Origin of the sequence: Pseudomonas sp. FSL R10-0056 (assembly GCF_009600105.1) — a bacterium.
In the GTDB taxonomy this organism is placed as follows: domain Bacteria; phylum Pseudomonadota; class Gammaproteobacteria; order Pseudomonadales; family Pseudomonadaceae; genus Aquipseudomonas; species Aquipseudomonas bubulae.
The window spans coordinates 1-57671 of sequence record NZ_WIWL01000173.1 but is presented as its reverse complement, the minus strand read 5'-3'; the positions used below and the strand labels follow the sequence as shown (position 1 = coordinate 57671).

The following is a 57671-nucleotide window of genomic DNA, read 5'->3' as shown; positions in this document are numbered from 1 at the left end:
CCACCATTCCGCTGGTGGCGGCCGTGTCCAGCGTCCAGCCGGTGGCTTACGCCGAAATCGTCGCTACTGCCGCGTCAAAATCGGTGGGCCCGGGCACGCGCAAGAATATCGACGAATTCACCCGCACCACGGCCAGTGCCATCGAGCAGGTGGGCGGGGCGAAAAAGGGCAAGGCGATCATTATCGTCAATCCCGCCGAGCCGCCGCTGATCATGCGCGATACCGTGCATTGCCTGACTGAAACCGAACCGGATCAAGCCGCGATCAGCCTGGCCATCGCCAGCATGATCGAGCAGGTACAGCAGTATGTACCGGGCTACAAGCTGGTCAACGGCCCGGTGTTTGACGGCAACCGGGTCTCGATTTTCATGGAGGTCGAAGGCCTGGGCGACTACTTGCCCAAGTACGCCGGCAACCTGGACATCATGACCGCCGCGGCCGCCCGCACCGCCGAGATGTTCGCCGAGGAAATCCTCAAGGGCGAGCTGCAACTCAAGGCATCAGCCCCCCAACCTGCCCTCGCTTAAGGAGCCGATCATGGATCTTCGCGGCAAAAAAATTACCGTGCATGACATGTGCCTGCGCGACGGCATGCACCCCAAGCGTCACCAGATCAGCCTGCAGCAGATGAAAGACATCGCCTGCGGCCTGGACGCAGCCGGCGTGCCGCTGATTGAGGTCACCCATGGCGACGGCCTGGGTGGCAGCTCGGTGAACTACGGCTTCCCGGCGCACACCGATGAGCAGTACCTGTCGGCCGTGATCCCGATGATGAAAAAGGCCAGGGTGTCAGCCCTGCTGCTGCCGGGTATCGGCACCGTGGACCATCTGCAAATGGCCCATGAACTGGGGGTCAATACCATCCGCGTGGCGACCCATTGCACCGAGGCGGACGTGTCCGAGCAACACATCTCCTATGCCCGCAAGCTGGGCATGGACACCGTGGGTTTCTTGATGATGGCCCATATGAACAGTCCCGAGGGGCTGGTCAAACAGGGCAAGTTGATGGAGAGCTTCGGCGCCAACTGCGTCTACCTCACCGATTCGGCCGGCTACATGCTGCCACACGATATCAAGGCGCGGGTTGCAGCCCTGCGTGCGGCCCTGCACCCGGACACCGAGATCGGCTTTCACGGCCATCACAACCTGTCGATGGGCGTGTCCAACTCCATCGCGGCCATCGAGGCCGGAGCCACCCGCATCGACGCTGCGGCGGCCGGGCTCGGCGCGGGCGCGGGGAATACGCCGATGGAAATCCTGGTGGCCGTTTGCGACCGCATGGGCATAGAAACCGGGGTCAGTGTGTTTGGCATTCAGGACGTGGCCGAGGATCTGGTGGTGCCGATCATGGACTTCCCGATCCGCAGCGACCGCGATGCCCTGACCATGGGCTACGCCGGGGTGTATGGCTCGTTCCTGCTGTTTGCCAAGCGCGCCGAGAAAAAGTACGGCGTGCCAGCACGGGAGATTCTGGTGGAGATGGGTCGCCGCGGCATGGTTGGCGGCCAGGAAGACATGATCGAAGACACCGCCATGACCCTGGCGCGCCAGCGGGCCTGAGGCGTCGCACCTTGACGGAGGCGCTGACCGGGTCAGCGCCTTCGGCGTTTTTACCTCACAGGAAACCCACCATGTCCAACACTCATGTCGGCTGGCGCAGCCATGCTTTGCTGTTATTGCTGGCAGCGGTGTTTGCCGACAACTTTGTCGGGCGCCAGATTCTGGCAGTGATGATTGAGCCGATCAAAGCCGAGTTCGGCGTCAGTGACACAGCGATGGGGCTGATTTCCGGCCTGGCCTTTGCCGCGGTATTCGCCCTGCTTGCCCTGCCTGCCGGTCGCCTGGCCGACCGTATGGTACGCACCCGCTTATTGGCCATCGCCTGTTTGCTGTGGGCCGTGGCAACCATGTTGTGCGGGCTGGCAGTGAGCTTCTGGATGCTCGCCCTGGCACGCATGGCTGTGGCGGTGAGCGAGTCGCCGACCACCTCGACATCGATGTCGATCATTGCCGACCTCTACCCGCCCCATCGCCGATCGTTTGCCATCAGTTGCTTCACGGCGGCACCGACCTTCTCCGCAGTGATCGGCCTCAGCCTTGGCGCCTGGGTGGTTGAGCACTATGGCTGGCGCACCGCGTTTATCGTGATCGGCATGCCGGCGCTGATGTTCTCCACGCTGCTGGCCTTTGTGGTGAAGGACCCGGCGCGTGGCCGCTGGGACCTGGCCAGCGCCCACGCGGCCCACCCCCTGCAGAGCATGGGCAGCGAGGCACGCAAACTCTGGGCCCTGCCCGCTTACCGTTGCCTGGTGATGGCGGGTGGTTTGACCACCCTGGGCTCTTATGCCATCGGCATGTGGAACACCAGCTTTCTGGTGCGCTCCCACGGTTTGTCACTGCAACATGCCGGGTTGCTGGCGGGTTTTATCTGCGGCGGCTTTGCCGGGATCGGCGCCTTGTTCAGCGGCTGGCTGAGTGACCACCTGACCCGGCGCAACCCGCACTGGCAAGTGGGCATTCCGGTCATAGGGCATGTGACAGCGCTCAGTGCGCTGTTCGCCTACCTGCTGTGGCCAAACACAGTGTGGCTGCAGGTGGGCAGCGTACCGGTGCCCAGTGCGATGCTGCTGTGCGCGCTCTACAGCTTTTTTTCGGTGTGGTGGGTCGCGCCGTCGTTCAATCTGATCACCCAACTGGTCCCGGCCAACCGCCGGGGTACGGCGATGGCCTTGCAGACCATTATTTCGACCCTGCTGGGGATTGGCCTGGGGCCGTTGCTGGCCGGTTTGCTCAGCGATGCCCTGCAGCCGGCTTTCGGTATTGAATCGCTGCGCTATGCATTACTGCTGGTAAGCCTGCCGGTGGCAGGTGCAATCATGTTGCTGATTCGCACCGCCAGCCATGCCGGGCAAAATTGCTATAGGCATGTAGAGCGGGCGGCATAATCGTCGATAAATTTGCGTGTCAGCTCATACGACGTCAGCTCGGCCATGCGCCCGGGGCTCAGGGGGAAAGCCTGGCCCGCCCACAGGTTGATAAAGTCGCCGCTGTCAGCCCCGGACTTGGCCTTGAGCGGCAGCAGCACACCACCGGCCAACGGAAAGGCTGGCGCCTGGGAGTTGATCGGGCCCAGTTCGCGCATGACCCGATTGACGATGCCCCGTGCTGGCCGCCCGGTAAACAGATTGGTCAGCGCGGTATCACTGGCCTGAGCCTCGCGCAACGCACGGTGATGAGCCCTGGCCAGCTTTGCTTCAGGGCAAAACAGGTAAGCAGTGCCGATTTGCACGGCACTGGCGCCAAGTGCAAACGCCGCCGCGATCCCTCGCGCATCGGCGATGCCGCCTGCAGCAATCACCGGCACTGACACGGCATCGACGATTTGCGGCACCAGAGCGAAGGTGCCGATTTGCGTGGTCAGCTCACGATGCAGGAACATCGCCCGATGACCGCCCGCTTCATAGCCCATGGCGATAATTGCGTCACAGCCGTGGTGTTCCAGCCATTGCGCCTCGTCAACCGTCGTGGCCGAACTGAGCACCCTGGCCCCACAGGCCTTGACCCTGGCCACAAACTCCGGTGCCGGCAGGGCAAAGTGAAAACTCACCACTTCGGGGCGCAATTCCTCAACCAGGGCGCAGGTGGCTTCATCGAAAGGGGCGCGGCTGGATATCGGAGTGGGCGCGTCATAATCGGCGCCGAGCTCGCTGTAATAGGCCTTGAACAGCGACTTCCACTGCTCGATGGCAGCCTCGTCGTACTCCGGAGGCTGATGGCAGAAAAAGTTCAGGTTGAGCGGCTGGTCGCAGGCAGCCCGAAAGGTTGCCACCTCGCTGCGGATGGCCTCCAGGCTCAACGTGGCACAGGCCAGTGAGGCCAGCCCCCCGGCCTGTGCCACGCCGATCATGATATCGGCGCCAGCGCCCAGCATCGGTGCCTGAATCAGGGGGTGGGCGATACCCAGCAGATCGGTGAAACGCGAATCGGGCCAGCAGCTCATGGGGGCTCTCAGGGTCGACAATCGGGAGCTGGATACTAGTGGCTCGCCTGCAGATGAGGCAAGTTGCCCAAGACTATGTAGCAGCTGACGAGCGGAGCGAGGCTGCGTTCGTCAGCTGCTACGAAAGTCCGCAATGGCCGAATTATTTTTTGCTGGCCAGAGCCGCAATCAATGCCGGGTCATGATTGTAGATATCCGGTGCGTAGGTCACCTTGCCGTCCTTGTTTGCCTGGGCGGTCCAGTAGGTCATCAGGATCGGTGTCGGGTTCGACAGCCTGAACTCATGGGTCAGCCCGGTACCCAACAGCTCCTCGCTACGGACTTTTTCGGCAGGTGTCACCAGCAAGTCACGCAGCTGGAACACCGCTTCAACCCGCACGCAACCCGAACTGAAAGCCCGTGGCCCCTTGCTGAACAAGGCCTGGCTAGGGGTGTCGTGGAGGTACACCGAGAACGGATTGGGGAAGCGGATGGCAATACGGCCCAACGGGTTCCTCGGCCCCGCGCCCTGGCGCAGCAGGATGTTGCCCGGTCGATCCCAGTCGATATCCTGAGCCGCCAGCGGCTGGCCGTTGCTGTCCACAATCTGCAGGTCCTGACGGCTGAGGAAAGACGGGTCGCGACGGATCTGCGGCAGTTTGTCTTCACGAAAGATGGTCGGCGGAATGGTCCAGGTCGGGTTGAGCGTAAGGCGATTGACCCGGGACTTGAGCAGCGGGGTCTGGCGCTCGGCACGACCGACCTGGGTGCGTGTCTGCCACACCGGCACACCGTTGCGGTACACGGTCAGTTGCGCTGCGGGCACATTGACCAGCAGGATATCGGGCTCCAGATCCTGGGCTATCCAGCGAAAGCGCTCCAGATTGATGCGCAGCTGCTCACGCCGCGCCTGGGGGCTGATGTTGAGTTCTTTAAGGGTGCCCGCGCCGATTACACCGTCGGCCTGCAACGAATGGTCGAGCTGGAAGCTCTTCACCGCCGCCACCAGTTCATTGCTGTAATGGTGATCGACAGTCGCCGGCAGGTGGCTGAGGTAGCCTTCACTGACCAGTCGCCGGGCCAGCTCGGGCACCCGCGCATCCTCAGCCCCCGGACGCAGCAACGGCCCGCTGGCCAGTGGTTGCCATTGTGGCAAGGGTTGCTGACGCTGGCGGGCATAGACCCGACGCAGGTTTTGATACAGCTCGTTTTGCGGGCGCGCCTGTTCAAAAGCCCGGGGCAAGTCCGCCAGGCCCGGGCCGGCAAAGGCCAGGATGCGGGCCTGGCGGTCTTGTGCAACCTCACTGGCATGCCATACCGGCTCGAACCGCGACTGCTGCAGGCGACCATAGTGCAGGTCCTGCAAGGCTTGCAGATACTGCTGGCTGATCCCGATATCGGCACACAGATCACCAGCGACAGGCAGTTTGTAGGTGTCGGGGTCCAGACCGTCATCCGCCAACTGCGCAAGCTCCCCTTGCAGGGCGCTCAAACGGCCATTGACCGACCATACCGGCTGGTCATTCTGCCCCTGATAAAACCCCTGCAGCATTCGCAGCATCGGTGCATTGACCCGTGGCGCCAGGACCGGACAGGCTTGCGGCAGTTGGCTGAGCGCTTGTTGTACCGGGCTTGTGGTGTCTGCCTGTAGGGGATCGGCTACAGCGACCAGTGGCACAGTCAGCAAGGCAATGCTCAAGTAAAATGCGCGTTTTTTGAACAACTGCTTTACTCCAATTATGGGCCGTCATCTTTAACTTCAGCTCAATCAGCGGTCACGGCAAACCCACAGGCTAGCAGTTAAAACCCAAGCGCCAAGTTATCGGCGCAGCATTACTGGTCTGACTCCATCGAGAATACGCAAATCATGCTCAACTTTTTACGCCGTTTTTGCTTTGCAGCCATCGCCTTAAGCGCAACCTGCACTACTGCCTACGCTGCTAATCCGCTCTTGCTCAACAAGCTCAGCCATGCCGCCCCGGAACTCAACCCCCAGGCCCTGAAAAGTGCCCTCAGCGCCATGCAGTGCGCGGTCAATAACGGAGCCAAACAGGCTCGGCATCTGGCGGTAATCGACTTCTCGCAACCTTCAACCGCTCGCCGTCTCTGGATCTTTGACCTGACCCGCAAGACATTGGTTCTGCGTGATCTGGTGGCCCACGGAAAACAATCCGGAGAGAACTTCGCCACCAGCTTCTCCAATACCGAAGGCAGCAACCAGTCCAGTCTCGGCCTGTTCAGCACCCAGGAAAGCTATGTGGGCAGCCATGGTTACTCATTGCGCATGGACGGCCTTGAGCCCGGCATCAATGATCAGGCCCGTGAACGGGCGATCGTGATCCACCCCGCCAATTACGTGAACCCGCTGTGGAGCAAAACCCAGGGCCGCATCGGCCGCAGCCTCGGCTGCCCGGCGGTCCGCCCGCAAGTGGCGCGTCAGGTCGTAGATAAACTCAAAAATGGCCAGTTCATGTTTGCCTGGTACCCCGACCAGCAATGGCTGCAATCCTCGGCCTACCTCAACTGCCAGCCACGTCAGGTGGCGAGCATCATGTCGGCCAGGCATGAGGTCGCACACGGGGGTTGAAAGCGCGGCGGCAATACCTGTAGATAGTGCGCACATGTTCCAGGAGTTTCATCATGCCCGCGCCGCAACAGGCTGCCTTCACTTACCGCGCCATGATCCGGGCCGACTTGCCCGCCGCCCACAGGTTGTCCGCGCAACTGAACTGGCCCCATCGCCTGGAAGACTGGGCGTTGTTGCACCGGGTGTGCAAAGGCTTTGCGGCCTGCGAAGGTGAGCGCTTGATCGGCACGGCGTTCGCTTGCCCACAAGGTGCGTTTGCAACCATTGGCCTGGTGGTGGTCAGCCCCGATTATCAGGGCCAGGGTGTTGGCCGCCGATTGATGGAGCTGGCGCTCGAGGCCTGCAAGCCGGCCACGGCGATCCTCAATGCCTCGGCGGCAGGCGCACCGCTGTATCTGAGCCAGGGCTTTATCGAGTTCGGCACCCTCGAGCAGCGCCAGGGCCCGGCACAATGTATGGCCCTTGAACCGCTGGCCGCAGACGAACACTGCCGCAGCCTCAACGCAGAGGATCAGGCACGGCAACTGGCACTGGCCAACGCTGGCAGCGGGCTGGATCGCAGTGCCATTTTCGCCCATCTGCACGACACTATCGAACACACGGCCGGTATCGAGTGCGGTGGCCAGTTACAGGCGTTTGCCCTGTTGCGCCGCGCCGGAAAGGGCCATTGCATTGGCCCGGTGATTGCCCAAAATCCCCGGCAGGCCAGGCACCTGATCGCCACCCTGCTCTCACGGATCCCTGGCCAGTTTGTGCGTATCGATGTGCCACATAACAGCGGTCTGTGTGAATGGCTGACGCGGGCCGGCCTGGGCCCAGTAGACCGGGTGAGCCAAATGGCCCTCGGCACACCCCCGCAATCCACTGAAGGTGTTCACCAGTACGCACTGCTTTCACAGGCAATGGGTTGAGCTGCAGAAACGCGCAGGACTGATCCGCCACAAACCGGATTGGCAAGAAAAAGACAGTGGTATTAATTGGTATGGGATGGGTGACTAGCGAGGTTGCGTCAGGCCGAACGGCGTTGACGCTGTGCTTGGAGACTCTTGCCCGATGCTGGACAAGATCTGGAAAATGGCAGGGGCGGCTGGATTTGAACCAACGCATGGCAGGATCAAAACCTGCTGCCTTACCGCTTGGCGACGCCCCTGTAGTTGTTGCGATGAATGCCTGGCATTCATTTAACGTCCTTGCAGCTTGCGAATGTTGCCAATCGCCGTGAACCTGTAAGGGTTCGCTGTGAGAACGAGCGCAAATATACCCGCACTCTGAGGATATGGGAAGCACTTTTTAAATAAATTTATTCAAAAACAGCCACTTAGTGAGAAACACTGGCACATTGCCCCGGCTGGCCGGGCTTTTCCCGGGTCTAGGCGAGGGATAAGCCCGGAGTTTCAGGCACTGATCGACACAACGGCGTCACATCAATCAAAGGCACCATTGAGAATCTCATAAACCAACCCGGTGGCAATGGAGACCAGAATCAACTCCGTGCCCACCTGCTGCCATTCGTACCCCTCGTAATGAGGCAGCCTGCTGGCCAGTCGGCCATCCAGCTTTTTGGCAATACCCGGCGGCAGCGGCTTGCCCCGCGCCAGATTCTTCTGGATGCCGGGCGGCAGCGCCTGGCTTCGGCTCCAGTAATCTCTATGCCCGTGAATGATTTCAAGGGTGGCTGCACGATTGATACTCGGGCCATGCGCCCTGTCGTCACCGCCTGACTTCTTACCTTTATTGCCCTGGCCACCTTGCTTGCCATGATCCTGGTCATAGTGCTGACCGCCTTTGTCATTGCCTTTACTGTTCCCGTTACCTGGATCGGCCGAGGCAGTGACCGGGCCACAAACAAGCGCAACACACGTAATGGCTGTAATCAGTGAACGAGGCGTTAGCATGGTCGAGGACTCAGAATAAGGGTGGTCCTCTGACTATAGACGACAGCTTGAGTTCGTCAGGGCATCAAGCTGCCACCCAGTGCTGCTTCAGCTGTGCTCCGGTGCGAACCAGGCCATGGTGATATCCGCGATCAGACTGCCATCGGGTAGGCGTATACGCTTTTCAAGACGACCTTCTTCCACAAAGCCGAACTTCAGATAAAGGTGCCTCGCACGGCGATTGACCTCACGCACCCGCAGTTCGACTTTTACCAGCCCCGGGCGATCCCCGGCCCACTGCAACAAGCGCGTCATCAACACATGGCCGATACCCTGCCCCACATAGTCGGGATGCACAACGATAGTCAGGCTCATAACGTGCTTAAAGGCCTCAAGCCCCATTGGCTCAAGCAAAGCATGCCCGACAATCTGGTCATTCCATTCAACCACCAGGTAAAGGCCATCATCCTTCAGGGCAATAATTTTTCGCTCAAAGGCTGCAGTGTTAAACTCACTTGGCCGCGAGACAAGCAAACCGGGGGTTTTGGCCGTTTCACGCTCGGCATTGCAGAGCTGCGTCGCATCCGTTAGTTGCGCATGACGAATGACCAGGTTTTCCAAGCGATAGCTCCCTATAAACTGTTCTGAGTAGGTCAACTGCTTGCGCTCGAAAACACGCAATTCCTGATTAACTTACGCACCCTTACAGCGCACACAAATCTGCGCGGTCTGCATTTCCCTCCGCCCTCAGCCCTTCAAGCAATAACTGTTCCCGTTGATCAATCCTCGTAGAGCAAGGCGTTCTTGCGATGTGTTTTGTAGCACTCCCGTGGTACAAACAGCAGTAATACGTGACATTGAATACCCTGACGCGTCAGGCATTGAGCGAGCTTCTGGCACATCACGCCTGGACTATTGGTAAAAGCCACGAGGCGAGGTGTTCAATTGCATTGCCCCGAACTGAAATTGGCCATGCTTGGTACATAGGCCTACTGATCCACCTTGAAGGTGCACCCCATGCCCGCCCCTACTGCTCGCCCCGACCTTGTTTATACATACCCGACCCACCTGCGCGCTCAGGTCGAGGCCGCCCCGCGAGCACCCGGGGTGTATTTCTTTTACGCTGCTGGCGAGTCCATGCCGCTCTATATCGGTAAAAGCATCGATATACGCAGCCGACTGCTTTCCCACCTGCGCGCGCCGGAAGAAGCCCGAATGCTGCGCCAGACACAACGGATCGAGTACCAGCAAACCGCAGGAGAAATCGGTGCCCTGCTGTTGGAGTCCCGCCTGATCAAAGAACTGCAACCCTTGAAGAACAAGCGACTTCGTCGTCAACAGCGTCTGTGCTCATTGCGGATTGTCGACGGGGTACTGGAAATCATCGACACCACCACGATCTGCGACGGGCCACAGTTGTACGGGCTTTTCCGTAACCGGCGGATGGCCACCGAAGCCCTGATGCAGATTGCGGACGAGCACCGGCTCTGCCACACCCTGCTGGGCCTGGATAAATCAACGGGACGGGGCTGCTTTCGGGCTCAGATAGGCAAGTGCGCCGGTGCCTGCAAAGGGGCAGAAAGCCATAAGGCGCATACCCAACGCTTGTTGAGTGCCTTGGAACGCTGGGCCGTGCATCACTGGCCCTATCCAGGCGCAATCGCATTGCACGAGCAGCATGGCGAGATCGAGGAGTACCACGTCGTGGACAGCTGGCGCTATATCGGCACCTATACCTGCGAGTCTGAAGCCAGACTGGCCCCCAGACTGACAGGGCAGGCATTCGATGCCGACTGCTACAAAATTCTGGTGCGGCCCGTATTGCTCGAGAGCACGGCAATCATCATGCTTTGATTGCGAACGCGCCGATCCAGGATAACTGCCTCGAGCTTTTTGACTGCCTTAATGTGCCGCTGAATGACTGGCCCATCTCTTCCACTCGCTTGGCAAGCTGGACGTAAGCCTACAGCCAACACACGTTCACATGACTGACGGTGTGTGCTTCAGTCCGTCGACTGCATCCCGTATTTGCCGCACCCGATCTGTAACAGACATGTCCCCTTCAAGCTTTAAGACCGTACAGGTAAGCGCAGACAGCCATTCCTGATGCCTGGCCAGGCTACGTCCAGGGACGCCCCCCTCATCGTACTGAGCTGCCCAAGCCAGAAACTCCGGCTTTGCTTGACCGAAGCGTTTTACCTCTCGACGTTCTAGCCTCTCCAATCTGAGTTCAACCGGAAGATAAAGGAACACCACAAGATCAAATTCGCTCTCAAGCGGTTGACCCCAGCCCATTACTGATCCGGCAACCACTGCACGGTCATGAGAGCGCATTTCATGTAGCAAGCGCTCTCCTCGTAGCGTTTTGTCTGCCAGATGCAGATAGGGCGGGTTACTGGGCAGCCACAAAAAATCATCTGCTTCCAGGTGAGTTGCGCTCAGTTCCTTAGCTAAAGCATCCGCCAAGGTTGTGGTGCCGGTACCTGCCGCGCCTGTGATCAAGATGTAACGTGCCGTCTCTTTTGTCATTTCGTTTCAGCCACTCTAAAACTTTGCCATCTCCGATAACTTAACAGTGCCCCACTGATGTGGCAGCCGAGCAAGAACGTCCTCGAGACATCGAGCCAGTGGTGGCCAGCGCCTGCAAATGTGGGTCGGTTAGCTACGACCTGACTTTGAACGTCGCTATGCACCAAATGACGTGCGGGCAGTCATCAAATCTCTAGAAGCACTGCAATCAGATCCTGTTTTGTCAACTGAGCAAGCCTGGGCGAGCACTTGATAACGACTCTATACAAATCCGTTATCAGACGTTGAGGAGTCAATCAGGCTTAAATTTAGCTCACCACCCAACTGGCTGAATAAGGGAATTCCTTTGCCCAACAACACTGGAATGCGCGCAATAGTAATATCGTTGATCAATCCCGCAGCGAGGAAAGCCTAGATGGCCTGACCTCCGTCAATATAGAGATGCTGCAGACCTTGAGCCGCCAGCTGCGCCACGATAAGTAGCGGATCGCCGGCCAATACATCGAAGGACTCAGACGACTTTACCCCCCGACCGCAAAACTTGTATCAGTTGCTCGGCGGCGAGGGTTTCGACGGTGCCTTCACGGGTGCCTGCGCCGAAAACAGCGCAACAGGCCGATGTGTCGCCGTCGCAGATACGGTAAACGGCAATGACGCTGCCAGGCCCGCACCCTGTGTGTCCGCAAAGGGTAAAACCACCGTCGATCGAACCCCGCATTAAACCCAGGCCGTATCCCGGTGTAATCCATGGGCGTCCTGGAATCGAACCACCCAATGCCTTTGCTATCTGCATGTCCTGGAGCAAGCCTGTGGGGAGCAGATGCCCTGCGAAAAGTCGGTCCAGGAAGAGTGCGGCTTGCGAAATGGGGCCGATTAACAAGCCGTGATACACCCAGCCGGGGTCATAATTTGATGTATTTCCAAGGTGGGTATCTTGTAAGTCTGCTGGCGTTTTAGCGAAGCGAACCCTCGAGAGCCCCAAAGGCGTCAGTGCGTATCGACCCACTGCCTCTTCAAGCGACAAGTCAGTCAGCTGTTCAATTAGCTTGCCTATGAGAAGGTAACCCACATTGGAATAGCGCCATCCAGTTCCGGGGGTATATCGAAGCCGAGCGCCATCAAGGCGCTGCATCATTTCGTCTGCTGACCATGCAGCCTCATGGTTGGCAACGGCGGCGTGATAATCTGCAAGTTCACCATAATCGGCGAGCCCTGCCTCATGCCTAAGCAGTTGGCGCAACGTGAATGGCTGATCAGGTATCGGGGTGTCCAGTCCGATCCGCCCATCACGTACTAATGACAGGGCGGTTACAGCCAGGATGGTCTTCGTAAAGCTCCACCAAGGCACCACCAGTTCTGATTGATCCGACGTTGGTTGCTGACCATTTGATACCAGTGAACTCAGCATTGACTTCCTTGTATTGTTGGGCAGCTTGTCAGCTACCTAGGGAGGCTCCGATCAACTTGCCGCGATTTTAGAAAAGTACCCAATATACCCAGAGATCAATAACGCGCCTGCCGCCAACCAGGCGCGTGCTGCATCAGTGCATCGCCACACCGTCCAGCGATTTATCGACATACGCCCTGGCCAGCTCCACCAGATGCATGACCGACAACACCCGGTCGCGCGCGAGCCCGCACAAACCATCCCCCGCCTCACTCGCCGAAGCAACCGCACAGCGCAACAAGTCTGACGCTTGGGCCAAAGCCGCTTCTGAATTGACACTGTCCGGGATGGCAAATATAGCCGTGCTTATGGGGCGAGCAGGCTTATGGTCGTGCAGGTAATAATCGAGCGCACGCCTGACGGCCGCACGGTCCAGCGACTGTGAATCGCACTGTTCAGCATCTTGCAGGGTCAATGAGGGGGGATCGGGGACAACTTTTTTCATACCGTTAACTCCTGGCTTCTAAGAGGAGCTGTCACTTATCGCGACCAAACGAATGGGTGGCAGCCGTACGCAGGTTAGTCGACCGGAGAAACCAGGAACCCGGCGCGCCCGAAGGCGCCCTGCGCACGGCCACCAAAAACCGGAGGCAAAAAAACGCCTCTCTGAGGTGGCGCTGTGCGCCTGATTTCACTACGGGCGACTAAACCCGATCGCTGATTTTGCAGCGATGGGCCGAGACTATTCCCCGATTTGAGCAGGCGCAAGCGAACGGGATTCTCTCGGATGATTCGCGAGATGGAAAGCGAAACGTCGTACGAAACTCCTGAATATCTCTCGGTAAGCTCACCTCCAATGTTCAACGGCCCTACAAAGGATGAATGTCCAGGAATGAAGCCCACTCGACAAACTGGCATTCGCCAACATCTGAATAAATCCCTACACAGATTCACCAGCACCGTCAGTAAGCGGCTGACCGCATCCCAACGTGGAAATGAGCCGCACAAGGACTCGTAGCCTCACTGGGAGCATTTCGCATGCATGATGGCCCCACCTCTTGATGTCTGCAAAACAGTGATGAGAGATGACCTTGTATTTATATCAAAACAGATATAATGTTTATCTCGCAGGCGTGGATTCGCACACGCGAATCCGTAGGTGAGACGAGCAACATGCCTGTTCGATTTTTGACCAGAGAGGAAGCGACCGATGACTACTTTCAGATGCATAAAATGTTTGATAAGACGGAGGTGCAGCGATGCCCAACCGAGAAATGAAGGAAATCATGTGGGTTGGAAGTAGCTTGCAAGACCTGCGGGACTTCCCTGAAGTGCCTAGGAAGCGAGCAGGTTTTCAGCTAGAACTACTGCAGGAAGGGGAAGAGCCTGACGACTTCAAGCCAATGAAATCCGTTGGCAAGGGTGTTCAGGAAATCCGGATTGCATGTGATGATGGGGCTTTTCGCGTGTTTTATGTGGTCAATCGGCCGGAAGCAATCTATGTGTTGCATGCCTTCCGCAAGACAACTCAAAAGACGGAAAAGCGTGATTTGGATCTGGGTAGAACCCGATACAAATCGCTGGGTTGAGCGTAGGGTGGCGTGGCGATCCCCTTTACCAACGGTGAAGGGGTAAAGCCCTAGCTATGACCCGACTCAAAAAAAGTACACCTGTCACTTTTTTAAAAGAACTTGTAGCAAAACAGTTGTCCAAAAATTAGTAAGCAAGTGATTGATCAGAGGAAAAGTGTATGTCAAACGAACGCCCTACCAGTGTCTGGGATGCGTTGGTTGATACGCCAGAAGAAGCCGAGAACCTGCGTGTCCGTTCTCAGTTGATGCGAGCCATCAGGCGGGTAGTGAAAACCTGGGATGTATCGCAAAAAGAAGCGGCCCAGCGGCTGCATATCACTCAGCCAAGGCTGAATGATTTGCTCAAGGGGAAAATTGAAAAATTTTCTCTGGATGCTTTGGTGAATATGTTGGCCAGTGCAGATCTGGAACTCGAAGTTCGCATCAGTAACAAGGCAGCCTGATTTTCAGGTGGTGGTTCAAGCAAGCAAAAAGGCTGGCCATGATGTGGCTGGCCTTTTTTCGCTTTAATGGCACCCAAGGACGAAAATAAGCTATCGCAGGTAGTTTGCAGAGACACCGGTGCGTTTGTCTGAAGCTACAAGAAACCTCTGTTCTCATCAGCCACTTGGGTGTGCAGCTTTAGAACCCGTATACGCTGTATACACTCAAGAGTGAGGATTCCATCATGGCACCGCCCGTGTTGTCATTCTGTGTTGAAGAGGCGCTCGTGGAGCAGCTCGACCAGTTGTCCCAAGCCACCGACCGCGACCGTTAGTACCACCTCAAACGTGCGTTGGCCCGCTACGTCGAGGCTGAGTCCTGGCATATATAGGTAGAGAGCAGATTTTTGCGAGCGACTGCTATCCGACCCAAAGCAGCCCTTGATATCCATTTATTGTCGCCATAGGGTGTTGGCATTCATGGAGGATTCTGACTGATGGCACGCATAGGTTTACTACTGAGCCCCGGTTTTGCTGACTGGGAATATGCTTTTATAGCTGGAACTGCGTCCCCATTTTACGGGATCGACGTCAGGTTTTTCGCTTTTGCTCCGGGACAGATCCACTCGCAGGGCGGGCTGCCTGTAACGATCGATAGTAACTTGCAACAATGCCTGGACTGGAAACCGGATGTTGTGGTCGTTATCGGGGGAATGGTCTGGGAACGTGCAGAAGCACCGGATATTCGAGACTTTCTTCATGCCAGTCGTTCAAGTGGAGCGACGATTGCCGGTATCTGTGGGGGAACTCTGGCACTTGCGAGGGCCGGGCTTCTCGACAAGACTCCACATACCTCAAACAGTGCTAATTTCTTACAAGAGAATGCTGCAGGTTATGAAGGTCACGGGTTTTATCGAAACAGTCCGATAGCGGTGATTGCAGACCGCATCATAACCGCTCCAGGCCCTGCCCCCGTTAGCTTCACCTGCGCAGTGTTCGAAGGTGCCGGGCTATCTTCAGAGAGTATTTCCCAGTTCAGATCAATGTTGGCAGCGGAACATAAGTGACCGTTTGGCGCTGCAAAACAGCGCTCAGGTTATGTTGTTCGAGTGGCTGCATCTGTCCGATTGCTGCCTGTTGCAAAGTCCCGCAATCGACCCAAAGCTGCCAGGCCGTCTGTTATCGGGCGAAGATCTGGCTCTCTTGGTAGACTTGCAACCCATCGCAAAACAGGCGTACTTGTGCCGTGTAACTGATGCTGCCGTCAGTACGCTTGCGTGCTCGGATAGTGGCCATGATCGCCTGGTACAATTGTTGTTTTGATTGGTAAATTGTACCAGTCGACTTCAAAATACGCCCTTTTACCCCCTAAAATCGCTGCAAAAACGTAGAGCACAATGGTACAGAATATTGCTTCAAAGCCAGTAAACACAGGGGCTGCGCTGTCTCGGCGGTTTTCTGTTGCCCCCATGATGGACTGGACAGATCGCCACTGTCGGTTTTTTCTGCGTCTGCTATCCAAAAACGCCTTGCTGTACACCGAAATGGTCACTACGGGTGCGCTGATTAATGGTGATGCCGAGCGCTTCTTGCGTCATGACGCGTCTGAGCATCCGCTGGCCTTGCAGCTGGGAGGGAGTGTTCCGGCTGACTTGGCCGTTTGCGCACGCATGGCTCAGGATGCAGGGTATGACGAGGTGAACCTGAATGTCGGCTGCCCCAGCGATCGGGTGCAGAACAATATGATCGGTGCCTGCCTGATGGCGCATCCGGCGCTGGTGGCCGATTGTGTCAAGGCCATGCGCGATGCGGTCGCTATCCCTGTCACGGTCAAGCATCGTATCGGCATCAACGGCCGCGATAGCTATGCACAACTGTGCGATTTCGTCGGTACGGTTCGTGATGCAGGCTGCACCAGTTTCACCGTGCATGCGCGTATTGCCATTCTCGAAGGGCTGTCGCCTAAAGAAAACCGCGATATCCCGCCTCTGCGCTATGACGTTGCCGCGCAGTTGAAAACCGATTTCCCTGAACTGGAGATCATTCTCAACGGCGGGATCAAGACCCTCGAGCAATGCCAGGAACATTTACAGGTGTTTGATGGTGTGATGCTCGGCCGCGAGGCCTATCACAACCCGTATATTCTGGCCGAGGTCGATCAACGTCTGTTTGGCAGTTCTGCCCCTGTCATTTCGCGGGTAGAGGCGCTCACGCTGTTGCGGCCTTATATCGCAGCGCATATAGCCGCGGGTGGTTCAATGCACCATATCACGCGTCATATTTTGGGGCTGGGCCAGGGGTTCCCTGGCGCCAGGCGCTTTCGTCAACTGCTGTCGGTGGATATCCATAAGGCCAAGGACCCGTTGGCATTACTGGATCAGGCCGCAGAACTGCTGGTAGGCCGCTGAAACCAGCGCAATAGCGCCGGCGCAAGGTACACAAAGGCCTGCATGAGACTTCTCATGCAGGCCTTTGTTTTTTTGCACCACTATTGCGTTACTTCGACACAGGCATAACTGTCGGCATTGTCGATATCGCCCTTGCCCGCGTAACGGGCGGCCTGCGGCCAGGCACATAGCGGGCGGGTGCGCACAACCTTGCCGTCTTCAATTTTCGAAGCGACGATGCGCTGCGGTGCTACGCCGTGCTCCACCCAATTGTCGATAATGGCCAACTTGTCAAAGGTGTCGCAGCCCGCACCGCCGTAACAATGGCCCATGCCCGGGATCAGAAACAGCCGGGCCGAGGCCCGGGCCGCCTTGCCCGAATCGCGCAGCAGTGACTGGTAGTAGTCGATCAGCTCCTGGCCGTTATGAAAATCGTTCCAGCCCACATAAAGCAGTAGCTTTGCCCCCCGGTCGAAAAATGCCGTGAGGTTGGAGTCAACGTGCAACAAGGGCCCGAGCCTGTTCACAGCCTCATTCACGGTCTTGTCCCAGTCCATGGTCGTCCAGTCCCAGTCCGGATCCTGGAAAGCCGCGTACTTGAACAGGTCCAGGGCCACCGGGAACGCTTGGCCATCGACAAAATCACCGAGCAGGTTTTCATTGCCCTTGGCCACGCCAGGAAAGATCACTTCCCCGGTACGCGGGTTGATCGGCCCTCGATAGAGCTGCTGCATCAGCTCTACCTGCCCCGCCGTCAGGCAGTCGGCTGTCTCGGTGCCTTTGCACTGCAATTGTTCAGGCTCAAAATCGCAATGCTGCGGGTCGTCGATAAACCCCTGCTTGAGGCCAATGGGCGTGGCGCAGGCCTTGAGCGCCGCCTTGCTGACCATCTCGAGCTTGGCCTTGGTCATGTTCACATCGCGGTGACGACCGAGCAACCAGCCGGGCCAGAGCTGGGCGGCATTGAACTTGACCAGCGGGTTGGGCGGCGCACCGGCGACGATACCATCGTAGTCATCGGGAAAGCGCCTGGCTTCGATCAGACCTTCAAGGCCGCCCAGCGAACAGCCTATCCAGTACGCCCGGCTGGCCGGTTTTCCGTAGTAGGCCTTGATCAGTTCCTTGGCATGTACCGTCATCAGGTGGTCGGCGCGCCAGGCATAATCGATCAGTTTTTCCGGGTGGCCCAGGGCGAACTGCCCGCCCTTGCCTTCTTCAGTACTGCTGTCGTGTCCGGTATCGGTCGCTGCCGTGGCGTAGCCCTGCTCAAGCCCGGCGAGCATGGCCGGGTACATCATCGCTCCGCCCCAGCCAAAACTGCCGACACCCAGTAACTTGCCGTTCCAGCCATTGAGCGGCAACCAGACTTCGATCTTGATATCTGAATCGCTGCTGGGCCTGAGTGTGGCAGCAACCCTGCAAAAGGCCGGGTTTGGCCCGACTGCGGGGCGCCCTGCCGGGTTCATGCCGGAGAAACTCGCCAATCGGGTCAGCGGGTTTTCCGGCATTGGGTACTGCCCGGGGGCAATGGCCTCGGCCACGGTGATGGTCGCATCGGGCAAGGCCCTGGCGGCCAGGGCGCTGCAGGTGTCTTCGGCACGGGCTTGCGCTGCCATAGCCAGGGCCAGCAAGCTGACGGCTGCGTACCGGAGAAACGGGCGTAGTGCTGAACATGGGTGATTAATTTGCATATCCCTGCCTTCGGATCACGCTCAAGAACAGACGCTGCGCGGTGGGTGCACTACCACGACCTTAGTTGCAGGATAAAGAAGGTCAAGGTGCAACTGGCTGTTTCAAGCTGACTGGTGATCCGTGTAGCGCCCGCAACTGCTCGGCGTGCGAAGCCGCAACAGCGGGCCGACCGCCAGATCACTCCCGCGTGCAAGGCCGCAGGCACCCCATGGCCATGGCCACCAGGCTATCGAGCAGCGCCCTGGATTCAAGCTGGTCTGGCATGTCTTCCAGTACCGAGCGGATAACACTGCGCAGCCCCTGCCCGAGCAGGTAAGCGGCCATGGCCGGGTGTTGGGTGGATATTTCATCCTCATACAACTGCAGCAGCGGCAACCAGGTCGCTTCGATAAATTCCCCGGTGGTGGTGTATGGCCCGCGCCACATGCCCAGGTGCAAGGCCGAGTGATAGCGCAAATGAAACACCTTGTTCAGCCTGAACAAGCGTGTTTCGACGCGAATGATGTTGGCCAGAATTTGTTCCAGCGCCGACTTCAGGGGCACGCCAATCAACTTTTCCCGTACCTTCAGCAGCTGCTCGGACTCTTCGTCGAGCACACGCTCGTACAGCAAAGCCACGATGGCATCCTTGCTGGGAAAATACTGGTAGATCGAGCCGACCGCGACACCAGATACCTCGGCGATGCGGGCGACCGTCAGCGCCGCCTCTCCTGCTTCATCCAGAATCTGCAGGCAGGCTTGCTCAACAGCATCGACCAGTGCCCGTGAGCGGGATTGCACCGGCCGCTTGCGCAGCGCAGGCATCAGACCCTTTGTATTGTCATCGGCTGGCTTGCTCATGGGAACCCGAGCGGAGTATTTTTTGCTGTTCTTAATTTCAGATATTTTCCTTTTATATCAGTAGGTTAAATACACAATCAGATGCCCGCAGAATGCGAATATCTCAACCCTGATGACGTCAGTATGATCTTTGGAGACGCTCGGACATCGTCCAAACGTGTAGTGATACGCCCTCTATAAGATCGGATATTTCAGCCTGCCGGGAGATTGCCCATGCCTTCACCACTCACCCTCCAGCCCCTTGGCCCACACCTGGGCGCCGAAGTGCTTGACCTGGATCCTGCCACTGTTTTTCAGCCGCAAACCCTGGCGGCACTGGAAGCCGCGCTGGTCAAACATGAAGCCCTGGTACTGCACGCCCCATGGCTACAGCCAGAACAACACCTGGCCATTGCACGATATTTCGGCGAGCCCGAAGTTCACACGTTCTATCCCAACCTGGGCGCAGGCTTTGAACAGATCACCGTGATCGACTCCAGGCTGGGTGACCGGGCGGATATGTGGCACCACGACGAGAGCTTCCTGCCCGACCCGCCGATTGTCACCATGACCCACGCCCAGATCCTTCCCCCCTGTGGCGGCGATACGTGCTGGATCAGCATGACCACGGCCTATGACAGCCTGTCCGGGCGTATGCAGCACTACCTCGACGGGCTCAGCGCCTGGCACGACATGAACGGGCCCATGACGGCAGCGCTGCGCCAGAGCGTCGTCAGCCATGAGCGCTATGCCGAGGTCGTGCAGATGAACCGCCGCCACCTGCACCCGCTGGTGATCCAGCACCCGGTGTCCGGTCGCAAAGCCCTGTATCTGAGCCCGACCTACACCACCCATATCGAAGGTATGGCCCCCTCTGAAAGCGACGCGATCCTGGACTATCTCCACGCGCACTGCCAGCACGTGCAATTCGGGTTTCGCCATCGCTGGCGTGTCGGTGACATGGTGCTCTGGGACAACCGAAGCGTGTTGCACAACGCCATTCTGGACTACCAACCCCATCAACGGCGCATGCAGCGCACCTCGGTATTCGCCCGCGAACCCTTGCAGGCGTGAGTTCTGAAGGAACATTCACGGATCACAACCGCTGCAAAGGAGCACACCAGAATGATGAACGATGAACTTAATCACGACCTCCTGGCCCGCTACATTCCCAGGCCAGGCCGGTATGCACTGTTGCCCGAACTGACTGCGCACCAACGCGTGGCGCTGCTGTGCCGGGTGCTGTATCGAGAGGGTTATAACGACCATATTGCCGGTCATGTCACCGTCAAGCAGGACGATGGCACCTATTTGGCCAACCCCTGGGAGCTCACCTGGGGCGAAGTAACCGCCTCGGACATCCTGCGCCTCGACCAGACCGGCAAGGTCATCGAAGGCGAATGGAACATCACCCCGGCGATCAACCTGCATATGGATTTACATGCCGCGCGCCATGATGTTGAGGTGGTCATCCATAACCACCCGCGCTGGGCAGGCGTCTGGTCAGCCGCGGGGCGCATCCCGCCGGTTTACGACCAGACCTCCGCCCTGGTTGATAGCGACCCGGTGCTCTACGACGAATATCGCGGTACCGTCGAGGACACCGTCCTCGGCCGCGCCGTAGTGACGGCACTGGGAGCCCAGAAATGGGCCATGCTCGCCAACCACGGCGTCCTGGTGGTGGCCAATGGCATTCGCCAGGCCCATTTGCGCGCGATCACACTGGAGTGGCGTAGCCGTCTGGCCTGGCATGTAGAGGCACTCGGTGGCGGCGCGCCGCTCCCTGCCCATGTCGCCCTCGCCACTGGAGAGCGCACCGATGCCAACGGTTTCCCGTTTCTGTGGGAAGCCATGGCACGGGAAGTAATCCGCCGCGATCCGACTGTTCTGGAGTAATTAACCCCGCAAATTATGGAATTCAACTCCGCAATGTTTGGAATCTAGGGCCGATTATCCGGGATCAATATCACCGTATATTGACCCGGACTGGCGCCACGCAGCGCCCCACACCGGAGGTCCCTGCCCTATGAGTATGCTGTTTTCTCCATACACCTTGTCGGGAATGGAACTGAACAATCGTGTCGTGATGGCGCCCATGACCCGTGCCCGCGCCTTGAACGATATTCCTGACGAGTTGACGGTTCTTTACTACCGCCAGCGTGCAAGCGCCGGCCTGATCATCAGCGAAGGTGTGCCGGTTTCCATCCAGGGCCGCGGCTATCTGTTCAACCCCGGCCTTTATAATCAGGAACAAGTGGAAGGCTGGAAGCACGTCACCCGGGCCGTGCATGAGGACGGCGGCAAGATCTTCGCCCAGCTCTGGCATGTCGGCCGGGTATCCCACACCACGCTGCAACCGGACGGCGGTGCGCCGGTGTCATCCAGCAACAAGGTGGCGGCCAACTCAATGACCTATGCCTATGACGAGCACGGTCAACCGGGCCCGATCCAGGCCAGCCAGCCGCGCGCGCTGTCGACCGAAGAAGTCGGAGCGATCAAAAATGACTTTGTTCAGGCTGCCCGCCGGGCTATCGAGGCGGGGTTTGACGGGGTCGAAATTCATGGCGCCAACGGCTACCTGTTCGAGCAGTTTATCAATCCGTGTGTAAACGATCGTACCGACCGTTATGGCGGCTCAATCGAAAACCGCATTCGCCTGCTGCTGGAAACCATTGATGCGGTTGCCGACGCCATTGGGCGTGGCAAGGTTGGCGTGCGTATCTCGCCGTTTGGCCGCCTGTTCGACATGGCGCCGTTTGATGACGAAGCCCAGACCTGGGTCGCGGTGGCTCACGCCATTCATCAACGCGACATTGCCTACGTGCACTTGAGCGATCAATTAACCATTGGCGCCGAGCGCATGCCCGAAGGCTTTGCGCAGACTTTTCGCGAGTCGTATCAAGGCACACTGATTGCCGCTGGCGGCTTTGATCGCGAGTCGGCGCAAGCCGCACTGGAATCAGGCGCCCTGGACCTGGTCGCGTTTGGGCGGCCTTTTATTGCCAACCCGGATCTGGTGGAGCGGATGAAAAATAACTGGCCGATTGCAACCCCGGACCGCGCCACGTTCTACGGCAACAGCGGCGAAAAAGGCTATGTCGATTACCCCTTCCACTCGCCGAACCTGTAACGGTATTCAGCTGCCGCGCTTCACGTCATGGAGCTTGAGGCGCTGCATTCATGAACCCTGGGGGTTGGGCACGCCCTGATCCGGGCGAAAAATCCCGGCATCGCGTCGGGCCAGTGCCAGCAGTTCATCGACGACCATTCTGATCTTGGGCTGTATGTAGCGCGTGCGTGGCCAGATCACGTGAATAGGCATCTCGGCACCGGCATATTGCTCAAGTACGGGCACCAGCAACCCCTGCTGGATAGGCGTCTGCACCAGCCAGGTGGGCAGTTGGGCCAGGCCGCCCCCGGCCAGTGTCATGTCCAGCAACATTTCACCGTCTCCCATCTCATGCTTGACCCGCACGTCGTGCTCGTTGGTCTGCCCCTTTTCATCCACCAGCATCCAGCTTTTGCGAGTGCCGTTGCGCCAGCCGACAATGCAGTCATGCTGCAGGAGATCAGCCGGTGCCTGGGGCGTGCCATGCCTGTGCAGGTATTCGCGGGTCGCGCAAATCAACAGGCTCTGGCTGCCCAGCCTGCGGGCCACTATTTCAGCGTCATCTTTCAATGAACCGATTCGGACCACAAGATCGATGCCCTCATTGACGATATCCACCAGCCGCTCACTGAAGCTGATGGAGAGATCGAGCTGCTGGTATCGCACCGCCATATCGATCAAGGTCGGCAAAATATGTCGGCGACCAAAGGCCGCCGGCAGATCGATCCGCAACCGACCGACAGGTTCCTGTTGGCCGGTGGTCAAAAAGCCCTGGGTCTCGGCCAGTTCATCCATTACCCGCAGGCAACTGGCCAGATAGGCCTCACCCTCGCTGGTGAGGTTCAGGCGCCGGGTGGTGCGATGCAAAAGCTTGACGCCAAGGCGCGCCTCCAGGCGAGTCACGCTCTTGCCAACGGCGGAACTGGTCACGCCAAGCTCCAGGGCTGCCGCTGTAAAGCTCAGTGACTGGGCCGCAGACACAAACTCACGAATACCGTCAAATGGGTTGCCCGTCATTATGGCGTCCAAGGCTAAAGTTTAAGGATCTGCAGCTGAACAATAGCAAAGCCATGCAGTAATAGAGGGGTAAAACCCCGGGGCTTACCTTCTGCGCAAACAAAAATGCGCCCTGGATAAAGGCGCATCGTTCATGCTCAATCCTCGGAGCTGGCCCTGGATCAGGCTGCACGCTCAGGCCAGACCACTTCAAGGCGGGTATGGGTGATGCGCCACTCGCCATCGATACGCCGGTACGTGTCGGCGTACAGCCCGAGCAACAGCAGCGGGTTCGGATCAGGCTTGGATGCGGTCTCGAAATCAATCAGGTAGCAACGCCCTTGCGCGGTATCGGGCCCGGTCAACTTGATCCAGTGGTTGGCGATCGCATGCAGAAACGGATAACTGCCCTGGTGGTCGCGATCGAAGAGTTTGAAGGCATCATTGAGGCCACTGCGGATGGCATCTATACCCGTCATTTTGCCGACCGTAACCTCCACCACCGCATCTGCCGAGAACACTTCGTCAAGGGCGTCGATAGTGTTGCTGTCCAGGTGATGTGCATAGAGGGTTCTGAGATTGCGAATCTCTTCGCGATCAAGCAACGCTTTGAGTTTGGTATCCATAACCTGTGACCTCTGTAGTAACTGGCTTGCCTGTGAAGGCGCTGGGCTGCTCAGGACAATCAGCTCCTGACCTGTAAAACCTCTACTTTAGTCATGTTCCAGCACAAGATAATCACCCACAAATTCCAAACATTCTGGAATCACAGGATCAAATTGTTTCACTCTCACTCAACTGGCCGCGTTTTGAAGGGCTCGTTCACCAGCCTGCTCATCGTTAGCAAGCGTCTGGCACAGATCCAGCAGCTGGCATTGCAGCAATTTGCCCGCATGGCTCAGACCGTTTTGCCCATACAACGCCAGAAATACCCCCTGGATATCCGGCAGGCCGCTGCCGGCATCAATCACCCTGTGTTCCGGGCTGATCACCCGCAACGGCAACAAGCTGATACCCAGGCCCGCCGCCACGGCGGCGCAGACACTGGCCAGACTTGCGCTGGAGTAGTTGATGCGCCAGCGCCATCCCCCCACTTCAAGGTGATGGAGCATTTCATTGCGGTACAAACCGCCCACCGGAAACGCCACCAGCGGCAAGGGCTCGCGCCCCAGTGCGGGCGCTGAACGGCTGTCGACCCAACACATGGGTTCGGGCCAGCAAGCCAGGCAATCATCGCCCTGCCCCATCTGCTTGACCAATAACAGGTCGAATTCATCCTGGCGATAAAGCCGCATCAGTTCAGGCCCCAACCCGCTGGTGACTTCCAGGCGCACTCCCGGGTGCTCCAGGCCGAACCGCGAAAGGATCGGCATCAAGCGCTCTGCAGCAAAGTCTTCAGGCACGCCGAGGCGCAACACCCCCTCACTGGCCTGGTTGAACAGCACATCGCGGGCTTCCTGATCAAGCGCCAGAATGCGCCGCGCATAGGCCAGCAGGCGCTCACCTTCAGGGGTGGCAATCACCCGGCGCTGTTCGCGGTCGAGCAGCTTGCAGCCAAGGCTGTCCTCCAGACGGCGGATCTGCTGGCTGACCGTCGACTGGGTGAGATGCAGACGCTGCGCCGCCCGGGTGAAATTGGCGCAGTCCACCACCGCGACAAAACTGCGTAATAGTATGGGATCAAGCATCCGCCTCACCATTCACATTGCCACTTAAAGGCATGGCTATATTTAATTTCAGAATACCTGCTGCGCTGACCATACTGGCTTTTCACGGGATGTAAAAGAGGGCTCAACCATGGGCAGCCTGACACGCAAATGCGGCCTGCTAACGGTCGCGCTGTTGATAATGGGAGCGGTGATGGCAAGCGACAAGACACTCCTCAATGCCGTCAGCGACGGCGAACTGGACAGGGTCCAGCAACTGATCAGTGAAGGCACGGACCTCAACGTACAGGCGCTGGATGGCAGCAGCGCGCTGCTGCTGGCAACCCGATCGAACCAGATCGAAATCGCCCGGGCCTTGATCCAGGCCGGGGCCGACGTCAACCAGAAGAACCTGATGCGTGACAGCCCCTATCTGTTGGCAGGCGCCAGTGGGCGTAACGAAATCCTGCAAATGACCCTGGCTCACGGTGCCGATCTGCAGAGTACCAACCGCTATGGCGGCACCGCCCTGATCCCGGCATGCGAGCGCGGACATGTTGAAACGGTACGCCTGCTGATCGCAGCAGGGGTTGATCTGAACCATGTCAATCGCCTGGGCTGGACCTGCCTGATGGAAGCCATCGTGCTCTCCGACGGCGGCCCGGCGCATCAGCAGATCATCACCCAGCTGATCAATGCCGGTGCCGACCTGAACCTGCCGGACAGCGACGGCCACACCCCCCTGCAACAAGCGCAGCAGCGCGGCCAGGGCGTGACCGCACAATTGCTGCGTGATGCCGGCGCGCACTGAATCACACACTGGAGTTGTTATGCATAGCGATGAGTTTTACCTGCAACGCGCCGTGGCCCTGGCCGCCAGCAACGTTGCCGGCGGTGGCCGGCCTTTTGCTGCGCTACTGGTCAAAGACGACCAGGTGATCGTTGAGGCCGTCAACACCCTCCATATCAGCCAGGATCCGACTGCACACGCAGAACTCTTGGCCATACGGGCTGCCAGCCAGCAACTGGGCCCGCGCCTGGAGGGTTGCGTGATCTATGCCAGTGGCCAGCCTTGCCCCATGTGCCTGAGTGCCATGCACCTGTGTGGCGTAACCCGAGTGGTGTATGCCGCCAGCAACCAGCAAGGGGAACCCTTCGGGCTGTCTACGGCAGCGATTTATCAGCAACTGGCGCTGCCGTTGAGCGAACAGAAACTGGCGATACAACACATACCCCAACCGGCCATGGTCGAGATCTATAGTGACTGGAAAGCCTGCCATGAGCCTGGATAAACACCCTGCGCGGGTGTTCGCCAATTGGGCATTGCTGGTGGTGCTGGGGCTTAACCTGCGTCCGCTGCTCAGCTCCATCAGCCCGCTGTTGCTTGAGATACGTCATGACACGGGCATGAGTTTCCAGAGCAGTGCCTGGCTGACCAGCCTGCCAGTGATCTGCATGGGTCTGGTGGCCTTGCTCGGCGTACGCCTGCAGGCAGGCCTGGGTGAGCGCCGTGGCGTGGCCCTGGGCTTGTCGATGATCCTGGGCGCCTGCCTGTGGCGCTTGTCTGCCGATCAGGCAGAAACCCTGATGGCCACGGCCTTGTTGGGCGGTGCCGGGGTTGCGCTGATCCAGGTGCTGGTTCCGGCGCTGATCAAGCGCCAGTTTGCGCAGCGGGTTGCGCTGGCTTTAGGGGTGTACTCCGCCTCCCTTATGGCCGGCGGCGGCCTGGCTGCACTCGTCAGCCCGCTGGTGGCCGGCCATTTTGGCCATTGGCAGGCCGGACTGGGGATTTGGCTTGCGCCTGCTCTGGTCGCACTGGTGCTGTGGGGCTTATTGCCCTTTGCCAGCGGTGCCCGAACGGCGGGCGAGCCAGCCATGCGCCCGTGGCGCAACCGGCGCGCGTGGTTACTGGCGCTGTACTTCGGCCTCGTCAACTGTGGCTATATGAGCATGGTGGCGTGGTTGCCCGCCTACTATTTGCAGATGGGCTGGAGTGCAGCACAAAGCGGCTCGCTTCTGGCGTTCATGACCATTTTTCAGGTACTGGCTGCGCTGGTGATGCCTGCGCTGGCCCACCGCAGCACGGACAGGCGCCCGCTCTTGGCGGTCAGCCTGGGAGCGCAGGCACTGGGCTATAGCGGACTGGTCATGTGGCCGCTGGAATCGCCGTATGTGTGGGTGGCCTTGATTGGTTTTGGCCTGGGTGCCTGTTTCGCCCTGAGCCTGATCCTGACCCTGGACCATTGCCGCAAACCCAGCGAAGCCGCTCAGCTTGCAGGGTTCGTGCAAGGCGCGGGATTTCTTGTCAATGCGGTATCGCCATGGCTGACGGGTTGGCTTCGCGAACTCACGGGGAGTTTTGTTACTGCCTGGTGGGTTCTGGTTGTGGCGGTTGTTGCAATGCTGCTACTGACGCGGATTTTCAGCCCGCAGAGTAATATACGCTGTGGCGGAATCATTCAAGCAGCTGCCTGAAATGCAATCAAAACGAAGATCTGTCGTCACAATAGTTTTTGCTGGATTTCAATTACAGACTGGATAGCATTTTCCGTCCATCCTCGTTTACCCATTTGACCGGCAATTTTTTGACTCGATTGCTATAGATATTCCTTTTGCACCCTCTTAACTATAACTATTTTAATTTTTTCAACTGCCTGATTCAACAGAAACATAAATTCTTCAAGCTCAAAACTCCAAGTCCCGTCTTTAGCAGACGGTTATATTTCTATCTCAGCTGATCTTCCAGGCTCGTGGGATACTTCAGCTAGTTGATCAGCGTCCATCCAGATTTCGAATACTAAATTTTCTCGATCTGGAGGGCTGCTCATCAAAGAGGATAGATGTGTCATGGCTTCGGTGGTTCCAGCAGACCAATAAATCCCCCACTCGCATCGTAGCGAAGCCCCCTTCCGTCGGGAGCAACTACATCTATAGCTTTCCCAAACCTCCCGGAGTCTTTGTAGGTTACGGTTGTAGTGGTCAACTCATCCCGGACACGGTTTTGAGTTTTTCTTCCGTTTTCGCTGGGGCCAATCCATCGTTAAATTGATGAGGTCGGATCCAGTTGTAGTGATGCATCAGGTACTGGCTAATATCTCTCTGAGCCTGGTGGCCGGTCATGTAGCCAGTGGTTGGTATCCACTCTGTTTTCAAGCTGCGAAAAACCCGCTCCATCGGCGCATTATCCCAGCAGTTTCCTCGGCGGCTCATACTCTGACGCATGCGATAACGCCACAGCCGCTGGCGAAAGTTGCGGCTGCCATATTGGGATCCCTGGTCTGAGTGAAATAGCAGGCCTTGCGGCTTGCCACGCTGCTCGTAAGCCACATCCAACGCCTTGATCACCAAGTCTGCATCCGGCTTTTCTGATAACGCCCAGCCCACCACTCGGCGAGCGTAAAGATCCATGACAACCGCAAGGTAGTGCCATTTCCCCTGTGCCCAGATGTAGGTGATGTCGCCGCACCAGACCTGGTTGGGCGCTTCGACATCAAATTCTCGGTTCAATATATTTGGGATATCCGGCCGCTCGACTGTGGCCTTTTTATAGGCGTGTGATCCTGGCTGCTTGCTGACCAACTCCAGCTCACGCATCAGCCTGCGTACCTTAAACCGTCCAATTTGCTCACCTTCTTCTTGCATCATCAACGTGATGCTTCGACTGCCGGGAGCACTTCGGCCCTGGGTGAACAACTCGCTCACTCGGCTACGCAGCCTGAGCCGCTCAACATCTGGTGTTCGCCGCCTTAGACGATGCGCGTAGTACCCCGAACGAGCGACCTCAAACGCCTCGCACAAGCAGTCAACAGGCTCATGGACGCTTAGCTGATTGATCAGCGCGTACGCTCGAGATCTTCCGACATCAAGAGCGCGGTAGCCTTTTTTAATATTGATTTCTCGCGCTCGAGGCGAGCAATCCGAGCTTCCAACTCCTGGATTTTTTGCTGCTCTGGTGTCAGGGCCTTGCTCTGGGGCGTGACGCCGGTGCGCTCTTGCTGAAGCTGGTCGACCCAGCGGCGCAGCGCCGACTCACCAACACTCAGTGAACGACTGGCTTCGATGAAGCTGTAGTTTTGCTTGAGCACGAGGTCGGCAGCCTCGCGTTTGAATTCAGCGGAAAAGGTACGGCGTTGTTTGGTCATCTGACACCTCGATCTGGCGAGCATTCTCGCCTAAAAGGGTGTCCGGTTTCATTAGACCACTACAGGTCGACGCGGGATTACTCAGAATATCATCAGCTATTTTTTGACCTTGAGCATTGATTTCGGAAGGACTGCCTTTGACGCTAGCAAGGATACATGCCTCTTTGCCCCCATCAACTCACAGAGATAAGGCTCAGCCCCTCACTGATCACTATTTCCTCTGGGATCTCATCATAGATAAAAAGCTCATCTCCTAAGTTTAAAATGGATAGGCAAAAACCGTTATCAAACGAAAGAGCAACGCCCACCACTATGTCTTCTGCTAAGGACTGCACAAGTGATGCTGACACCAACCTCCGTCCTACAACATCGGAGAAATAAAGCTCACCAGAGATACAAAAAATATCTTGCCTACCGTATTCACCTAAATCGCAGTTTGAAATCGGACTCAAAGAAAAACAGAGAGACGCACCATCAGGCCCTCCATAGAGCCTCCCAAACTCAGACTGTTCGAATAGAAGGCCAACCTCTTGAGGGGCAGAATCCCTCTCGAAACAGAAAACATGGAATAGAGCATTTACTGACAGTAATTTCTTCCCGAGCACTGTTAACATCCAGGTAATCATAAGCTCAGGAGAGTTCATTACCTGATGCCCTCCTTCAATGCACTCTGTACAGATGGATTCAGAGCTACCCCATCCTTCAGTATAGTAACGAACGTTCCATCAGGCTTGGTAACAACCACATCATTACCCTTAACTCTGAAAAACACATCACCTCGTGCGCCATTTACACCTTGCCCAGCAAAAGTCCCGGGGATTACCTTTTCAGGATTACCTCCAACGTCATAAATTTTATCGAGTACCATTTTACGATCTCTTGGGCTAGCCGCGTTGCCGCCAAAATCCTCAACGTGCTTACCGGGTTTTGCACCAACTAAACTATTAGTTTATGCAGTGAAATTTTACTATCTGAAAATTTAACCACACCTTTTGTAACTGACAGACACTCATCAGACTCAGTCACGCTAAGACCGCAGCCTCCGAAACCCAAATAAACGCCAACACGGACTTCGCCTACATCACTTATCCTATACTCATATACCGGCAATAATTTCAACCCCGGGTATTTATCAACCCCACTTAGTGACTTGATTGGATACGCAAACTCATCATTTATCTCAGACAGCTTCAGCAATTCCAGATCTGAATCCAGCTTTAAAAAACTTTGACACTCCCTCGCTAACTGTTAATGAGACCCAGCCTGAATCACACAACTTAAAAAATATCAAGAACTCACAAAACAGATCACCAACCATAAAAAATGAGCGGACTCTGACATCGTGCAACACCTCATTGATCAGCACCGTCTTTATGCCCTCCACACCAAGCATGCTTTGTTAGCGCTCTAGCAGCTTTAGTCAAGCCTTCTTTGTTGATAGGTTCACCCGTCGTAGCGATCAGTACGTTACTAGTGCGTCCACCGAAATTCTGGAGAGCAATTGCCGATCCTTTTGCACCAAAAAAATCTTATAGCATTAAGTATTACCTAAATAAACGGCCCCGTCCGAGAACTCCATCAGCCAAGGCTCAGTTGATAACGAACAAAATGCATTCAAGATGCGGCCATCAGACAATTTGAAAAATGGATCGATTGGCTGAGAATCAATAAGCCAACCCACCTCAATAATAGACAAACCTAAAAGATCAGAAACATGGTCAAGGGCGTCGTCATCCCAACAACCGAAAAGCAGTTCCCGCCCCTTAGAAACGCGCCACGCACTCTCAGTCCGAAAGCTCCAGTCCGCCGAAAAAAGCATCAAAGTATCGCCATCCCAAAATACTCTTTCAATTTTAATAGGCAACAAAAGAGCCACGGCTTGCAACAATTCACTCATCTTTTAGTCCACTTGCTCAATATGCGTACGCTTTCTAATCCACTGCTTCCGCTCAGCCTTCGATAAACCTTGCGGGGGCTGCGGCGGATTTCCAGTAGTAGGGTCAACAGGTCCGCCATTAGCGTTCTCGAATGACGCGCGCCGAGGACTCCGACCATCCGCCTGCATCACCCGAACTCGCGAACCATCAGGCAAGATGTATTGAGTTCCGACCACATTTCCGCTGGTCGGAGAAACTACTGGTTTTGTTGGGTACCCTGCTGTTTCAAAATTAGCAATCATCTTAGACTGACTTTTAGGAAGATTCACTCCAGAGATATGACTAATTGACCCCACATTTGCTTTTGCACCAACACCCGCAGCAGCCTTACCAGCCGCCAATTTGGCAAGAACCGCCTCAACAACAACCTTGGCGCCCTTACCTGCCGGCATCAACAGCATAGCAGCATCAAGCTCGGGCGCTATGGTTGTAATCCCTTTGCCTGCCAAATCTGACAAACGCTGGGTAGCCGATTTTATACCTGACTCAGTACTGGACAACGCACCCATTTCTTTCGAATGCGCGCTGGTTTGCTCCTGGCCGTATTGCCGCCATTGCTCATACACCACGCCTTGACCATGCAAGACTGACGCATTGAACAGCGTTGAGTCATTGAACTGTTTTTCGGTTGCTCTGAACGCGAAGGCTTTCTCGCCATTGGCAACAATTTGGCTTCCATCGCCCCACTTCAGAGGGATTTTCTGTGCCGCCAGTTGCCCAATAATCCCTTTGGCAATATTCAGGTCATCGATAAAATTTCGGGACTGCGGATCATTGCCTGTGGACTGCGCAACCAAACCGCTCAAACGGGCTTCATCAGCAGCATCCAGGGCGCCACCCGCAGCAATCATCAACAAATCCAGCCAAAGGGCACTGGATCTTGGCGCTCCCAGGGTTTTGTAAAGCTCTTCGGCCTTTTTCTCCAGAACCGGAATTTCTTGTTGCTTATGCAGCTGCCTATTGAAGGCTTCCACACCAAACCCTGCCCCACCTGCCACCACAGCCTCGCCGGGCCCACTTCCAGCCCCCGCAGAGGCTCCAACGCCTGTCGCAATCAATGCAGCTATAGCATCTTGTTCCTGACGAGACAGCCCACTGTCTTTCAGCGCCTGACCCACCGATGGCATCAACGCCGCAGAGGCTCCAGCTCCCAGAGCACCCGCCTGCGCATTGCCGCTGGACAAACCTATTGCCGCACCCGCCAACGCATGCAGCAAGACACGAGCTGCACCGCCTTCATCCCAGGCTGCCTTTACTGCACTGTCCGTAGATTTATCTCTTTGCGCGGTAGCGAAATCACCGATTTTTTTAAAAATCTCACTGGATGATACGTTCGCAACAACACCCACAGCCGTACTGCCCGTTGCCCCTCCCAGGCCCGCCGCGATCAGGCCCGATGCAATATTGGCCATCAGCCGTTTATCGCCCCCGACCTGCCAGCTCCTGGCGTCATCCAGCGCAAGCGCAGCCGCTTGTTGTTGCTCTGGGGTAGTTGCCTCATTGGCCTGTTTGGTTGCCGCATCAGCCTTGGCTTTGGCCACGCTATTAATTACGCTGCTGGACAGCTGCGCCGAGCTTTGAATCAGGTCGATGCGTGCTTGCATGGCCTTTTCATCAGGCCGATCCAGATGCTGATTGGCGTTCACGGTGTCGCGGTTCAACCCCACCAGGTCATTGCCGCCATCGGGGTTGCGCACGGTGATGGTGCCTTCACTGATGGCGCTTTGGGTTTTACTCTTCTCAGAGTCCTTGAGAAACACCGGCAGCGTGCCGCCAGCGACCGAGCGGGCATCCACCCCGCCCCCTGCCAAGGCCCCGGAATAGCTCAAACTCCCGGCCTGACTTGTTATGGCGCTTTTATTTTTGATGTCACTGACCAACAGGCGATCAGTGCTGAGATGGTTTTTGTCAGCCGGCGCATCGCTGGCAATCACGGCGCCTAGAAGCGCGGTGGTTTTTCCGACGTTGATGTCGTAACCACCTGTGCCCGCAGACAGGCCCGTCTGATCGGTCACAGCCTGATAATCGCTGTTCATTTTGCTGCCAGCGATATTGGCCGAAGCGGATACCGGAGCGCCCACACAAAACGGGGGCACACAAATACTCCCGCCCACGCCAGCGCTGGTTTGCCTGTTCTTCTGGCGGGCTTCATCCTGACGTGAAGCCATGCTCAGATTGCCACTGATATCAGCCTTGATGGCATCCGCCCGCACTTGAGCACCGGCCAACGCAGTGTCCTGGCCGCTTTTGAGCACCAGCAGTCCAGTGTCTAACGTGCTGTTGACCTGGCTGACTTCCCGCCCTTTACCCATGCCCTTGGCCAGTTGTGCGCCAAGGTCGAGGGTGAAACCCGTTTGTTCACCCACATTGAAGCTGACCCCCATACTGGTTTTGTCGTTTTTACTTTGGTTGTCCCAGCTTTTCCGGTCTTGGGCGCTTTCCAGGGTGATGTCATGCTCTGCCCGCAACAGGGTGTCTCTAGCCTTGAGGCTGCTGCCAATGACATGAATATCGCCCTGGGTGTCGGGGGCATTGCCTGTTGCCACAATGGCCAGACTGCCGCCACTGTTGAGGGTGGATTGCCTGGCTGTTTCAGCGTTGTACTCACTGCTGCTTTTCTTGTTAGTGGAGCCCAGTTCGGTACCGATTTTTATCAGCGCGCCACCGCTATTGGCAGGCTTACCTTCTGACACATTCGCGGCACTGGCATCCATATTGCATGCGGCGTTGTAAGCAGACAGCAACGCCTGCGCGCCCTTGACTGCCTTGAGACGGCTGTCGTCAGCCTGCTGCGAAGCCCGCACGTCGTTACGAATGCTGGTTACCGTATCGACCACCATGCCACCCACAACCCGCCCCACACCCATACTCCTGGAGCTGTCTTGGGTGGTCTGGTGCGCGGTTTCAGTACCCGCGGCGATGGTGACATTGGAACCGCTCAGGCCCATGTCCTGGGTACTGACCAATTCACTGGATATCACCTTCAACTCACGACCCGCAGTCAGGGTCACGTCACCGACGCTGGAGCCCAGGGTGCTGCCCTGCAAGGTGCTCTCCTGTGCAGTGCCGTTGTGCTTTTGGCCACTGTTGGAGAGATGCAGGTTGCCGCTAATATCGTCCAACCCAAGGTTGTTCCCGGTCAGCACACCTGTGAGGTCGCGCTTTTTCTCCTTGCGCATCTCAGTTCGCGAAAACGTGTTGATTGCCGCATCAACAGTCAGGTCACGCCCGGCTTGAACAGTAAGGTCATCGGTGCTGACCAGCGCCGAACCCGTGACTTTTACGTCTCGCCTGGCAGCCACATTGACCGTGTCACCCGAGACAATGCTTCCTACAGCTGTCGTGCTGGCTTCACTGACCTGACGCTTGGCCTTGCTCGAGTTCAGGCCACCCCAACTGCTTTTACTTTGACTGTTATCGTGGCGCACACTGCTGGAATCACTGGCGGCGAGGATCTGAATATTGTTGCCCGCAAGCAGCTTGGCAGCACCTTGCTTTGCATTGACCGCACTGACTTGCAAGAGCAGGTCATCACCCGCCACCAAGGTGCTGTTACCCCCCGAGGTGACCAGACTGCCAACGTTAGTGAGGGTGTCGGTTTCGTTCAGGCGGAAGGATTTTCCGGACGAGCTTTTTTTGCTCTTGCTATAGAAGCTGTAATCCAGTTCCTCTGCGGACTTGAGCTCAAGGCTTGCGCCAGCCACCAGGTATGCTTCACCGCCCGCCTCCACCCGACTGCCAATTACCGCCATATCCTGCCCGGCACTCAGCGTCACATCGCCACCGGCCTTGACCACGCTCGAGACCTGGCTGACGCGATCGTCCCGGGTTTTGACTTTTTTGGTGTTGAGCGCGCTGTGCTGCTCGTTTGCAGCCGAGGCCAGGGTCAGGTCGCCCGATGCGGCCATGGCCAGGTCGCGGGTGGCTGCAATCTGGCTGGCGATAGCGCTGATATCCCGCGCGGCAACAATCTGGAAGTCGCGACCCGCTTCAATGACAGAGCCATATTGGGTGACGCTCTCGCCACGCGACAGTGTGCCGGCAACCTGGCTGTTGCGTTGTTCTGTGGCAATAAGGTTGACGTCACGACCTGCCTTGATGGTGGTGTCTGCGCCGCTTTTGATTACGCTACCAACACTGTGGACGTCGCGGCCCGCGTGCAGAGACAGGTTGTTCGCCGCTTCAATGCGAGCGGCGCTGTCCATGAAGTCGGTGCGTTCGCTGCGATAGCCGTTGCTGCTGTTATGACGGATAACGGTGCGCTCATTGAGTAGATCACCCTTGCTGGCCGTTAGGCTGATATCGCGCCCGGCAAGGATGCCGCCCGCCTTGTTGCTCAGGTTATTGCCCGTCAGCAGGTCGAGGCGGTTGCCGGCGTCGATCAGGCCGCTGTTGATCAGGTGGTTACCTGCGTTGGCTGACAGGTTTTCTGTGGCCCGCAAGGTGCCGACGTTTTTGAGGTCTTGACCTGTGATCAGGTTGACGTTGTTTCCGGCAATCAATGCGCCATTAGGGGCCAGGCGTTTGTTCGCCTGGGCCATGTACAACACCGGAACCAGCACTTGCTGGTTGTTGATCGTGGTGCTTTCCAACCAGACGATATCGTGGGTCAGGGCCGCTATCTGTTCGCTTGTCAGGGTGATACCCACCGAGAGGTTGAGCGCCTGCTTGCTGGCGACAGCATTGTCCATCAGGTATTTAAACGTCGCCGCATCGCTGGTTCGGCCGTCGATAAAACGCTGGCCAGTACGGGCGGTGAGGGCTTGCTGAATCAGGCGCTGTTCATAAAAGCCGTCACCCAAGCGCTTCTGGCTTTGGTCCGGGTCGTAACCCAACTTCGCCAGCAGGTAGTCCGAGCCCATAAATTGTTTGAGGTTGGTCAGAGCCGGGTTGGTTTCGATCAGGTATTTGTGCGGGCTGGTTACAACGTTTGTGTCAGGCAAGCCCTGAACACGGTTGATGGTCAGGCCGTCAATCGCTGTTGCAGAACCTGCTGCACCTGAGAGGTCGACCGGTAGGGAGGGAGAGTGAACGGCCGACACAGTGCTGCTGCCCTGCCCGCTCAGGCGAAACAGGCCGTTCTGGCCCTCAGGCAAGCTGAAGCCGGGCAGCTCTACCGGGTTCACTTGTTGCTGGGCCACATCCGCTGGCAATTGGGCGTTGATGTGGATCGGTGTGGAGTAGCCACTTCCCGCGCCCGTGTCGGTTGGCGTACGGCCGGCAGCGACATAACCGTAGTACGGCCGGATCACGCTGTTGTTAAGGCTTTGCCCGGCACTGAGGTTGACGTCGCCCCCGGCTTGGATCACAGCGTCATGGGCCTGCCCGTCGATGTTTTGGGTGCGGGTGGTGTGCGATAGCTTGCCACCGCCCAGCAGGCCAATAAAGTAACTCAGGTCAGACTCAACGGTGGCCGAGGGTGTGGGGCTGTTTTTGGCATTGAAATTGGCAGCCGCCGGGATGGCCGCAAAAATCTGTGTGACATAGTTCCAGTACGTGCGGGTGGTGGTGATCTCCTGCCCTTGCACGCCCAGGTTGTTAAGGGTCTCTGCGGTGGCCGTCACGTTGCCTGTGGCGGCAATGGTGCTGCTGTGGTTATTGAGCGTCCCGGCGTGGATCTGGAGGTCCGCGCCACTGCCCAAGAGCGAAGCCGCTGTGCTTCGGGTAACGTTCAGGCGATCGGTTTCATCGATTTGCCACAGGCCGTTTCGCCGCCCTTTACGACGAAAGTCACACCCGGCACCAGGTATCAAGTTGCAATCGAGCTCAGAGATGGTCACCGAGCTTTTTTCCTGGGCCGTGTATTCCAGCACATCCCGCACGTTATTCACGGTCATGGCGCGGATGCTCAGGTTCTGCGCGCTTTCCACCGTGCCGGAGCGGTTGTCCAGCAAATCGGCCTGGTTGTGATCTGTATCTTTGGCGATCAGCACATCGCCCAGGCCATAGACCGTCGCATAGGCATTGGTGAAGGTGGTGGTCAGCAGCTGCATGTCACCGCCGCTGAAAATCAGACCATCGCGATTGAGTGCTGTGTCGGCAGTGAGCATCAGGTTCGCGCCAGCCCCCAGTGTGCCGGTGTTGGACACCTCATTGGCAATGAGGTTGAGGTCGGTCGCAGACGTCATCCGCCCGGCGTTGTTCAACTGTCCTGCCACTGTGACCCGGGTGCCGTCACCACCGGCCAGGGTGGCGGTTTCGCTGAAGTGCAGTTGCGCGGCGCGCAGATCCAGGGATCCGAGGCTGCTCAGCCGACCACTGGCCGAATAAGTACCCTCCAGGTTGATACTCAGAGTGCCGTCACTAGCGAGCAAACCGTTGTTGGACCAGTTCCCGCCTGCGCCAACAAAACTGTTGGATGCCAGTAACTGGCCGCCCGCAACTTGATTGAAGCTGTTGACGTTGACTGTCAGGCGCGCGGCCTGAATCACGCTGCTGTTGGTCCAGCTGTCCTGGTTGAGGATCAGGCCACCTCGACTCACCAGACTGCCGCCAACGTTGTCGAGGATCGACGGATCAATGGCGAAAGTGCCGCTGCCGGAATGCAGTACCTTGCCACCCGCGTTCTGGAAGCTGCCCGCGAGTAACGTCAACTCAGTATTGGCGCTTTCCAGGGTGCCGTTGCGGTTGTCCAGCAGCCCGCCAATCTGTAACAAGGTATCGCCGCTGGTACCCAGCGTACGCAACTGCCCCGTCCGGTTATCCACGCTGGCGGCGCTGACACTCAGGGTTCCTGTGCTTTCGATAAGGCCTTTATGGTTATTCAGGGCGTTGCTCAGATCGAGGCTGACGTGCTCTGCTGCCACACGCCCACCTGTTTCGCCGCTGTTGTCGAAGGCGTTGCCGGTTATTGTCAGCAGACGCTTGACGTAGAGATTGCCGCCGCGATTGTCAAAAGCGTCGGTGGTCACGAGGGCATCGCCCACTTGCGCTGAGATTTTCCCGCCGACGTTATCGATACTGCCCGCGATCAGATTCAGACGCTGGCCCTGGATGATCCCTGCCACACCGTTGCGCAGTACACCGACTACGCGAGCATTGAGGGCTTGCTTGAGGCTGCCAAGCTCACCACCACGGTTTTCCAGGTTGGCGGCCTTGATCGCCAAATCACCGTTTTGGGCAATCAGTTTGCCACCCTGATTGTCGATATTTTCAGTAATGTCCAGTTCTAAGCCGGTCTTGCCTTGCACCTTGCCCTTGGCGTTGTCCAGGCGGCTAGCGGTAAGTTTGAGCTCGCCGTCCTGGCTGTAGATCAGGCCGTCATTGCTGTTTTGCACCAGGCCACTGACGCTAATGTCCAACTTGCCATCTGCCGCGACTGTGCCGCGATTGCGGTTGTCCAGGCCAGCGCTCATCAGGCTCAGCACGCTTCTGCTGACCAGCTCACCGCCCTGGTTGTCGATCTGCGCCGCCCGCTGGATCAATAGCGGGCCACCGCTGGACAGCTTGCCGCGGGTGTTGGTCAAGGTGCCAGGCAGGTCGAGGGTTGTGGCGGCGGCACCTTTGATACTGCCAGCACTGTTGTCGAGATCACGCGCACTCAGATAGAGAGCCGCACCACTGTCAATCACCCCGCCCTCGGCGTTGTTCAGCCAACCACTGACATCAAGGCTTTGGGCGCCAGCACTGGTTATATTGCCCTGACCGCTGTTGTCCAGGTTGGCCGCTGTGACGGTCAGGTTTTTTTGGCTGACCAGAATACCTGTACCGCTATTGAGAAGGCTGGAGCTGAGATGGGCATCAAGGTTGCCGTAAAGGCTGGACAGTTTGCCGCTGTTGCGATTGTCGAGCGTTGTACCGGTGGCATTCAAACCCTGCCAGCCGGAGATCAGCCCGCCCTGATTGAGCAGGTTGTCACCATTGATGACCAACAGGTTGTTGCTGATCAGCTTGCCGCCCGTATTATCAAGGTTGCGGACACTCAGGCTAAGGGTTTGCGTAGTGGAAATCTCGCCGCCACGGTTGTTCAGGTCACGCAGGTGCTTGAGGGTCAAAGGGCCTGCTGTGGTGATCAGGCCGCCCATATTGTTGAGATCGCCTGTGGCAGTACCCAAGTCGAGCGTGATGGCCTTGCCCTGCAGCGAACCCTTTTCGTTGTTCAACCCACCACTGCTGATAGCAAGTTGGCCAGCGCTGGAAATGCTGCCCTGGTGGTTGGACAACTCAGTCGCAGAGAGGCTTAACCCGCCGTCACTGCTGATCAGGCCCAAGGTGTTTGCCACGCCGGCACTAAGCTCAAGACGGCTGTGTTTTTCGCTGGTAAGCCTGCCGCCCGTGTTGTCCAGACGAAAACCCGTCAACGACAAACCAGCCTGGCTCGACACTTCGCCTTCACGGTTATCGATATCGGCCACATCAAGCGTCAGCCCTTGAGCGCCGCCGACCAGGCCTTTATGACGGTTGTCCAGGGTATTACTACTCAGTTGGACGGCACCTTGGCCGATCAGTTGACCTTGCTGGTTGTTTAGATCCTGCACTTGAACCTTGAGGTTCTGCTTGCCGGAAATCCGGCCGCTGCTGTTATCGAGGCGGGTTGCAGTTACGCTTGCATTGCCGTCGGCTATCACTACGCCACTGCGGTTCTGCAATGTGCCATCAACGGCCAGGCGCATCTCACCCTGACTGCTGAGCATGCCAGTGCGGTTGTCCAGGCTGCCGATCCGGGCGTCGATGCTGCTGGCTGAAACCAGACCTTGGCTGTTAAGTAACCGATCAGTTTTGAGGTCGAGACTGGCGCTACTCAGAGTCCGCCCTTTGTTCTGGTTATCCAGAGTGTCTGCACGGATGCTGGCGGCCTGTTTGGCGCTCAGCGTGCCACCCTGATTGCTCAGGATTTGGGCGCTAGCTGTCAGGTGACGACTGGCAATGATGCTGGCGTTTGTGTTCGCAAGCGTTTTTGCGTCGATGTACACATTGCCATGACTGTTGCGGGAATGGTCGGCATTGACCCCGGCCTCGATAATGCCGCGATTGGTCAACTGCGCGCCGCTGGAGAGCTTGATGCTGTCACGTGCGATAAGGTTTTTACGGCTGCTCAGGTCGCCTTGAGCCTGCATATCCAGTGTGCTGCCAGCATAGATCGCCTCTTGGGCATCGAGACTTCCAGCCTTGCCTGTGATCGCACTGCTGGCCGTGACTTGAGCCATACGCAAATGCCCATTGGCATCGAGCTGTATATCCCCGCCACTGGCCGCCAGCGTGCCGTCCAGCTTGACCCCGACACCGGCCTCGGTACCCACCAGCCTGATGGCGCCCGCATACATTCCGCCCAAGGCGCTGGAGTCAATTGCCAACTGCGGCTTGGCGCTGCCGTCATCCGCGCGCGCAGTGGCGTGCAGGGTCCGGGCATTGACGTCGTTGCGACCGGCAATCACCGTCAAGTGACGCGCATTGATCTGGGCGTTGATCTTCGCCGAGCGGGTGATGATGTCGAAGCGATCGATATTACTGGCGTTCAAACCCTGACCGTCAATGGTCACCGTACCGCCATCAACCTGATAACGATCCAGACGACCATTATCAAACAGAGGTTTGCCCGTGCTAAGCGTGACACTGGGAGTATTGATAAAACCGCAGCCATTACAGGTAATACCGTAGGGGTTGGCCACGATCACCTTGGCCGACTGCCCCGCCACTTCGGTATAACCGCGCAACTGGCTGGGACTGCCGCCGTTGACTTCGTTGAGAATGATATGGGCGGCGTTGCCCTGCAGGTTCGGGTTGCCTAGGATGATGCCGCCCAGTTGGGTCGACTGGGTACGGTCAATGCCGTTGTTGAGGATCAGGCCATTGGCACCGACGTTGTAGTCATTGAACTGGTTATGCGACAGACCGCTGCCATTGGGTGCAGCAATATTGACGATCGGAACGCCATTACCCGCCGCTCCCAGGCTGGTGCCTGGCCCGCTGACAACGATGCCTTCGGCCTGCACCAGCAGTGGTTGCCAGAACAGCGCATTGGCCAAAATAAAGGCCAGGCCACGTTTAGGCATGCCCAGGAAAGATTCCCCGGCATGCAGTGCTGCTGAAGACTGGCGGGCCAAGAAGGCTGAATGCCGATCATCCCTGTCGGTTTCTGGGGATAACAAACCCAGCTTGGCCAGGCTGCCCGGTACAACCGGAAATAAAGACCTCATCCCGAGATAACATCCAAACATGCTTACTCCATCCGTGATTCGCCAAACTTGATGAGTGAGGCAAAGTCTTTTCAACGAGACAATTCGCAGGCAAAAGCCTTGGCGCGTCTCCGGGTGGGGTAAGTCTTGGATATGTTTGAATGAAAAGAGTTAGGACGCTTCCGATATCAATAGCGAAACGTCTCTTCAGAGCAGCTGACTGTCACTGCCATAAATTTGATCTGTAGTAGCACGCCCTAGGGTTTGAGCCAGATATGCGCCGCAATAAATGCGAAACATATCTGGCCCTACTCTGCTTCAGATCACTGCAGTGATATTGCGTAAACCCGCAGATCAGAAACGATAGGTGATCGAAGTACCAAAACCGCTCGCGCTGTTTTTGTAGGTAGAGCTGTACGCGCCCTTGGAAGCCGAGCTGTCGTTGACCTTGGTACTGTCTTCCCACAGGTAGGAGTACGCCAGGTCGATAGTCATGTTACTCACCGGCGTCCAGCCAGCGCCGAAGCTGATGGCGGTACGGTCACCGGTGGGGATACGCGGCGAACGGTTGCTGTTGTTGGTCGGCGACTCATCGACTGACAAGCCCGTGCGCAACACCCATTGCGGATTCAACTGATACGCGACGCCAATGGCGTGGGCCCAGGTGTCGTGCCAGTTCTGCTCCTCGGTAATGGTGCTCAACGAGCCGCCAAGACGCGGGCTGACATCACTGTTCTGAGCGGTAATGTCCTTGAGGCGGCTCCAGCGGGTCCAGGTGCTCCCCGCATACAGGGTCCAGTCATCATTGAGCTGGTGAGTGACCGAGAAGTCCACGGACTCCGGCGTGTCCAGGTCCAGCTTGGCATCGTAGCTCTGGCCGCTCAGGCCCAGCAGGCTGAAGGTACCGCCAGTGACCTTGGTAGTGCCCTTGAGGTTGTAACTGACCTTGGAGTGATACGTCAGGCCCACACGGGTGCTGTCAGTGGCCTGTACCAGGATGCCGGCGTTGAAACCGATGGCCGTGTCATCGCCGCTGATCTTCACCTTGCCGTCGTTACTGCCCGGGGTAAGGGCATTTGGCACTTGTGAAGTCAGTTCACCGTCAATGCGGTTGATGGTCGGACCAAACCCGATCGACACCTTGTCATTGAAGGCATAGCTGACCGTAGGCTGGAACGTCATGACTTGAATCTTGCTTTTATTGGCGAAGTAGCGGCCGGCGAAACCACTGCCATAGTCCGTAATCAAACCAAACGGCACATAGAAACCGACACCGAAAGCCCAGTGTTCATCAATCGGCTTGACGTAATAACCCATTGGCACCGCAGTCAACGGCACCATATCGCCGTCTTCCTTGCCGCCAAAGGTACTGCGGGTATGGCTGATATCGGTTTTCGCCACAAGCAAGGCAGCACCTGCACTCACCTGCTCCTGTTTCAGGCGCGCCATGCCCGCAGGGTTGCCGTATACGGTACTGGCATCATCGGCAGAGGACGAGCGGCCGGCGAAGCCAGTGCCCATGCCGCTGATACTTTGTTCATTGATTGCAAGACCGCTGGCAAGTAGCTGAGACGACGCAAGTGCAACGGCAAGACCGAGGGTGGTCTTGAAGAATAGTTTTTTCATTATTAGAGGTCCAGTGATCAACGGGGCGCAAACTACCAATATTCCTGATCCGTTGCCAGAGCCTGTTATATAGAAATCAATTGCCTTGTAGGACAATACAACAAGAGCGCGCCGTTATTCAGCGGGCGAATACCCGCTGATGGGCAGAGCTGATCAACTGATTGATTTCGCTAACATATTAAAGCGCTAAAGATCATTAAACATGATGCACTAAACATGAAATCGCAATCTGCTGTCCGGGAGCTGATGGCGCCGGACTTGAGTGAAGTGGGTCGCTGGCGGGGCAAGTGCGCTTTTCTTGAAAGAGCTGCGAACTTTAAATAAACCCATATTCAACGTCTCAATCAAACAGGCCAGGGAATAGCAAACGGTTGGGCATTTAATAGATCAATACGCTGTGTCGGGCGCACATCATTTTCAGCCCGCGGCTTCAGAAGAGCGATTCAGCATCCCCGAATAAAACGCCAGAAACGAAAAAAGGACCCGAAGGTCCTTTGTTCTGCCCTTGCGAATCCGATTGAATTCACTGGGCCATGTTTGGAGCGGGAAACGAGACTCGAACTCGCGACCCCGACCTTGGCAAGGTCGTGCTCTACCAACTGAGCTATTCCCGCTTGGTGATGCGCATTCTATAGAAATCTAATAACGCGTCAAGCCTTTGTTTTAAAAAGTTTTATTTATTTTACCGAGGTGGTCTTCAGATGCGGCCAGGCAGCCCGCAAATACTGGAGCATCGACCACAGGGTCAGACCGGCAGCTACCAACAGCAACCCGTACCCTACCAATACCCAGAAGCTGAAGTCCGACGGATTGGCCAGCAGTATGACCAGAGCGAGCATTTGCGCTGCGGTTTTCCATTTGCCCATGTTCGAGACCGCAACCTGGGCCCGTGCCCCCAGCTCCGCCATCCACTCGCGCAACGCGGAGATGACGATCTCACGGCCAATAATCACCGCCGCCGGCAAGGTCAGCCACACGTTGTGATGCTCTTGCACCAGCAACACCAAAGCCACAGCCACCATCAACTTGTCGGCCACCGGATCCAGAAAGGCACCAAAAGGCGTGCTCTGCTCCAGCCGGCGGGCCAGGTAGCCGTCAAGCCAGTCGGTCGCCGCCGCAAAGGCGAAGACTGAGCTGGCGGCTGCATAACTCCAGCTGTAAGGCAGGTAAAACAACAAAATGAAGAAAGGAATAAGTAGAACGCGTAGTACGGTGATCAAATTAGGGATATTCATCGGCACAACTGGCTACGAGGTGAGGTGGCATTCTACTCGCTGTGCAGGTTTGCATAAATCAACTCAGCGAGCTTTTTACTGATCCCGGGTGCTTTGGCGATCTCCTCGATGCTTGCACGAGATAGCTCCTGTAAGCCACCAAAATGTTTCAATAAATCTCGGCGGCGGGTCGGCCCTACCCCTGCAATGCCTTCCAGCGTTGAGGTTCGACGGGTTTTTCCGCGTCGCGCCCGGTGCCCGGTAATTGCAAAGCGGTGGGCCTCGTCACGGATTTGCTGGATCAGATGCAAGGCCGGCGAGTCACCCTTGAGGGTGAATTCATGGGCCGCATCATTCAGGTAAAGCGTTTCAAAACCGGCCTTGCGCGTCGTACCTTTGGCCACGCCAAGCAAAATCAGGTCGGGTACTGCCAATTCATTCAGCACATCACGGGCCATCGACATCTGCCCCTTGCCACCGTCGACCAGAAGAATGTCCGGCAGTTTGCCCTCTCCCTCCTTGAGTCGACTGAAGCGCCGCATCAGTGCCTGGTGCATGGCCGCATAGTCGTCGCCAGGCGTGACACCTTCAATGTTAAAGCGCCGGTAGTCGGACTTGATCGGCCCCTCGGGGCCAAACACCACGCAGGACGCCACAGTGGCCTCGCCGCTGGAGTGGCTGATGTCATAGCACTCCAGGCGCTGCGGAATCTCATCGAGTTTCAATACCTGGGCCAAGGCTTCAAAACGCGCCGCCACATGCAGGCGATTGGTCAGGCGGGCCATCAGCGCTTGCTCGGCGTTGGTGACCGCCAACTGCTGCCAGCGCGCCCGGGTGCCACGCACACGATAGCTGATCGCCAGCTCTCGGCCACGCAGCTCGGCGATTGCATCGATAATCGCCCCGAAGCTCTCATGCTCCACGTTGACGATCAACTCGCTGGGCAGGTCGCGCTCGGGGCTGCTGATGTAGTACTGGCCAAGAAAGGCCGCCATGACTTCGGCGACATCTTCCTCAATACCTACCTGAGGGAAAAAATTCTTGCTGCCCAGCACACGCCCGCCGCGCACGTTGATCAGGTGCACACAGGCGCCGCCCGGGTTGACGAAAGCGGCAATCACGTCCACGTCGCCGTTACCGCCCTCCATGCTTTGCTGGTCCTGAACCCGGCGCAGCAAGGAAATCTGGTCACGCACCTCAGCGGCACGCTCGAAGTCCAGCGTGCTGGCAGCCTGTTCCATGGCTGCGTTCAACTCATCGGTCAGGGCACTGCTACGCCCTTCAAGGAACATGATCGAATGGCGTACGTCCTCGGCATATTCCTGCGGGTCAACAAGGCCGACGCAAGGCGCCTTGCAACGCTTGATCTGGTACTGCAAGCAAGGTCGCGTTCTGTTTTTGAAGTAGCTGTCGTCGCACTGACGCACCAGAAAAGTCTTCTGCAGGATACTCAGACTTTCACGGATGGCGCCGGCGCTGGGGTAAGGCCCGAAATACTTGCCTTTCAGTTTTTTGGCACCGCGGTGAATACTCAGCCGCGGGTATTGACCATCCGACAAAAACACATAGGGGTAGGACTTGTCGTCGCGCAACAGGATGTTGTACGGCGGACGCCACTCTTTGATAAGCGTCTGCTCAAGCAACAGCGCTTCGGTTTCGTTGGCGGTAATAGTGGTTTCAATTTGCGCGATACGCGCAACCAGTGCAGCCGTCTTGGGCGCCAGGCCGGTTTTGCGAAAATAGCTGGCCAGGCGTTTTTTCAGGTGCTTGGCCTTGCCCACATAGAGAAGCCGCGCATCGCTGTCGAACATGCGATACACGCCGGGTCGACCACTGCAGGTCGAAAGAAATGCACTTGCATCAAACACGTCTGTCATCTCTAACCAGCATCAACCATGCCGTGACGAACGGCCAGCAAGGCCAGCTCAACATCGCTCTTGACCGAGAGCTTCTCGTAAATACGGTAGCGATAGGTGTTTACCGTCTTGGGCGACAAACAAAGCTTGTCAGAAATAACCTGAACCTTCTGACAGCCAACAATCATCAGGGTGATCTGGATTTCGCGCTCGGACAAGGCATCGAAGGGAGAGTCGCTGGCAGGCTGAAAAGATTTGAGCGCCAGTTGCTGTGCCACTTGCGGACTGATATAGCGCTGGCCTGCGAACACCTGGCGAATTGCCTGAACCATTTCAGCCAGACCGGCACCTTTGGTCATGTAACCCGCCGCGCCTGCTTGCAGCAAGCGCGTAGGAAAAGGGTCTTCTTCACACACGGTCACAGCGACAACCTTGATATCCGGGTGGCTGCGCATCATCTTGCGAGTAGCCTCAAGACCACCAATGCCAGGCATTTTGACATCCATCAGGACCACATCCGGCTTCAATTCACGAGCCTTGAGCAACGACTCTTCGCCGGACTCGGCCTGACCGACCACCTGCAGACCTTCGATATCGGCCAGCATTCGTGTGATCCCTGTACGCACAAGATCGTGGTCATCGACCACTAGAACCCGAATCAAGTCGACACCTCGCAAATTGGTCTTGGTTGATTGCCGACACCTTAGCAAAAACTAAAGCACCAACCTATCGACTTGCGTCAACTATCCCTGCCAAAGCATTAAATCCTTTTAAACATTCATTCCTTGACGGGATCTACCTCCTTAGGATCACGGCGTTCCTTTGCCGCTTGAGGTGCCGATAATTCTGCCAGGGTAGTGGTGAGGCGGCGAATGGCGTCCTGATCCTCCTTGTGCAGCACCCTGTAACTGATCAGCACCTTCTCTTCAAGATGACTCAAATTATCGAGCAGGGTCGGGGTTGGACTGCCGGTCAACACGTAAAGCACGTCAACACCCCGGGCAGCAACGCGCGACAAGTAATCTGCCTTGGGTGCGCGGTCACCATTTTCATATTTGCCCTGGGCATTAGCCTCGACACCACCGATTTCGCCAAAAGTTTTTTGCGACAAACCTAGCCGCTCTCGCTCCTGCCGCAAGCGCAAACCAATTCCACTCATTTGGATGTAGGATCCCATTTTAAACACCCAAAAGGATGGTATAATCGATAAATATTAAACAACTTTGAACGGTTTTGAACTATGACCGGAATTCGTACCGCTGCACAAGCCAAGGCATGGCTGGAACACCAGGGAAAGTCCGTTCAAGAGTTCGCTCGGGAACATGGCATAGACCCGGCTACCACTTATCAAGTGCTCGCCGGGCGCAAAAAGGGGAAACGTGGTGAAGCCCACAAGGTAGCGGTTCTTCTGGGCATGAAGGACGGGATCATTACGTCCCAGGGCACGCATCTGACAGAAGCTAAGGATGATGAGTTAGCTTGAGTATGCGCCTAATCGGGCGACAGGCCCGATTTAGTGTTTATACTGGCTCAGAGGCCCGATTACAGGGCTCTGCGCCCTGCCCCGGCATTGCACACGTGCAGGCCAATAGTGATCGTGGGAGTTCCAGATAGTATTTTCTTATTGAATCTGCCCGTTCGCCTCGCGTAAGCTGCAAACCATCAATCGGAGACCACCCATGTTGCATCACGCCACCACCGCCATCTGCATGACCATACGCCAATCGCGTCTGGCTGCTGCTGTGTGCGCGAACAACATGCACTCCACAGCACGATTTTATTTTGGGTATTGGTTTAGCCACTGGCGCGCCTGATACCCACACGGCGCCCACTACTTAGGGGTCGCCTGACAGAGAATTCTCACCCCCGGTCGGCTTCCCGACCGGGGGTTTTGTTTTTTTGGCCCCTGACATTTTCTTGAATTGAGGATTTACCCCATGAACTACGCCACTTATTACCGTTTCGACCTTTGCACTGCATGGCGATTTATCAGCCGCCGTTCGGGACAGCCTGCCGCCTCCGAACGGACCCACATTGGTGGCACGCACGTACTTACAGCCAGTCTGGCCAATTGTCGAACACCCCACTAGGGCTGAGCGCGCGGGACAACCCGCCGCCTGCCCAGGAAGCCCGAACCATGAACGCATCCGTATCCGCCCTGCCAACCGTACACGCTGTATCTGCCCCGGTGACTACCCGTCGCCTGCCCACGGCAGCACAACTCAAACAGCAACTGCCCCTCAGCGATGCCCTGCGCGTCCAGATCAGCAGCCAGCGCCAGGCCATTCGCGCCATCCTTGACGGTGAAGACTCCCGTTTACTGGTGGTGGTCGGCCCCTGCTCCATCCACGATCCCGTCGCCGCCCTGGAATACGCCAGCAACCTGGCTGCCCTCGCCCATGATGTGCGCGACGACATGCTGCTGGTAATGCGTGCTTACATTGAAAAACCGCGCACCACCGTGGGCTGGAAAGGCCTGGCCTACGACCCGCACCTGGACGGCAGCGATGACATGGCCCACGGCCTGACCCTTTCGCGCGAATTGATGCTGGAGATGCTGCGCATGGGCCTGCCGGTCGCCACCGAGCTATTGCAACCCATCGCCGCCGGCTACTTCGACGACTTGCTGGGCTGGGTAGCTATTGGCGCCCGCACCACGGAATCGCAAATCCACCGCGAAATGGCCAGCGGGCTTGATTTGCCGGTGGGCTTCAAGAACGGCACCGACGGCGGCGTGGCCATTGCCTGCGACGCCATGCGTTCCGCCGCCCACAGCCATCGTCACTTCGGCATCGACAGCCAGGGCCACCCGGCAATCGTCGAGACCCGTGGCAATCCCGACACCCATCTGGTGTTGCGCGGCGGCCACAGCGGTCCCAACTACGACCGCGCCAACGTCGCCAAGGCTCGTGCAGGGCTTGAGAAGTCCGCCATCCCGGCCCGCATGATGGTCGATTGCAGCCACGCCAACAGTGGCAAAGACCCGCTGCGCCAGCCGCAAGTCTTCAATGATGTGCTTGAACAACGTCTTGCCGGCGATCACTCGCTGATCGGCATGATGCTCGAAAGCCATCTGTTCGAAGGCTGCCAGTCCCTGGGTGCAAACATGCGCTACGGGGTCTCGGTGACCGATGGCTGCCTGGGCTGGGACGCGACCGAGCAACTGCTGCGTAACGCCGCACATCAGTTGCAAACACAGCGCCACACCGCCAAGGCCATCGCCTGACAGACGCGTTCGGCAAACCGCAGCGCAACCAGGGACAATGCCTACGGTTGCGCGAAGCCGGTATCGACTAAGGTGTTTTTATGGTTCAAAAACACCTGGAAAATAGCCCATGGACGACTCAGCCAATACCAAGTATCCGATATTACTGGTACACGGCCTCTTCGGTTTCGGCCGCATAGGCCCATTCAACTACTTCAAAGGCATCAAGCAAGCGCTCGGCGGATCGGGCGCCCGGGTTTTCGTACCGATCATCTCGGCCGCCAACAACAACGAGACCCGGGGCGAGCAGCTGCTTGAATACATACGCGGGGTTTGCTCGCGCACCGGGGCAACACGGGTCAACCTGATCGGCCACAGCCAGGGTGCCCTGACAGCCCGCTATGCGGCAGCCGTGGCCCCCCTTCTGATCGCCTCCGTCACCTCCGTCAGCGGACCGAATCATGGCTCCGAAGCAGCAGACCGCTTGCGCCAGGCCTTCGTGCCCGGATCGCTCCCCGAAACCGTCGCCGCCGCCCTGACCACCTCGTTTTCCAGTTTCCTGTCCGCGATCACCGGCCACCGGCAATTACCGCAACACGCCCTTGAAGCCCTCAACGCGCTGACCACCGAAGGCGTTGCCGCCTTCAACCTGAAATACCCCCAGGGCCTGCCCGCCACATGGGGCGGCATGGGCCCCGAGCAGGTCAATGACGTTCTTTATTACTCATGGAGCGGCATCATCAAGGGCTCACGGTTGTCGGAGTCGCTAAATCTGCTCGACCCTCTACACAATGCCTGCCGCATCTTTGGCAGTTTCTTTACCCGCGAGAGCAAACAGAACGACGGGCTGGTCGGACGTTTCAGCTCGCATCTGGGCCATGTGATCGGCTCGGACTATGCAATGGACCACTTGGACACCATCAATCACCTGGCCAGAATGAACCGCACACGCATTGACCCTGTCGCCCATTACCTCGATCACGCCAGACGACTAAAGGCAGCGGGAGCATAAGCCCACCGGCAAACCCGCAACGAAATATAGCTAAGCGCACTTTTTGCCGAGAAAAACCCTACTGAATCCGGTAGGCTCGGCACTTTCTTGAAAGGAGTACACCCTCATGGCCAAAGCCACTGCCCGTCATATCCTGGTTGCCACCGAAGACAAGTGCAACGAACTGAAAGCCCAAATCGAAGGCGGCGCTGATTTCGCCGAAGTTGCCAAGGCCAATTCTTCTTGCCCGTCCAGCCGTCAGGGCGGCGATCTGGGCTCTTTCGGCCCGGGCCAAATGGTTAAAGAATTCGACACTGTCGTGTTCAGCGCGCCAATCAACGTGGTGCAAGGCCCGGTTAAAACCCAGTTTGGCTACCACCTGCTGGAAGTCACCAGCCGCCAGGACTGATCCTCTGCGCGCTGCGTGAAGACGGCCCGCCTTTTGGCGGGTCGTTTCGTTTGGGCAACGGCAAATCCCCGTGCTACGTTTCCTCATTCACGAATCCGTCGTGACTCATCCGAGGAATTGATCATGAGCCTTACAGGTAAAACTGCATTGGTTACCGGCTCCACCAGCGGCATCGGCCTGGGTATCGCATTGAGCCTGGCCAAGGCCGGAGCCAACCTGATCCTCAACGGTTTTGGCGATCCGGCCAAAGTGATTGCCGAAGTCGAACAGTTCGGCGTCAGGGTAGGTCACCACCCCGCAGATGTCAGCGACCCGGCGCAGATCGCCGACATGATCGATTATGCCGAGCGCGAATTCGGCGGCGTCGACATCCTGGTCAACAATGCAGGCATTCAGCATGTAGCCAGCGTCGAAGAGTTCCCGGTAGAGCGCTGGGATTCGATCATCGCCATTAACCTGTCCAGCGTGTTCCACAGCACCCGCCTCACCCTGCCCGGCATGCGCAAGCGCGGCTGGGGGCGCATCGTCAATATTGCCTCGGTTCATGGCTTGGTGGGCTCGGTCGGCAAGGCCGCCTATGTCGCCGCCAAGCACGGGGTAATCGGCCTGAGCAAAGTGGTGGGCCTGGAAACCGCCACCAGCAATATCACCTGCAACGCCATTTGCCCGGGCTGGGTGCTGACGCCGCTGGTGCAAAAACAGATTGATCAGCGCATCAGCCAGGGCATTGACCCCTATCAGGCGCAGCACGACCTGTTGGCCGAAAAACAACCTTCGCTGGAATTCGTCACCCCGCCGCAACTGGGCGAGCTGGTGCTGTTTTTATGCAGTGAGGCTGGCAGTCAGGTACGGGGCGCGGCATGGAATGTCGATGGTGGCTGGCTGGCGCAATAAGATCGCGCATTGCTGCACGCCCAATATGCAAAAATGCACAGCAACCCTGCACTTATCAGGGTTGTAATGGGCAAATTTGCACTGTTAGCATCGGTTATCGTTCACCCGTGAACCCCCTTAAAAATAATATAAAGCAGGGAGTTAGTGATGACTGCTCAGGTTTCCTCCTCACCGACACCGGATATCGCGCAGCTGCAAAGCACCGTTCTGGCCGAGGTCCGCAACCATATTGGCCACCTGACCCTGAACCGCCCAGGCGGACTCAATGCCATCAATCTTGAAATGGTCCGCAGCCTCCAGCAGCAACTCGATGCCTGGGTCGAAGACCCGCAAGTCAAGGCGGTGGTACTGCGTGGCGCGGGCGAAAAAGCCTTCTGCGCGGGCGGAGATATACGCTCGCTGTACGACAGCTATCAAAACAACGACACCCTGCATACCCTGTTCTTTGAAGAGGAATATGCCCTCGACCTGACCCTGCACCGCTACCCCAAACCCGTTGTGGCCTTGATGGACGGCTTCGTTCTCGGCGGCGGCATGGGCCTGGTGCAAGGCGCGGATCTGCGCCTGGTTACCGAGCGCAGCAAATTGGCGATGCCGGAAGTGGGCATCGGTTATTTTCCTGACGTTGGCGGTAGCTACTTCCTGACCCGAACGCCAGGTCAGTTGGGCACTTACCTGGGCGTCAGCGGGGTCCAAATCCGCGCTGCCGATGCCTTGTACTGCGGGCTTGCTGACGGCTATCTGGAAAGCACCGCACTGCCTGAACTGGACAAGGGCCTCGACAGCCTCAACTGGCAAAAATCCCCTATCGATGACCTGACCGCGCTGGTAGCCCGATTCGCCGTAACCGTATTGCCCGACCCACCGCTGGCCAGGTTGCGCCCGCTGATTGACAGCGTTTTCGCCCAGGTCGACATGCCACGGATTATCGCCCATCTGCGCGCTGTCATAGCCCCGGAAACTCGCGACTGGGCCAATGAAACCGCCGACCTGTTGCAAACCCGCTCGCCGCTGGCGATGGCCGTGACCCTTGAAATGCTGCGCCGTGGCCGAGCGCTGCCCCTTGAGCAGTGCTTCGCCCTGGAACTGCACCTGGATCGCCAGTGGTTTGATCGCGGCGACCTGATGGAAGGCGTGCGTGCATTGATTATCGACAAGGACAAGAAACCGCAGTGGAACCCGCCCAGCCTGGATGCACTGGATCCAGCCCATGTCGCCAGTTTCTTCACCGCATTCAACGCCAAGGGAGCCTGAGCCATGCAAGACATCGAACTGAGCGAAGAACAAGTGATGATCCGCGACATGGCTCGCGACTTTGCCCGGCGTGAAATCGCTCCCCATGCCCAGGCCTGGGAAAAAGCCGGCTGGATCGACGACGCGCTGGTGGCCAAGCTTGGCGAACTGGGGTTGCTGGGCATGGTGGTGCCGGAGGAATGGGGTGGCACTTATGTCGATTACGTCGCCTACGCCCTGGCCGTGGAGGAAATCTCCGCAGGTGATGCCGCGACCGGCGCACTGATGAGCATCCACAATTCGGTGGGCTGCGGGCCGATACTGAAATACGGCAGCGAGGAGCAAAAACAGACCTGGCTGGCGGAGCTGGCCAGCGGCCAGACCATCGCCTGCTTCTGTCTGACCGAACCCCAGGCCGGCTCCGAAGCCCATAACCTGCGCACCCGCGCCGAGTTGCGTGACGGTCAATGGGTGATTACCGGTGCCAAGCAGTTTGTCAGCAATGGCAAGCGCGCCAAACTGGCCATTGTCTTTGCGGTAACCGACCCTGATCTGGGCAAAAAAGGTATTTCGGCGTTTTTGGTACCCACCGCCACCCCCGGTTTTATTGTCGACCGCACCGAACACAAAATGGGCATCCGCGCCTCGGACACCTGCGCGGTAACCCTCAACAGCTGCAGCGTGCCTGAAGCCAATATGCTCGGCGAGCGCGGCAAGGGGCTGGCCATTGCCCTGGCCAACCTGGAAGGCGGGCGAATCGGCATTGGCGCCCAGGCATTGGGCATCGCCCGTGCGGCCTTCGAGGCAGCACTGGGTTACGCCCGTGACCGGGTGCAATTTGACAAGGCGATCATTGAGCACCAGAGCGTGGCCAATATGCTCGCCGACATGCAGACCCGCATCAATGCGGCACGCCTGCTGATCCTGCATGCGGCGCGCCTGCGCAGCGCGGGCAAGCCCTGTCTGTCAGAAGCTTCGCAAGCCAAACTGTTTGCTTCGGAAATGGCCGAGTATGTGTGTTCCAAAGCCATCCAGATCCACGGTGGCTATGGCTACCTTGAAGACTATCCGGTGGAGCGCTACTACCGCGATGCGCGGATTACCCAGATTTATGAAGGGTCGAGCGAGATTCAGCGCATGGTGATTGCGCGGGAGCTGAAGAATTATCTGCTTTAGAAACTGATTCACAACCTGTGGGAGCGGGCTTGCTCGCGATGCAGTCGGCTCGGTGCAGCTGACACACCGCGTTGAGGCTATCGCGAGCAAGCCCGCTCCCACATAGAGGCATGTGCAGTTATTGGTTCTTGAACTGCGCCTCGCGTTTTTCAACAAACGCCGCCATGCCTTCTTTCTGATCCTGTGTGGCGAACAAGGCGTGGAATACCCGACGCTCGAAACGCACACCTTCAGCCAGGTTCACCTCAAAGGCACGGTTGACGCATTCCTTGGTCTGCATCAGCACCGGCAGGGACTTTTTGGCAATGGTGGCCGCTACCTTCAGCGCTTCGTCGAGTAATTCATCCACCGGCACCACACGGGCCACCAACCCCGAACGTTCCGCCTCTTCTGCGCCTATCAAACGCCCGCTCAGGCACATTTCCATGGCCTTGGCCTTGCCCACCGCACGGGTAAGGCGCTGTGTGCCGCCCATGCCCGGCAACACCCCCAGGTTGATTTCAGGCTGGCCGAATTTGGCGTTGTCCCCGGCCAGAATAAAGTCACACATCATGGCCAGCTCACAACCGCCACCCAGGGCAAAACCCGCAACTGCAGCAATAATCGGCTTGCGCCTGGCCGCCACACGGTCGCTGTCGGAAAACAGGTCATCAAGATAAATTTGCGGATAGCTCAGGTCGGCCATCTCCTTGATGTCCGCACCGGCAGCAAAGGATTTCTTCGAGCCGGTGATAACGATACAGCCAATCCCGTTATCAGCTTCCAGCCTGTCCAGCGCGTGGTTTACTTCGCGGATCAATTGCGCATTCAGAGCATTCAGCGCCTGGGGGCGGTTCAGGGTAATCAGGCCCACTTGCCCATGGATGTCCAACAGAATGGTTTCGTAGCTCATCGCTAATGTCCTCGATTCAAAGATTGCGCGAAATGACCATGCGCTGAATATCACTGGTGCCTTCATAGATCTGGCACACCCGCACATCGCGGTAGATCCGTTCCAGCGGGAAGTCGCTCAAATAGCCATAACCGCCCAGGGTTTGCAACGCCTTGGAGCACACGCGCTCGGCCATTTCCGATGCAAACAGCTTGGCTTGCGAGGCCTCGACCAGCGCCGATTGCCCACTGTCACGCAGTGCCGCAGCGTAATGGACCATCTGCCGGGCGACGGCGATTTCCGTCGACATATCGGCCAGGCGAAACGCCACCGCCTGATGCTCCACCAGGGGCTGGCCAAAGGTCACGCGTTCGCGGGCATAGTCGCGGGCCGCTTCAAAGGCTGCACGGGCCATGCCTACGGCTTGTGCGGCAATACCGATGCGCCCGCCTTCCAGGTTGCCCAGGGCAATCTTGTAGCCTTGCCCCTCTTCGCCCAGGCGGTTGGCCACCGGTATCTTCAGGTCAGTAAACAGAATCTGGCAGGTGTCCGATGCATGCTGCCCCAGTTTGTCTTCAACCCGGGCCACGCTGTAACCCGGAGTATCCGTGGGTACGATAAACGCGGTAATGCCACGCTTGCCCGCCGCCGGGTCCGTCACCGCAAACATGATCACCACTCCGGCGTTTTGCCCTGAGGTAATGAACTGCTTGCAGCCATTGAGAATGTAATGATCGCCTTCGCGGCGGGCTCGGGTTTTCAGGTCACTGGCATCGGAGCCGGCCTGCGGCTCGGTGAGGGCAAACGCGCCGAGCATTTCACCGCTGGCCAGGGGGATCAGAAATTGCTGTTTTTGCGCCTCGCTGCCGTATTTGAGAATCGGCACGCAACCCACCGAGTTATGCACGCTCATGATCGTGGAGCAAGAGCCGTCACCGGCGGCGACTTCTTCAAGGGCCATGGCATAGGCCTGATAACCCGTGTCACAACCGCCCCACTCCTCGGGCACCAGCATGCCGAAAAACCCTAATTGAGCCATCTCGGCAATTGCCTCACGAGGGAAGCGATGCTGCTTGTCCCACTCGGCGGCAAAGGGCTTCAGGCGCTCTTGGGCAAACTCTCGGGCTGCTTCGCGTATTTGTAATTGTTCGGGTGTAGGCAGCATACAAAATCCTTAATACAGACATTCCACGGCAATGGCCGTGGCTTCACCGCCGCCGATGCAGATGGCGGCAACACCGCGTGTAGCCTTTTGCTGGCGCAATGCCGAGAGCAAAGTCACCAGTATTCGCGCACCCGAAGCCCCAATCGGATGCCCCAGGGCACAGGCGCCGCCGTAGATATTGACCTTGCTGTGGGGGATATCCAGCTCGGTCATGGTTACCAGGCTGACCACAGCGAACGCTTCGTTGATTTCAAACAGATCGACCTGGTTCAGATCCCAGCCAGTGCTGCTCATCAGGCGCTTGATTGCCCCCACCGGTGCAGTCGGAAACAACCCCGGCTCATCGGCAAAGGCGGCGTGGCCGTGGATAACCGCCAACGGCTTGAGGCCACGTCTTTGCGCTTCGCTGCGACGCATCAGTACCAGCGCCGCCGCACCATCGGAAATCGAGCTGGAGTTGGCCGCCGTCACCGTACCGCCCTCGCGGAACGCCGGTTTCAGGGTTGGAATTTTTGCCAGATTGGCCTTGGGCGGCTGCTCGTCATCACTGATCAGGCGCTGCTCTTTACCCACGGTCACCTGCACCGGGACGATCTCGCTGCTAAAACTGCCGTCCTTGATGGCCTGCTGCGCACGGGTCAGGGAGGCCACGGCAAAGGCATCCTGAGCTTCACGGGTAAAACCGTGATTCTGGGCGCAGTCTTCGGCAAAAGTCCCCATCAGACGGCCACGGTCATAGGCGTCTTCCAGGCCGTCAAGGAACATGTGATCCAGCACCCGGCCATGGCCCATGCGGTAACCGCTGCGGGCGCGATCAAGCAGGTACGGCGCATTGGACATGCTCTCCATGCCCCCTGCCACCACCACATCGGCACTGCCGGCCAGCAGCCTGTCATGCCCAAGAATGGCCGCTTCCATGCCCGAGCCGCACATCTTGTTCAGTGTGGTGCAACGGGTACCCTTGTCCAGCCCGGCCCCCAGGGCGGCCTGACGGGCAGGTGCCTGGCCGATCCCTGCCGACAGCACACAGCCAAACAACACTTCTTGCACACCATCGACAGCAACACCCGCGCGTTCAACCGCTGCACGGATCGCCGCAGCGCCCAGTTGCGGCGCGGTCAGGCCCTTGAAGTCCCCCTGAAAGCCGCCCATGGGCGTACGCGCAGCACTTACGATTACAACCGGATCATTGCTGATTGTCATATCTCACCTCTTATTTCGCGGCCATGCGCAAGGCACCGTCGAGTCGGATCACCTCACCATTGAGCATGCTGTTTTCAATAATGTGACGCACCAGCGAGGCATACTCGTCAGGCTTGCCCAAACGTGGTGGAAATGGCACACCGGCGGCCAGCGATGCACGCACTTCAGGCGTCATGCCAGCCATCATCGGGGTTTCAAAAATACCCGGGGCGATGGTCATTACCCGAATGCCGAAGCGTGCCAGTTCACGGGCTGCAGGCAAGGTCAGGCTGGCAATCGCGCCCTTGGATGCGGCATAAGCTGCCTGACCGATCTGACCGTCGAATGCCGCGACCGAAGCCGTGTTGATGATCACCCCGCGCTCGCCCTCGGCATCGGCAGTGGTTTCGGCAATCGCCGCTGCAGCCAGACGCAACATGTTGAAGCTGCCAATCAGGTTGACGTTGATCACCTGGCTGAATGAGTCCAGCCCATGGGGGCCGTTTTTACCGAGGATCTTTTCACCGCGCACAATGCCGGCACAGTTGACCAGCCCGTTGACCGCGCCAAAGGCGGCCACTGTAGCGGCCACGGCCGCCTGGGCGGCATCTGCCTGGCTGATGTCCGCCACAGCGC

49 protein-coding genes, 2 tRNA genes and 3 pseudogenes (1 of these 54 running past the window's edge) are annotated in these 57671 nt (G+C 57.6%); 24 read left to right on the top strand and 30 right to left on the bottom strand.

The window, feature by feature from the left end; genetic code table 11:
- From GHO42_RS11390 to GHO42_RS11380, 3 genes are all read left to right on the top strand, one after another.
- On the top strand, positions 1-527 hold the 3' portion of the coding sequence (locus tag GHO42_RS11390; RefSeq protein WP_095000067.1) for an acetaldehyde dehydrogenase (acetylating). Its footprint begins 403 nt before the window's first position; only the last 527 of its 930 coding nucleotides appear in the window; its start codon lies off the left edge, out of view; the stop codon is at positions 525-527.
- A 10-nt stretch (positions 528-537) separates the two neighbouring features.
- Positions 538-1560 carry a 4-hydroxy-2-oxovalerate aldolase gene (gene dmpG, locus GHO42_RS11385; RefSeq protein ID WP_095018480.1) on the top strand — a complete coding sequence of 341 codons (1023 nt, stop codon included), beginning with the start codon at positions 538-540 and terminating at the stop codon, positions 1558-1560.
- 71 nt (positions 1561-1631) lie between these two features.
- The gene (locus GHO42_RS11380; RefSeq protein WP_095000065.1) at positions 1632-2945 is read left to right on the top strand and encodes an MFS transporter; all 1314 of its coding nucleotides are present in this window, start codon (positions 1632-1634) and stop codon (positions 2943-2945) included.
- Here the strand turns inward: GHO42_RS11380 and GHO42_RS11375 are convergent.
- Both GHO42_RS11375 and GHO42_RS11370 read right to left on the bottom strand, forming a co-directional pair.
- Positions 2918-4000 carry a nitronate monooxygenase family protein gene (locus GHO42_RS11375; RefSeq protein WP_095000064.1) on the bottom strand — a complete coding sequence of 361 codons (1083 nt, stop codon included), beginning with the start codon at positions 3998-4000 and terminating at the stop codon, positions 2918-2920. The genes GHO42_RS11380 and GHO42_RS11375 overlap by 28 nt on opposite strands.
- A gap of 142 nt (positions 4001-4142) precedes the next feature.
- Positions 4143-5702, bottom strand: a complete 1560-nt coding sequence (locus tag GHO42_RS11370; protein ID WP_095000063.1) for a murein L,D-transpeptidase — start codon at positions 5700-5702, stop codon at positions 4143-4145.
- Positions 5703-5846: 144 nt separating this feature from the next.
- Here GHO42_RS11370 and GHO42_RS11365 point away from each other — a divergent pair, with 144 nt between their 5' ends.
- Both GHO42_RS11365 and GHO42_RS11360 read left to right on the top strand, forming a co-directional pair.
- Positions 5847-6566: a murein L,D-transpeptidase catalytic domain family protein gene (locus GHO42_RS11365; protein WP_095000062.1), complete on the top strand. Its 720-nt coding sequence runs from the start codon at positions 5847-5849 to the stop codon at positions 6564-6566.
- A 53-nt stretch (positions 6567-6619) separates the two neighbouring features.
- Complete coding sequence (locus GHO42_RS11360; protein WP_153326620.1) at positions 6620-7477, top strand: GNAT family N-acetyltransferase; 858 nt, start codon at positions 6620-6622, stop codon at positions 7475-7477.
- Positions 7478-7641: 164 nt separating this feature from the next.
- Here the strand turns inward: GHO42_RS11360 and GHO42_RS11355 are convergent.
- From GHO42_RS11355 to GHO42_RS11345, 3 genes are all read right to left on the bottom strand, one after another.
- Positions 7642-7716, bottom strand: a tRNA-Gln gene (locus GHO42_RS11355).
- A 274-nt stretch (positions 7717-7990) separates the two neighbouring features.
- Entirely contained in the window at positions 7991-8461 is a 471-nt protein-coding gene (locus GHO42_RS11350) for an anti-virulence regulator CigR family protein (protein ID WP_153326622.1), read from the bottom strand.
- Between the two features lie 87 nt (positions 8462-8548).
- Positions 8549-9061 (bottom strand): GNAT family N-acetyltransferase, encoded by a 513-nt coding sequence (locus tag GHO42_RS11345; RefSeq protein WP_133145142.1) that lies wholly within the window; start codon positions 9059-9061, stop codon positions 8549-8551.
- Between the two features lie 396 nt (positions 9062-9457).
- On the opposite strand from GHO42_RS11345, the gene GHO42_RS11340 reads away from it, so the two are divergent.
- On the top strand, positions 9458-10294 hold the full coding sequence (locus GHO42_RS11340) for an endonuclease (RefSeq protein WP_153326624.1): 837 nt from the start codon (positions 9458-9460) through the stop codon (positions 10292-10294).
- 126 nt (positions 10295-10420) lie between these two features.
- Here GHO42_RS11340 and GHO42_RS11335 read toward each other — a convergent pair whose 3' ends face one another.
- The 3 genes from GHO42_RS11335 to GHO42_RS11320 form a co-directional block, all read right to left on the bottom strand.
- Positions 10421-10969 carry an AAA family ATPase gene (locus tag GHO42_RS11335; RefSeq protein WP_153326626.1) on the bottom strand — a complete coding sequence of 183 codons (549 nt, stop codon included), beginning with the start codon at positions 10967-10969 and terminating at the stop codon, positions 10421-10423.
- 511 nt (positions 10970-11480) lie between these two features.
- The gene (locus tag GHO42_RS11325; protein WP_095018474.1) at positions 11481-12377 is read right to left on the bottom strand and encodes a serine hydrolase; all 897 of its coding nucleotides are present in this window, start codon (positions 12375-12377) and stop codon (positions 11481-11483) included.
- A gap of 133 nt (positions 12378-12510) precedes the next feature.
- Entirely contained in the window at positions 12511-12861 is a 351-nt protein-coding gene (locus GHO42_RS11320) for a DUF6124 family protein (protein ID WP_095018473.1), read from the bottom strand.
- A gap of 754 nt (positions 12862-13615) precedes the next feature.
- Between GHO42_RS11320 and GHO42_RS11315 the strand changes: the two genes are divergently transcribed.
- The 4 genes and pseudogenes from GHO42_RS11315 to GHO42_RS11305 all read left to right on the top strand — a co-directional run bounded on the left by GHO42_RS11315 (position 13616) and on the right by GHO42_RS11305 (position 15437).
- Positions 13616-13945, top strand: a complete 330-nt coding sequence (locus GHO42_RS11315; RefSeq protein WP_095018472.1) for a type II toxin-antitoxin system RelE/ParE family toxin — start codon at positions 13616-13618, stop codon at positions 13943-13945.
- A gap of 161 nt (positions 13946-14106) precedes the next feature.
- Positions 14107-14391 (top strand): helix-turn-helix domain-containing protein, encoded by a 285-nt coding sequence (locus tag GHO42_RS11310; protein ID WP_095018471.1) that lies wholly within the window; start codon positions 14107-14109, stop codon positions 14389-14391.
- 224 nt (positions 14392-14615) lie between these two features.
- Positions 14616-14702: pseudogene (locus tag GHO42_RS26075) on the top strand (transcriptional regulator); the annotation flags it as partial.
- 165 nt (positions 14703-14867) lie between these two features.
- Positions 14868-15437, top strand: coding sequence for a DJ-1/PfpI family protein (locus GHO42_RS11305; protein ID WP_095032358.1), 570 nt, complete (start codon positions 14868-14870; stop codon positions 15435-15437).
- Between the two features lie 115 nt (positions 15438-15552).
- On the opposite strand, the pseudogene GHO42_RS26295 reads toward GHO42_RS11305, so the two are convergent.
- A pseudogene (locus GHO42_RS26295) lies at positions 15553-15666 on the bottom strand (integrase); the annotation flags it as partial.
- 101 nt (positions 15667-15767) lie between these two features.
- Here GHO42_RS26295 and dusA point away from each other — a divergent pair.
- Entirely contained in the window at positions 15768-16778 is a 1011-nt protein-coding gene (gene dusA / locus GHO42_RS11300) for a tRNA dihydrouridine(20/20a) synthase DusA (protein ID WP_095000053.1), read from the top strand.
- 80 nt (positions 16779-16858) lie between these two features.
- Here dusA and GHO42_RS11295 read toward each other — a convergent pair whose 3' ends face one another.
- Both GHO42_RS11295 and GHO42_RS11290 read right to left on the bottom strand, forming a co-directional pair.
- Positions 16859-18448 (bottom strand): tannase/feruloyl esterase family alpha/beta hydrolase, encoded by a 1590-nt coding sequence (locus tag GHO42_RS11295; protein WP_153326628.1) that lies wholly within the window; start codon positions 18446-18448, stop codon positions 16859-16861.
- Between the two features lie 178 nt (positions 18449-18626).
- Positions 18627-19289 (bottom strand): TetR/AcrR family transcriptional regulator, encoded by a 663-nt coding sequence (locus GHO42_RS11290; RefSeq protein ID WP_095000039.1) that lies wholly within the window; start codon positions 19287-19289, stop codon positions 18627-18629.
- Positions 19290-19502: 213 nt separating this feature from the next.
- Between GHO42_RS11290 and GHO42_RS11285 the strand changes: the two genes are divergently transcribed.
- The 3 genes from GHO42_RS11285 (at position 19503) to GHO42_RS11275 (ending at position 22398) form a co-directional block, all read left to right on the top strand.
- Positions 19503-20342 carry a TauD/TfdA family dioxygenase gene (locus GHO42_RS11285; protein ID WP_095021135.1) on the top strand — a complete coding sequence of 280 codons (840 nt, stop codon included), beginning with the start codon at positions 19503-19505 and terminating at the stop codon, positions 20340-20342.
- A gap of 51 nt (positions 20343-20393) precedes the next feature.
- Positions 20394-21164: a class II aldolase/adducin family protein gene (locus tag GHO42_RS11280; protein ID WP_153326631.1), complete on the top strand. Its 771-nt coding sequence runs from the start codon at positions 20394-20396 to the stop codon at positions 21162-21164.
- A 130-nt stretch (positions 21165-21294) separates the two neighbouring features.
- A complete protein-coding gene (locus GHO42_RS11275) occupies positions 21295-22398 on the top strand; it encodes an alkene reductase (protein ID WP_153326633.1) in 1104 nt (367 codons plus the stop codon).
- A gap of 48 nt (positions 22399-22446) precedes the next feature.
- Here the strand turns inward: GHO42_RS11275 and GHO42_RS11270 are convergent, their stop codons facing one another.
- From GHO42_RS11270 to GHO42_RS11260, 3 genes are all read right to left on the bottom strand, one after another.
- The gene (locus GHO42_RS11270; RefSeq protein ID WP_153326635.1) at positions 22447-23394 is read right to left on the bottom strand and encodes a LysR family transcriptional regulator; all 948 of its coding nucleotides are present in this window, start codon (positions 23392-23394) and stop codon (positions 22447-22449) included.
- Positions 23395-23555: 161 nt separating this feature from the next.
- On the bottom strand, positions 23556-23999 hold the full coding sequence (locus tag GHO42_RS11265; RefSeq protein WP_095000034.1) for a nuclear transport factor 2 family protein: 444 nt from the start codon (positions 23997-23999) through the stop codon (positions 23556-23558).
- Positions 24000-24167: 168 nt separating this feature from the next.
- A complete protein-coding gene (locus tag GHO42_RS11260) occupies positions 24168-25061 on the bottom strand; it encodes a LysR family transcriptional regulator (RefSeq protein WP_095038871.1) in 894 nt (297 codons plus the stop codon).
- Positions 25062-25170: 109 nt separating this feature from the next.
- Between GHO42_RS11260 and GHO42_RS11255 the strand changes: the two genes are divergently transcribed.
- From GHO42_RS11255 to GHO42_RS11245, 3 genes are read left to right on the top strand one after another with little or no spacing between them, the layout of a single operon-like run.
- Positions 25171-25830, top strand: coding sequence for an ankyrin repeat domain-containing protein (locus GHO42_RS11255; RefSeq protein WP_095000032.1), 660 nt, complete (start codon positions 25171-25173; stop codon positions 25828-25830).
- A gap of 19 nt (positions 25831-25849) precedes the next feature.
- The gene (locus tag GHO42_RS11250; RefSeq protein WP_095021140.1) at positions 25850-26311 is read left to right on the top strand and encodes a nucleoside deaminase; all 462 of its coding nucleotides are present in this window, start codon (positions 25850-25852) and stop codon (positions 26309-26311) included.
- Positions 26298-27494, top strand: coding sequence for a CynX/NimT family MFS transporter (locus GHO42_RS11245; RefSeq protein ID WP_095018460.1), 1197 nt, complete (start codon positions 26298-26300; stop codon positions 27492-27494). The genes GHO42_RS11250 and GHO42_RS11245 overlap by 14 nt, the downstream gene beginning before the upstream one ends.
- A 26-nt stretch (positions 27495-27520) precedes the next feature.
- Here the strand turns inward: GHO42_RS11245 and GHO42_RS11240 are convergent.
- From GHO42_RS11240 to GHO42_RS11185, 12 genes and pseudogenes are all read right to left on the bottom strand, one after another.
- Positions 27521-27604 (bottom strand): annotated as a pseudogene (locus GHO42_RS11240) (colicin E5-related ribonuclease); the annotation flags it as partial.
- Positions 27605-27998: 394 nt separating this feature from the next.
- Positions 27999-29161 (bottom strand): IS3 family transposase gene (locus GHO42_RS11235; protein WP_095019831.1). Its coding sequence is split into 2 segments (ribosomal slippage): positions 27999-28906 and positions 28906-29161, totalling 1164 coding nucleotides; the frame shifts between segments, so codons are not numbered across the junction.
- Positions 29162-29334: 173 nt separating this feature from the next.
- On the bottom strand, positions 29335-29805 hold the full coding sequence (locus GHO42_RS11230) for a hypothetical protein (protein ID WP_153326637.1): 471 nt from the start codon (positions 29803-29805) through the stop codon (positions 29335-29337).
- Complete coding sequence (locus GHO42_RS11225; RefSeq protein ID WP_153326639.1) at positions 29805-30029, bottom strand: hypothetical protein; 225 nt, start codon at positions 30027-30029, stop codon at positions 29805-29807. The genes GHO42_RS11230 and GHO42_RS11225 overlap by 1 nt, the downstream gene beginning before the upstream one ends.
- Positions 30030-30698: 669 nt before the next feature.
- Positions 30699-31058, bottom strand: a complete 360-nt coding sequence (locus GHO42_RS11220; protein ID WP_095024597.1) for a hypothetical protein — start codon at positions 31056-31058, stop codon at positions 30699-30701.
- Positions 31059-31061: 3 nt separating this feature from the next.
- Positions 31062-41234 carry a hemagglutinin repeat-containing protein gene (locus GHO42_RS11215; protein ID WP_153326647.1) on the bottom strand — a complete coding sequence of 3391 codons (10173 nt, stop codon included), beginning with the start codon at positions 41232-41234 and terminating at the stop codon, positions 31062-31064.
- A 333-nt stretch (positions 41235-41567) separates the two neighbouring features.
- On the bottom strand, positions 41568-42839 hold the full coding sequence (locus tag GHO42_RS11210; RefSeq protein ID WP_095018457.1) for an OmpP1/FadL family transporter: 1272 nt from the start codon (positions 42837-42839) through the stop codon (positions 41568-41570).
- 538 nt (positions 42840-43377) lie between these two features.
- A tRNA-Gly gene (locus GHO42_RS11205) sits at positions 43378-43453 on the bottom strand.
- A gap of 63 nt (positions 43454-43516) precedes the next feature.
- Positions 43517-44074, bottom strand: coding sequence for a CDP-diacylglycerol--glycerol-3-phosphate 3-phosphatidyltransferase (pgsA, locus tag GHO42_RS11200; RefSeq protein ID WP_016781234.1), 558 nt, complete (start codon positions 44072-44074; stop codon positions 43517-43519).
- A gap of 32 nt (positions 44075-44106) precedes the next feature.
- Positions 44107-45930 carry an excinuclease ABC subunit UvrC gene (gene uvrC / locus GHO42_RS11195; RefSeq protein ID WP_095000028.1) on the bottom strand — a complete coding sequence of 608 codons (1824 nt, stop codon included), beginning with the start codon at positions 45928-45930 and terminating at the stop codon, positions 44107-44109.
- Between the two features lie 2 nt (positions 45931-45932).
- A complete protein-coding gene (uvrY, locus tag GHO42_RS11190) occupies positions 45933-46571 on the bottom strand; it encodes a UvrY/SirA/GacA family response regulator transcription factor (protein ID WP_095000027.1) in 639 nt (212 codons plus the stop codon).
- A gap of 116 nt (positions 46572-46687) precedes the next feature.
- Entirely contained in the window at positions 46688-47068 is a 381-nt protein-coding gene (locus tag GHO42_RS11185; RefSeq protein WP_095000026.1) for a helix-turn-helix domain-containing protein, read from the bottom strand.
- Between the two features lie 81 nt (positions 47069-47149).
- Here GHO42_RS11185 and GHO42_RS11180 point away from each other — a divergent pair, with 81 nt between their 5' ends.
- The 7 genes from GHO42_RS11180 to GHO42_RS11150 all read left to right on the top strand — a co-directional run bounded on the left by GHO42_RS11180 (position 47150) and on the right by GHO42_RS11150 (position 53817).
- On the top strand, positions 47150-47392 hold the full coding sequence (locus GHO42_RS11180) for a DNA-binding protein (protein WP_153326649.1): 243 nt from the start codon (positions 47150-47152) through the stop codon (positions 47390-47392).
- 654 nt (positions 47393-48046) lie between these two features.
- Positions 48047-49135 (top strand): 3-deoxy-7-phosphoheptulonate synthase, encoded by a 1089-nt coding sequence (locus GHO42_RS11175; RefSeq protein WP_095000025.1) that lies wholly within the window; start codon positions 48047-48049, stop codon positions 49133-49135.
- A 109-nt stretch (positions 49136-49244) separates the two neighbouring features.
- Positions 49245-50126, top strand: coding sequence for a triacylglycerol lipase (locus GHO42_RS11170; protein WP_095000024.1), 882 nt, complete (start codon positions 49245-49247; stop codon positions 50124-50126).
- 106 nt (positions 50127-50232) lie between these two features.
- Positions 50233-50514: a peptidylprolyl isomerase gene (locus GHO42_RS11165; RefSeq protein ID WP_016781241.1), complete on the top strand. Its 282-nt coding sequence runs from the start codon at positions 50233-50235 to the stop codon at positions 50512-50514.
- 123 nt (positions 50515-50637) lie between these two features.
- Positions 50638-51408, top strand: coding sequence for a 3-hydroxybutyrate dehydrogenase (locus GHO42_RS11160; protein WP_153326651.1), 771 nt, complete (start codon positions 50638-50640; stop codon positions 51406-51408).
- A gap of 147 nt (positions 51409-51555) precedes the next feature.
- The gene (locus GHO42_RS11155) at positions 51556-52662 is read left to right on the top strand and encodes an enoyl-CoA hydratase/isomerase family protein (protein ID WP_095000023.1); all 1107 of its coding nucleotides are present in this window, start codon (positions 51556-51558) and stop codon (positions 52660-52662) included.
- A 3-nt stretch (positions 52663-52665) separates the two neighbouring features.
- The gene (locus GHO42_RS11150) at positions 52666-53817 is read left to right on the top strand and encodes an acyl-CoA dehydrogenase family protein (protein ID WP_095021146.1); all 1152 of its coding nucleotides are present in this window, start codon (positions 52666-52668) and stop codon (positions 53815-53817) included.
- Positions 53818-53935: 118 nt separating this feature from the next.
- Here GHO42_RS11150 and GHO42_RS11145 read toward each other — a convergent pair whose 3' ends face one another.
- The 4 genes from GHO42_RS11145 to GHO42_RS11130 all read right to left on the bottom strand — a co-directional run.
- A complete protein-coding gene (locus GHO42_RS11145; protein WP_095000021.1) occupies positions 53936-54709 on the bottom strand; it encodes an enoyl-CoA hydratase in 774 nt (257 codons plus the stop codon).
- A gap of 16 nt (positions 54710-54725) precedes the next feature.
- Positions 54726-55853, bottom strand: coding sequence for an acyl-CoA dehydrogenase (locus GHO42_RS11140; RefSeq protein ID WP_153326653.1), 1128 nt, complete (start codon positions 55851-55853; stop codon positions 54726-54728).
- A 9-nt stretch (positions 55854-55862) separates the two neighbouring features.
- A complete protein-coding gene (locus GHO42_RS11135) occupies positions 55863-57056 on the bottom strand; it encodes an acetyl-CoA C-acyltransferase (protein ID WP_095025931.1) in 1194 nt (397 codons plus the stop codon).
- A 10-nt stretch (positions 57057-57066) separates the two neighbouring features.
- On the bottom strand, positions 57067-57671 hold a 605-nt coding region (locus GHO42_RS11130; protein WP_153384153.1), incomplete at its 5' end, for an SDR family NAD(P)-dependent oxidoreductase.

Excerpts from the sequence above, each read along its gene's own strand:
- GHO42_RS11170 (WP_095000024.1), top strand. The coding sequence starts at position 49,245 with ATGGACGACTCAGCCAATACCAAGTATCCGATATTACTGGTACACGGC.
- GHO42_RS11220 (WP_095024597.1), bottom strand. The coding sequence starts at position 31,058 with ATGAGTGAATTGTTGCAAGCCGTGGCTCTTTTGTTGCCTATTAAAATT.
- GHO42_RS11150 (WP_095021146.1), top strand. The coding sequence starts at position 52,666 with ATGCAAGACATCGAACTGAGCGAAGAACAAGTGATGATCCGCGACATG.
- GHO42_RS11135 (WP_095025931.1), bottom strand. The coding sequence starts at position 57,056 with ATGACAATCAGCAATGATCCGGTTGTAATCGTAAGTGCTGCGCGTACG.
- GHO42_RS11285 (WP_095021135.1), top strand. The coding sequence starts at position 19,503 with ATGCCTTCACCACTCACCCTCCAGCCCCTTGGCCCACACCTGGGCGCC.
- GHO42_RS11270 (WP_153326635.1), bottom strand. The coding sequence starts at position 23,394 with ATGACGGGCAACCCATTTGACGGTATTCGTGAGTTTGTGTCTGCGGCC.
- GHO42_RS11305 (WP_095032358.1), top strand. The coding sequence starts at position 14,868 with ATGGCACGCATAGGTTTACTACTGAGCCCCGGTTTTGCTGACTGGGAA.
- GHO42_RS11255 (WP_095000032.1), top strand. The coding sequence starts at position 25,171 with ATGGGCAGCCTGACACGCAAATGCGGCCTGCTAACGGTCGCGCTGTTG.
- GHO42_RS11350 (WP_153326622.1), bottom strand. The coding sequence starts at position 8,461 with ATGCTAACGCCTCGTTCACTGATTACAGCCATTACGTGTGTTGCGCTT.
- GHO42_RS11260 (WP_095038871.1), bottom strand. The coding sequence starts at position 25,061 with ATGCTTGATCCCATACTATTACGCAGTTTTGTCGCGGTGGTGGACTGC.
- GHO42_RS11365 (WP_095000062.1), top strand. The coding sequence starts at position 5,847 with ATGCTCAACTTTTTACGCCGTTTTTGCTTTGCAGCCATCGCCTTAAGC.
- pgsA (WP_016781234.1), bottom strand. The coding sequence starts at position 44,074 with ATGAATATCCCTAATTTGATCACCGTACTACGCGTTCTACTTATTCCT.
- GHO42_RS11160 (WP_153326651.1), top strand. The coding sequence starts at position 50,638 with ATGAGCCTTACAGGTAAAACTGCATTGGTTACCGGCTCCACCAGCGGC.
- GHO42_RS11320 (WP_095018473.1), bottom strand. The coding sequence starts at position 12,861 with ATGAAAAAAGTTGTCCCCGATCCCCCCTCATTGACCCTGCAAGATGCT.
- dusA (WP_095000053.1), top strand. The coding sequence starts at position 15,768 with ATGGTACAGAATATTGCTTCAAAGCCAGTAAACACAGGGGCTGCGCTG.
- GHO42_RS11335 (WP_153326626.1), bottom strand. The coding sequence starts at position 10,969 with ATGACAAAAGAGACGGCACGTTACATCTTGATCACAGGCGCGGCAGGT.
- GHO42_RS11180 (WP_153326649.1), top strand. The coding sequence starts at position 47,150 with ATGACCGGAATTCGTACCGCTGCACAAGCCAAGGCATGGCTGGAACAC.
- GHO42_RS11265 (WP_095000034.1), bottom strand. The coding sequence starts at position 23,999 with ATGGATACCAAACTCAAAGCGTTGCTTGATCGCGAAGAGATTCGCAAT.
- GHO42_RS11340 (WP_153326624.1), top strand. The coding sequence starts at position 9,458 with ATGCCCGCCCCTACTGCTCGCCCCGACCTTGTTTATACATACCCGACC.
- GHO42_RS11145 (WP_095000021.1), bottom strand. The coding sequence starts at position 54,709 with ATGAGCTACGAAACCATTCTGTTGGACATCCATGGGCAAGTGGGCCTG.
- GHO42_RS11380 (WP_095000065.1), top strand. The coding sequence starts at position 1,632 with ATGTCCAACACTCATGTCGGCTGGCGCAGCCATGCTTTGCTGTTATTG.
- dmpG (WP_095018480.1), top strand. The coding sequence starts at position 538 with ATGGATCTTCGCGGCAAAAAAATTACCGTGCATGACATGTGCCTGCGC.
- GHO42_RS11140 (WP_153326653.1), bottom strand. The coding sequence starts at position 55,853 with ATGCTGCCTACACCCGAACAATTACAAATACGCGAAGCAGCCCGAGAG.
- GHO42_RS11360 (WP_153326620.1), top strand. The coding sequence starts at position 6,620 with ATGCCCGCGCCGCAACAGGCTGCCTTCACTTACCGCGCCATGATCCGG.
- GHO42_RS11280 (WP_153326631.1), top strand. The coding sequence starts at position 20,394 with ATGATGAACGATGAACTTAATCACGACCTCCTGGCCCGCTACATTCCC.
- GHO42_RS11215 (WP_153326647.1), bottom strand. The coding sequence starts at position 41,234 with ATGAGGTCTTTATTTCCGGTTGTACCGGGCAGCCTGGCCAAGCTGGGT.
- GHO42_RS11210 (WP_095018457.1), bottom strand. The coding sequence starts at position 42,839 with ATGAAAAAACTATTCTTCAAGACCACCCTCGGTCTTGCCGTTGCACTT.
- GHO42_RS11175 (WP_095000025.1), top strand. The coding sequence starts at position 48,047 with ATGAACGCATCCGTATCCGCCCTGCCAACCGTACACGCTGTATCTGCC.
- GHO42_RS11275 (WP_153326633.1), top strand. The coding sequence starts at position 21,295 with ATGAGTATGCTGTTTTCTCCATACACCTTGTCGGGAATGGAACTGAAC.
- GHO42_RS11375 (WP_095000064.1), bottom strand. The coding sequence starts at position 4,000 with ATGAGCTGCTGGCCCGATTCGCGTTTCACCGATCTGCTGGGTATCGCC.
- GHO42_RS11315 (WP_095018472.1), top strand. The coding sequence starts at position 13,616 with ATGCCCAACCGAGAAATGAAGGAAATCATGTGGGTTGGAAGTAGCTTG.
- GHO42_RS11155 (WP_095000023.1), top strand. The coding sequence starts at position 51,556 with ATGACTGCTCAGGTTTCCTCCTCACCGACACCGGATATCGCGCAGCTG.
- GHO42_RS11165 (WP_016781241.1), top strand. The coding sequence starts at position 50,233 with ATGGCCAAAGCCACTGCCCGTCATATCCTGGTTGCCACCGAAGACAAG.
- GHO42_RS11185 (WP_095000026.1), bottom strand. The coding sequence starts at position 47,068 with ATGAGTGGAATTGGTTTGCGCTTGCGGCAGGAGCGAGAGCGGCTAGGT.
- GHO42_RS11325 (WP_095018474.1), bottom strand. The coding sequence starts at position 12,377 with ATGCTGAGTTCACTGGTATCAAATGGTCAGCAACCAACGTCGGATCAA.
- GHO42_RS11295 (WP_153326628.1), bottom strand. The coding sequence starts at position 18,448 with ATGCAAATTAATCACCCATGTTCAGCACTACGCCCGTTTCTCCGGTAC.
- GHO42_RS11230 (WP_153326637.1), bottom strand. The coding sequence starts at position 29,805 with ATGAACTCTCCTGAGCTTATGATTACCTGGATGTTAACAGTGCTCGGG.
- GHO42_RS11250 (WP_095021140.1), top strand. The coding sequence starts at position 25,850 with ATGCATAGCGATGAGTTTTACCTGCAACGCGCCGTGGCCCTGGCCGCC.
- uvrC (WP_095000028.1), bottom strand. The coding sequence starts at position 45,930 with ATGACAGACGTGTTTGATGCAAGTGCATTTCTTTCGACCTGCAGTGGT.
- GHO42_RS11245 (WP_095018460.1), top strand. The coding sequence starts at position 26,298 with ATGAGCCTGGATAAACACCCTGCGCGGGTGTTCGCCAATTGGGCATTG.
- GHO42_RS11225 (WP_153326639.1), bottom strand. The coding sequence starts at position 30,029 with ATGGTACTCGATAAAATTTATGACGTTGGAGGTAATCCTGAAAAGGTA.
- GHO42_RS11290 (WP_095000039.1), bottom strand. The coding sequence starts at position 19,289 with ATGAGCAAGCCAGCCGATGACAATACAAAGGGTCTGATGCCTGCGCTG.
- GHO42_RS11310 (WP_095018471.1), top strand. The coding sequence starts at position 14,107 with ATGTCAAACGAACGCCCTACCAGTGTCTGGGATGCGTTGGTTGATACG.